The sequence below is a fragment of the Sphingobacterium humi genome (genome assembly GCF_009768885.1).
Classification (GTDB): Bacteria; Bacteroidota; Bacteroidia; order Sphingobacteriales; family Sphingobacteriaceae; genus Sphingobacterium; species Sphingobacterium humi.
In genome coordinates this window covers 57672-115342 of record NZ_WSQA01000001.1, presented here as the reverse complement: position 1 = coordinate 115342, position 57671 = coordinate 57672, and the positions used below count along the sequence as shown (strand labels likewise).

At 41.7% G+C, this 57671-nt stretch carries 46 protein-coding genes, 1 tRNA gene and 1 riboswitch (2 of these 48 cut by a window edge); of the genes, 26 read left to right on the top strand and 21 right to left on the bottom strand.

The annotated features are described in order from the left end of the window. Positions 1 to 1044 carry the 3' portion of a DUF2891 domain-containing protein gene (locus GQF63_RS00480; protein ID WP_160367139.1) on the top strand. It extends 72 nt beyond the left edge of the window, so 1044 of the gene's 1116 nt are visible here — the last part of the coding sequence; its start codon lies beyond the left edge, outside the window; the stop codon is at positions 1042 to 1044. Here GQF63_RS00480 and GQF63_RS00475 read toward each other — a convergent pair. Then, positions 1041 to 1301, bottom strand: coding sequence for a 5-oxoprolinase (locus tag GQF63_RS00475; RefSeq protein ID WP_160367138.1), 261 nt, complete (start codon positions 1299 to 1301; stop codon positions 1041 to 1043). The two genes, GQF63_RS00480 and GQF63_RS00475, sit on opposite strands and share 4 nt — an antisense overlap. 56 nt (positions 1302 to 1357) lie before the next feature. Then, positions 1358 to 1451, bottom strand: a riboswitch (SAM-I-IV-variant riboswitch). Positions 1452 to 1525: 74 nt separating this feature from the next. After that, the gene (gene rpoN, locus GQF63_RS00470) at positions 1526 to 2989 is read right to left on the bottom strand and encodes an RNA polymerase factor sigma-54 (RefSeq protein WP_160367137.1); all 1464 of its coding nucleotides are present in this window, start codon (positions 2987 to 2989) and stop codon (positions 1526 to 1528) included. A 305-nt stretch (positions 2990 to 3294) separates the two neighbouring features. Between rpoN and GQF63_RS00465 the strand changes: the two genes are divergently transcribed. Both GQF63_RS00465 and GQF63_RS00460 read left to right on the top strand, forming a co-directional pair. Continuing rightward, positions 3295 to 5544 (top strand): transglycosylase domain-containing protein, encoded by a 2250-nt coding sequence (locus GQF63_RS00465; protein WP_343031023.1) that lies wholly within the window; start codon positions 3295 to 3297, stop codon positions 5542 to 5544. Positions 5545 to 5591: 47 nt separating this feature from the next. Beyond that, a complete protein-coding gene (locus tag GQF63_RS00460; protein WP_246163176.1) occupies positions 5592 to 8714 on the top strand; it encodes a DPP IV N-terminal domain-containing protein in 3123 nt (1040 codons plus the stop codon). Between the two features lie 66 nt (positions 8715 to 8780). On the opposite strand, the gene GQF63_RS00455 is transcribed toward GQF63_RS00460, so the two are convergent. After that, positions 8781 to 9104, bottom strand: coding sequence for a GIY-YIG nuclease family protein (locus tag GQF63_RS00455; RefSeq protein WP_160367135.1), 324 nt, complete (start codon positions 9102 to 9104; stop codon positions 8781 to 8783). 114 nt (positions 9105 to 9218) lie between these two features. On the opposite strand from GQF63_RS00455, the gene GQF63_RS00450 reads away from it, so the two are divergent. From GQF63_RS00450 to GQF63_RS00430, 5 genes are all read left to right on the top strand, one after another. Further along, positions 9219 to 9992, top strand: coding sequence for an XRE family transcriptional regulator (locus GQF63_RS00450; RefSeq protein WP_160367134.1), 774 nt, complete (start codon positions 9219 to 9221; stop codon positions 9990 to 9992). 122 nt (positions 9993 to 10114) lie between these two features. After that, the gene (gene rimP / locus GQF63_RS00445; RefSeq protein WP_160367133.1) at positions 10115 to 10579 is read left to right on the top strand and encodes a ribosome assembly cofactor RimP; all 465 of its coding nucleotides are present in this window, start codon (positions 10115 to 10117) and stop codon (positions 10577 to 10579) included. A 2-nt stretch (positions 10580 to 10581) separates the two neighbouring features. Further along, complete coding sequence (gene nusA, locus GQF63_RS00440; protein ID WP_160367132.1) at positions 10582 to 11820, top strand: transcription termination factor NusA; 1239 nt, start codon at positions 10582 to 10584, stop codon at positions 11818 to 11820. A gap of 104 nt (positions 11821 to 11924) precedes the next feature. Next, entirely contained in the window at positions 11925 to 14957 is a 3033-nt protein-coding gene (gene infB, locus GQF63_RS00435; RefSeq protein WP_160367131.1) for a translation initiation factor IF-2, read from the top strand. A 169-nt stretch (positions 14958 to 15126) separates the two neighbouring features. Next, complete coding sequence (locus GQF63_RS00430; RefSeq protein ID WP_160367130.1) at positions 15127 to 16170, top strand: ferredoxin--NADP reductase; 1044 nt, start codon at positions 15127 to 15129, stop codon at positions 16168 to 16170. Positions 16171 to 16247: 77 nt separating this feature from the next. Here the strand turns inward: GQF63_RS00430 and GQF63_RS00425 are convergent, their stop codons facing one another. The 3 genes from GQF63_RS00425 to GQF63_RS00415 all read right to left on the bottom strand — a co-directional run bounded on the left by GQF63_RS00425 (position 16248) and on the right by GQF63_RS00415 (position 18716). Then, a complete protein-coding gene (locus GQF63_RS00425) occupies positions 16248 to 16685 on the bottom strand; it encodes a nuclear transport factor 2 family protein (protein WP_160367129.1) in 438 nt (145 codons plus the stop codon). Between the two features lie 219 nt (positions 16686 to 16904). Beyond that, positions 16905 to 17789, bottom strand: a complete 885-nt coding sequence (gene ygiD, locus GQF63_RS00420; protein ID WP_160367128.1) for a 4,5-DOPA-extradiol-dioxygenase — start codon at positions 17787 to 17789, stop codon at positions 16905 to 16907. A gap of 96 nt (positions 17790 to 17885) precedes the next feature. Then, positions 17886 to 18716, bottom strand: a complete 831-nt coding sequence (locus GQF63_RS00415) for a helix-turn-helix domain-containing protein (protein ID WP_160367127.1) — start codon at positions 18714 to 18716, stop codon at positions 17886 to 17888. 370 nt (positions 18717 to 19086) lie between these two features. Here GQF63_RS00415 and GQF63_RS00410 point away from each other — a divergent pair, with 370 nt between their 5' ends. From GQF63_RS00410 to GQF63_RS00390, 5 genes are all read left to right on the top strand, one after another. Beyond that, a complete protein-coding gene (locus GQF63_RS00410) occupies positions 19087 to 20406 on the top strand; it encodes an ammonium transporter (protein ID WP_160367126.1) in 1320 nt (439 codons plus the stop codon). 125 nt (positions 20407 to 20531) lie between these two features. After that, positions 20532 to 20753, top strand: a complete 222-nt coding sequence (locus tag GQF63_RS00405) for a hypothetical protein (protein ID WP_160367125.1) — start codon at positions 20532 to 20534, stop codon at positions 20751 to 20753. A 184-nt stretch (positions 20754 to 20937) separates the two neighbouring features. Continuing rightward, positions 20938 to 21738, top strand: coding sequence for a sulfite exporter TauE/SafE family protein (locus GQF63_RS00400; protein ID WP_160367124.1), 801 nt, complete (start codon positions 20938 to 20940; stop codon positions 21736 to 21738). 73 nt (positions 21739 to 21811) lie between these two features. Then, positions 21812 to 23590: a DUF4091 domain-containing protein gene (locus GQF63_RS00395; protein ID WP_160367123.1), complete on the top strand. Its 1779-nt coding sequence runs from the start codon at positions 21812 to 21814 to the stop codon at positions 23588 to 23590. A gap of 261 nt (positions 23591 to 23851) precedes the next feature. Next, positions 23852 to 26155, top strand: a complete 2304-nt coding sequence (locus GQF63_RS00390; protein ID WP_246163174.1) for a GH92 family glycosyl hydrolase — start codon at positions 23852 to 23854, stop codon at positions 26153 to 26155. 55 nt (positions 26156 to 26210) lie between these two features. Here GQF63_RS00390 and GQF63_RS00385 read toward each other — a convergent pair whose 3' ends face one another. The 3 genes from GQF63_RS00385 to GQF63_RS00375 form a co-directional block, all read right to left on the bottom strand. Beyond that, a complete protein-coding gene (locus tag GQF63_RS00385; protein WP_160367122.1) occupies positions 26211 to 26858 on the bottom strand; it encodes a hypothetical protein in 648 nt (215 codons plus the stop codon). A 101-nt stretch (positions 26859 to 26959) separates the two neighbouring features. Then, positions 26960 to 27463 carry an STM3941 family protein gene (locus GQF63_RS00380; protein ID WP_160367121.1) on the bottom strand — a complete coding sequence of 168 codons (504 nt, stop codon included), beginning with the start codon at positions 27461 to 27463 and terminating at the stop codon, positions 26960 to 26962. A 97-nt stretch (positions 27464 to 27560) separates the two neighbouring features. Next, complete coding sequence (locus tag GQF63_RS00375) at positions 27561 to 28334, bottom strand: hypothetical protein (protein ID WP_160367120.1); 774 nt, start codon at positions 28332 to 28334, stop codon at positions 27561 to 27563. Between the two features lie 357 nt (positions 28335 to 28691). Here GQF63_RS00375 and GQF63_RS00370 point away from each other — a divergent pair, with 357 nt between their 5' ends. The 5 genes from GQF63_RS00370 (at position 28692) to GQF63_RS00350 (ending at position 35474) form a co-directional block, all read left to right on the top strand. Next, entirely contained in the window at positions 28692 to 31784 is a 3093-nt protein-coding gene (locus GQF63_RS00370; RefSeq protein ID WP_160367119.1) for a SusC/RagA family TonB-linked outer membrane protein, read from the top strand. Between the two features lie 2 nt (positions 31785 to 31786). Further along, positions 31787 to 33577 carry a RagB/SusD family nutrient uptake outer membrane protein gene (locus GQF63_RS00365; protein ID WP_160367118.1) on the top strand — a complete coding sequence of 597 codons (1791 nt, stop codon included), beginning with the start codon at positions 31787 to 31789 and terminating at the stop codon, positions 33575 to 33577. A gap of 2 nt (positions 33578 to 33579) precedes the next feature. Beyond that, complete coding sequence (locus GQF63_RS00360; RefSeq protein WP_160367117.1) at positions 33580 to 34749, top strand: purple acid phosphatase family protein; 1170 nt, start codon at positions 33580 to 33582, stop codon at positions 34747 to 34749. 23 nt (positions 34750 to 34772) lie between these two features. After that, a complete protein-coding gene (locus GQF63_RS00355; RefSeq protein ID WP_160367116.1) occupies positions 34773 to 35288 on the top strand; it encodes a hypothetical protein in 516 nt (171 codons plus the stop codon). 104 nt (positions 35289 to 35392) lie between these two features. Then, positions 35393 to 35474, top strand: a tRNA-Leu gene (locus GQF63_RS00350). 107 nt (positions 35475 to 35581) lie between these two features. Here GQF63_RS00350 and GQF63_RS00345 read toward each other — a convergent pair. The 3 genes from GQF63_RS00345 to GQF63_RS00335 form a co-directional block, all read right to left on the bottom strand. Next, entirely contained in the window at positions 35582 to 36517 is a 936-nt protein-coding gene (locus tag GQF63_RS00345; protein WP_425500370.1) for an ISAon1 family transposase, read from the bottom strand. Positions 36518 to 36545: 28 nt separating this feature from the next. Further along, positions 36546 to 36911, bottom strand: coding sequence for an ISAon1 family transposase N-terminal region protein (locus GQF63_RS00340; RefSeq protein WP_212592414.1), 366 nt, complete (start codon positions 36909 to 36911; stop codon positions 36546 to 36548). An 82-nt stretch (positions 36912 to 36993) separates the two neighbouring features. Next, positions 36994 to 37428: a lipocalin family protein gene (locus GQF63_RS00335; protein WP_160367115.1), complete on the bottom strand. Its 435-nt coding sequence runs from the start codon at positions 37426 to 37428 to the stop codon at positions 36994 to 36996. A gap of 134 nt (positions 37429 to 37562) precedes the next feature. Here GQF63_RS00335 and GQF63_RS00330 point away from each other — a divergent pair, with 134 nt between their 5' ends. The 6 genes from GQF63_RS00330 (at position 37563) to GQF63_RS19610 (ending at position 43197) form a co-directional block, all read left to right on the top strand. After that, positions 37563 to 38939 (top strand): sensor histidine kinase, encoded by a 1377-nt coding sequence (locus tag GQF63_RS00330; RefSeq protein WP_160367114.1) that lies wholly within the window; start codon positions 37563 to 37565, stop codon positions 38937 to 38939. After that, the gene (locus tag GQF63_RS00325; RefSeq protein ID WP_160367113.1) at positions 38940 to 39587 is read left to right on the top strand and encodes a response regulator transcription factor; all 648 of its coding nucleotides are present in this window, start codon (positions 38940 to 38942) and stop codon (positions 39585 to 39587) included. 82 nt (positions 39588 to 39669) lie between these two features. After that, on the top strand, positions 39670 to 40239 hold the full coding sequence (locus GQF63_RS00320) for a DUF6252 family protein (RefSeq protein ID WP_160367112.1): 570 nt from the start codon (positions 39670 to 39672) through the stop codon (positions 40237 to 40239). A 25-nt stretch (positions 40240 to 40264) separates the two neighbouring features. Then, positions 40265 to 41455: a hypothetical protein gene (locus GQF63_RS00315; protein ID WP_160367111.1), complete on the top strand. Its 1191-nt coding sequence runs from the start codon at positions 40265 to 40267 to the stop codon at positions 41453 to 41455. A 22-nt stretch (positions 41456 to 41477) separates the two neighbouring features. After that, on the top strand, positions 41478 to 42662 hold the full coding sequence (locus GQF63_RS00310) for an MORN repeat-containing protein (protein ID WP_160367110.1): 1185 nt from the start codon (positions 41478 to 41480) through the stop codon (positions 42660 to 42662). A gap of 25 nt (positions 42663 to 42687) precedes the next feature. Continuing rightward, positions 42688 to 43197, top strand: coding sequence for a hypothetical protein (locus tag GQF63_RS19610; protein ID WP_212592413.1), 510 nt, complete (start codon positions 42688 to 42690; stop codon positions 43195 to 43197). A 52-nt stretch (positions 43198 to 43249) separates the two neighbouring features. Here the strand turns inward: GQF63_RS19610 and GQF63_RS00300 are convergent, their stop codons facing one another. Continuing rightward, positions 43250 to 43537, bottom strand: a complete 288-nt coding sequence (locus GQF63_RS00300; RefSeq protein ID WP_212592412.1) for a hypothetical protein — start codon at positions 43535 to 43537, stop codon at positions 43250 to 43252. 398 nt (positions 43538 to 43935) lie between these two features. Between GQF63_RS00300 and GQF63_RS00295 the strand changes: the two genes are divergently transcribed. Beyond that, positions 43936 to 44952 carry an acyltransferase gene (locus GQF63_RS00295; RefSeq protein WP_160367107.1) on the top strand — a complete coding sequence of 339 codons (1017 nt, stop codon included), beginning with the start codon at positions 43936 to 43938 and terminating at the stop codon, positions 44950 to 44952. A 21-nt stretch (positions 44953 to 44973) separates the two neighbouring features. On the opposite strand, the gene GQF63_RS00290 is transcribed toward GQF63_RS00295, so the two are convergent. From GQF63_RS00290 to GQF63_RS00260, 7 genes are all read right to left on the bottom strand, one after another. Then, positions 44974 to 45186: a hypothetical protein gene (locus GQF63_RS00290; protein ID WP_160367106.1), complete on the bottom strand. Its 213-nt coding sequence runs from the start codon at positions 45184 to 45186 to the stop codon at positions 44974 to 44976. Positions 45187 to 46363: 1177 nt separating this feature from the next. After that, entirely contained in the window at positions 46364 to 47293 is a 930-nt protein-coding gene (locus tag GQF63_RS19930) for an acyltransferase family protein (RefSeq protein WP_160367105.1), read from the bottom strand. Positions 47294 to 47775: 482 nt separating this feature from the next. Continuing rightward, positions 47776 to 48912 carry a TlpA disulfide reductase family protein gene (locus GQF63_RS00280; protein ID WP_212592411.1) on the bottom strand — a complete coding sequence of 379 codons (1137 nt, stop codon included), beginning with the start codon at positions 48910 to 48912 and terminating at the stop codon, positions 47776 to 47778. Between the two features lie 33 nt (positions 48913 to 48945). Next, positions 48946 to 50403: a RagB/SusD family nutrient uptake outer membrane protein gene (locus GQF63_RS00275; protein ID WP_160367103.1), complete on the bottom strand. Its 1458-nt coding sequence runs from the start codon at positions 50401 to 50403 to the stop codon at positions 48946 to 48948. Between the two features lie 13 nt (positions 50404 to 50416). After that, positions 50417 to 54049: a SusC/RagA family TonB-linked outer membrane protein gene (locus GQF63_RS00270; protein ID WP_160367102.1), complete on the bottom strand. Its 3633-nt coding sequence runs from the start codon at positions 54047 to 54049 to the stop codon at positions 50417 to 50419. A gap of 200 nt (positions 54050 to 54249) precedes the next feature. Further along, the gene (locus tag GQF63_RS00265) at positions 54250 to 55398 is read right to left on the bottom strand and encodes a FecR domain-containing protein (protein WP_160367101.1); all 1149 of its coding nucleotides are present in this window, start codon (positions 55396 to 55398) and stop codon (positions 54250 to 54252) included. A 159-nt stretch (positions 55399 to 55557) separates the two neighbouring features. After that, the gene (locus GQF63_RS00260; protein WP_160367100.1) at positions 55558 to 56148 is read right to left on the bottom strand and encodes an RNA polymerase sigma factor; all 591 of its coding nucleotides are present in this window, start codon (positions 56146 to 56148) and stop codon (positions 55558 to 55560) included. 333 nt (positions 56149 to 56481) lie between these two features. Between GQF63_RS00260 and GQF63_RS00255 the strand changes: the two genes are divergently transcribed. Continuing rightward, positions 56482 to 56976 (top strand): hypothetical protein, encoded by a 495-nt coding sequence (locus tag GQF63_RS00255; protein WP_160367099.1) that lies wholly within the window; start codon positions 56482 to 56484, stop codon positions 56974 to 56976. 114 nt (positions 56977 to 57090) lie between these two features. Here the strand turns inward: GQF63_RS00255 and GQF63_RS00250 are convergent, their stop codons facing one another. After that, positions 57091 to 57671, bottom strand: partial view of an AAA family ATPase gene (locus GQF63_RS00250; protein ID WP_160367098.1) — the 3' end only. It continues 2455 nt past the right edge of the window; only the last 581 of its 3036 coding nucleotides appear in the window; its start codon lies off the right edge, out of view; its stop codon occupies positions 57091 to 57093.

The following is a 57671-nucleotide window of genomic DNA, read 5'->3' as shown; positions in this document are numbered from 1 at the left end:
AACAAAACCGAAGTTCCTGAAGATGTACACCTTACAGCGAGTCTGGCCAAGGATATTTTTGCCCTGCCGAGGCATTGTCTGGAAGTGGAATACCCCAATAAAATGGGGCAGGTATTGGGTTCGGATGCCGATTTGAAAGGACCGAAGCAGTTGCGTCCCATTTTCTATGGCTGCTTTGATTGGCACTCTTCCGTGCACGGCTACTGGTCGATTATTAAATTAATGAAGCAATTTCCGGAATTGGATGCCAATGGAGAGGTTCGTGCATTTTTGAATGCCCATATTACGCCGGAAAACGTAGCGATTGAACAATCCTTTTTTGAAGATCCGAATAACAGCGATTTTGAGCGTACCTATGGTTGGGCTTGGTTGTTTAAGCTACAGGAAGAATTGCATACCTGGAATGATCCGGATGGAAAACGTTGGGAAGCCGCGTTAAATCCGCTGGTAAACCTGCTGATTGCTAAGTATAAAGAATACCTGCCGAAGCTGGTTTATCCGATTCGTGCGGGGCAGCATGATAACTCGGCCTTTGGTTTGTCCTTATCTTACGACTATGCACAGACGGTAGGGGATGATGCCTTTTTGAAAGCGATACAAGAGCATGGCCTCCGCCTGTTTAAGGATGATAAAAACTGCGACCTAGCTTACGAGCCTAGTGGATACGATTTCTTATCTCCCTGTTTTGAAGAGGCCTTCCTGATGAGTAAACTGATGGATGTGCCAGCTTATCAAGCATGGTTAAAAACATTTATGCCCGCCTTGTTTAATAAAGACTTTAGCCTAAGCCCCGCTATTGTTAAAGACCGTACGGATGGAAAGTTAGTCCATTTAGATGGCTTAAACTATAGCCGGGCAGCCTGTTTATACGGTATTGTGGCAAAAGTGCCAGAGCTTGAATCCTTGAAAACAATAGCCTTGGAGCACCTGGCTTTTTCCGTGCCGAACCTGAGTGCCCCAGACGATTATATGGGCTCCCATTGGTTAGGAACCTTCGCTTTGTATGCCTTAGCACATAAGGATCAACTCGAAAAAGGGAACTAGCAAACAGGGATCAGCTTGTTGGCTTCCAGTTTTACTACCACCTTTTGAATCAAGGTAATGCCGTCTTCTTTCGAAATAATAGCCGAGAGGTCGATGCCCCGTTTGGCCAGGGTGCTGAGCAGTGCGGAACGGAAAGCCGACTTGTTGCGGCCCCAGTTAGATTGCACGATGTCGTTGTTCAGCAGCACTAATTCATGCGTAGAGTAGTGGTGGAACTGTTCGACCAAATGTTGTTGTAAAGGTTTTGTGTGTGACATACAATTAAAAATTAAGTGGTTTAACCATAATTGCATTCAGACGGGAAATAAAACGGAATAAACGTTTATTTTGGTATGAAACCCGTATTAATTTACCACCGCGGTGCCTGCACTCGGTTGGTATTGCATTAGCAATTCTGAATACTCTACAAATCTAGTAGATTTAATTTTAATATTCAAAATTATTTTTAAAAAATACGGGAAGGTGGGGGCTGCGCCTTGTGTTACAGCTCCTTTCTTAACCGGGCAACAGGAATATTCATGGCTTCGCGGTATTTTGCTACGGTACGTCGAGCGATGGAATAGCCTTTTTCCTTTAATATTTCGGTTAATTTCTCATCGGCCAAAGGTTTCTTCTTGTCTTCATTGGCGATGCACTCTTCTAATATTTTCTTGACTTCTTTATTGGAAACCTCTTCGCCGGATTCCGTTTGGATAGCTTCCGAGAAGAAGGATTTAAGTAGGAAGGTGCCGAATTCCGTTTGCACATACTTGGAGTTTGCAACGCGGGAAACCGTTGAAATATCCATTTCGATCTTGTCAGCTATGTCCTTCAAGATCATCGGTTTAAGCATGCGGTCGTCGCCCGTTAGGAAATACTCATATTGGTATTCCATAATGGCATTCATGGTTTTCAATAAGGTTTGCTGGCGCTGTTTGATGGCGTCGATAAACCATTTTGCGGAGTCTAGTTTTTGCTTTACAAATTGAACCGCCTCACGCATTTTCTTATCGTTTTTCTCGGCCTTTTCGTAATGTTCAAACATCTCCTGATAGGAGCGCGATACCCTTAATTCCGGGGCGTTTCTACCGTTTAGGGTAAGATGCAGCACACCGTCGTTATTACTGATGTGGAAATCGGGAATAATATGCAATTGCTTGCCGGCTGCAGCACCGGAGTCGCCGGGTTTTGGGTTCAGTTTTAATATTTCATTGACAATATCGCGGAGCTCTTCGGAGTTGACACCCAATTGTTTCTCTATTTTGTCGTAATGTTTTTTGGTAAATTCTTCCAGGTAATTCTCAACCACCAGCATCGCTTTTTGGATCACGGGGTTTTCCTGGTCTTTTTTACGGAGCTGGATGGCTAAACATTCCTGTAAATTGCGGGCACCAATTCCGGCAGGGTCAAATTCTTGGATAATGCGCAGCATTTCTTCCACATCTTTTTCCTCCACCATCACGTTTTGGGAAAAGGCGAGGTCATCAATTAACGAGGGGATGGGTCTGCGTAGGTAACCGTCGTCGTCCAAACTGCCGATGATTTGTTGACCGATCAGGTAATCCTTATTGGACAGGGCGAGTAAGTCGAGTTGATTTTGGAGATTTTCGAAGAAGGAATCTTGGATGGCAATAGGCATTTCTTTCTTATTGTCATCATCATCAGAATCATAGCCACCGCCATAATCTTTATAGTCATCCTCTTGGATGTATTCATCTACGCTGAATTCCTCATCGTAGCTGCTTTCCTCCATGTTAAAATCATCATCCGGATCTTTATCCGGATATTCTTCAGCGGGTTCATTCATATTGGCCAAACTTCCGTCTTCTAAGGCGGGGTTTTCCTCCAATTCTTCTTTGATACGTGCATCTAAGGATACAGTGGGTACCTGCAGAAGTTTGATGAATTGAATTTGTTGAGGTGATAATTTTTGTAGTAATTTTTGCTGTAGCGTTTGTTTTAACATGTCCCCGAAAATAAATCAAGGTAAAAATAGCGAAATATATTGAATCACGCTTATACCCTAGGGGCTAATTTAAATTTTAGGTACAATTTTTGATAGGCTATTGCTTCATACACAAGTAGAAAAACAACGAAAAAACCGATGTGTTAAAATTCGTTAATTTTTAAACCCAAGTACTTTTTTGAGCGTTTTAGTGTAGTTTTTTCCAAAGTTTTGTCCATATTTACCGTATGTTTAAACGGGTTAGAAACAAATTTTTGCGTATCGCGCTGATAATTATCTATTTTGTTATTCTGTTCACATGTGCGGTGCAAATTAACTTCTTGGGATTGTTCGGATCGTCCCCCACCAAGAAGGAAATTCTTCTCCCCAGCTTAAACGTTTCTTCCGAACTTTTTACCGCCGATTCTGTCCTTATCGGACGTTATTATAAACAAGACCGCGACCCTGTTTCCTTTGATAGCATTTCCCCAAACATCATCAACGCTTTAGTGGCGACGGAGGATGTGCGTTTTTATAAACATCATGGGGTCGATTTTATTGGTTTATTTGGCGGTGTTGTTTCTACGGTTTCCGGGAGTGATAGGGGCGCAAGCACCATTACTCAGCAATTGGCGAAAAATCTATACCGCACACGCTATAAAGATTCACAGGGCTTTCTCGGTAAAATTCCAGGGCTTGGTTTATTGGTCACCAAGTATAAGGAGTGGATGACTGCTTTTAAACTGGAAAGTAAATACAGCAAGGAAGAGATTATCACCATGTACCTGAATACCGTTTCGTTTAGTAATAATGCCTATGGTATTAAATCGGCTTCGGTGCGTTATTTTGATAAATTACCTTCCGAAGTAACGGTGAATGAGGCCGCTGTGCTGATCGGAATGCTAAAGGGAACGACGCTTTATAACCCGATTCGGAACCCCAAGAATGCCTTACAACGCCGGAATGTGGTGTTGCGGCAAATGGAGAAGGAAGGTTTTTTAAAAACGGCTCAGGTTGAGCAGTTTGCGAAAGACTCCTTGAACCTGAACTTAAACAATCAGGAGGTGCGCAATTCCAACGATTCATACCTGCGGACGGCCGTAGAAAAGTGGTTGGAAAAATGGGCGGAGGAAAATGAGATAGATATTTACACCAGTGGGTTAAAAATATATACCACCATTGATTCGCGGATGCAGAAAATTGCGGAAGAATCGGTAGCGAGCAAGATGAAAGAATTGCAACGCCGATTGGACAATGTTTGGGGCAATGAAGAACCTTGGCGTGATAAGGAAGGAAATGTTATCCCGAACTTTTTAGAAGACCAGGCTAAGAAATTACCGGTATTTGCCTATCTAAAAGAAAAATTGCAGGATGAGGCGAAAGTCTTTGAAGAACTGAACAAGAAGAAGGATATGCAGGTATTTACCTGGGATGGGATGGAAGCCGTGAACTATTCGACGATGGATTCGTTGAAGCATTATATTGCAATGTTGAATACCGGCATGATGTCTATGGATCCTTATTCGGGGGAAATTAAAGTATGGGTGGGTGGTATTAATCATGACTACTATAAGTTTGACCATGTGAACCAAGCGAAGCGTCAGCCCGGATCCACCTTTAAGCCTTTTGCTTATGTGACGGCTTTGGAGGCAGGGAAGACCCCATGCGATAAATATACCGACAAGCCGGTGAAGATCGAGTTTGTAAACAATAAAGGCTTGGATGAAGTCTGGGAACCCAAGAATGCGGACTGGACCTTTTCTTATAGTGAATTGTCGCTAAGACATGCTTTAGCTCGTTCCTTAAATTCTGTGACGGCCCAGGTGACTCAAGATGTGGGATGGGAAAATGTGGTGAAAATGGCGCATACCTGTGGGATCGACAGTAAATTGGAGTCGGTGCCATCGGTAGGTTTGGGTTCGAATGAGGTTTCTGTTTTTGAGATGGTTCGTGCTTACAGCACCTTTATGAATGCTGGGAAGAAAACAGAGCCTATTTTGGTGAAACGAATTGAGGATAAAGACGGGCGTGTGCTTGCCGAGTTTAGTTCGGAGCAGAAGCAAGTAATCAGTCCGGAGAATGCCTGGCTGATGGGCTATATGTTACGTGGAACCATCGAGGAATCGGGTGGTACATCACAAGCGCTTTGGGAGTGGGATTTGTTTGGGGATGATAATGAAATTGGTGGTAAAACCGGTACCTCCTCTGATTATGTGGATGGCTGGTACATGGGGGTGACCAAAGATTTGGTAACGGGTGTTTGGGTAGGATGTGATGAGCAGAGTATTCACTTTAAGAGCTCGGCAACAGGGGAAGGGTCGAAAACAGCCTTACCAATTTTTGCGGTTTATATGGAGGAATTGTACAAACATCCGGAGTTAGGCGTCACGAAAGGGAAGTTTCCGGAGGCGACCGTAGAGATCAAGAAAACGTACAATTGTCCGGGGCCGCGTATACGCAGTACCAGGGATACCTCCGACACGGTGGAAGGATCGCAGGAGGTGGAAGTGCCTGCCTTGACCTTGCCACAGATTCTGCAAGAGTTGGAGTCGACCGAGGAAAACCCACAGGATTAATTATCTTTAAGCTGAAATATTTACTTTTATATACTAATTCTTAGTTTATGAAATTTAACCGATTACTCTTTACAAAGGGATTTTCTTTGCTGTTTTGTGGTTTGTTTATGCTATTAGCCTATCAACAAACGGCGCATGCCCAATATTTTGGGCAGAACAAAATGCGGTATAAGAAATTGGATTTCAAGGTGTATGAAACGCCACACTTTAACTTGTACTATTACTTGAAAAACGATTCGATGATGAATTGGTTGGCCAAGGAATCGGAAGTGTGGTACGAATTGCACCAGCAGGTGTTTCAAGATACCTTCTTTCGGAAGAACCCCATTATTTTTTACAATAACCATCCAGAGTTTCAACAAACGACGGCCATTTCTGGTGAGATAGGTGTTGGAACCGGCGGGGTGACGGAGGCCTTTAAGCAACGGGTAGTGATGCCGATTATGCAGATCAACCAGCAGACTCGGCACGTATTGGGTCACGAGATGGTCCATGCGTTCCAGTACCGCGTATTGATTGAGGGCGGCGATTCGACCCGTTTGGAGAACATCGCCAATTTACCATTATGGATGGTGGAAGGGATGGCGGAGTATTTTTCCATTGGGAAGAAAGACGCCTTTACGTCTATGTGGATGCGGGATGCCTATGCGCGAAATGACCTACCTTCCTTAAGACAGATGACTGAGCAGATGAACCGGTATTTCCCGTACCGCTATGGTCAGGCTTTCTGGTCGTACGTAGGTTCAACCTATGGTGACACCGTTATTATGCCTTTGTTTATTGAAACGGCGAAGTATGGCTATGAACAAGGGATCCGTCGGGTATTTGGATACGATGCACAAACCATGTCGACCTTATGGAAGAATAGCATGGAAAATACCTACCGGAATTCAGGCAAGGATACCAGCTCAAGACCGATCGGTCAGGCTTTATTAACCACGAAGAATGCGGGGCGAATGAATGTTTCGCCTGCCATTTCTCCGAATGGGAAATACGTGGCCTTTATGTCGGAACTGGATCTTTTCGGGATTGATTTGTTCTTAGCGGATGCCAATACGGGTGCTGTTATTCGAAAACTGGGGAGTCGACTGACCAATAAAGATATTGATGAATTTAGTTTTCTGGAATCTGCAGGAACCTTCTCGCCGGATAGTAGGAAGTTCGCCTTCTCTATTTTTAGTGAAGGGAAGAATAAGTTGATGATTGTGGATGTGGAGACGGGGAAAACCCTGTCGGTTGAGGCGATGGGCGACATATCGGAATTTACAAATATTACCTGGGCGCCGGATGGCGATCGGGTGGCCTTTTCAGGCTTAACAAACGGACACTCGGATATCTATATTTATAATTTGGCCAGCAAGGATTTATCGCAGCTGACCAATGATAAGTATTCCGATTTTCAGCCTAGCTTTTCGCGCGATGGTAAATACATCGTGTTCAGTACTGATCGTGTAGCCTTAAAATCAGACTCACGTTCGGTGGATATCCCGATGAACATTGCCTTTATTGATATCGCAACCAAGGAGATTCATAATTTGGATATTTTCCCGGGGGCTAATAACTTAAATCCGCATTATTCAGCGGATGGTAAGCAGATTTACTTCCTGTCGAATAGCGATGGGTACCGGAATATGTATCGTTTTTCCTTCGAGGATCAGCAAGTGGCACGCATGACGGATTTCTTTACAGGTATTTCCGGGATTACGGAGTATTCGCCGGCCATGAGTATTTCGGCGAATGATGATATTGTGTATTCCTACTTTAAAAACAACTCCTACAGTGTGTACCGTGCCAAGAGTACGGAGTTTGAGGCACAACCTGTAGATGCGGCCTTAGTTGATTTTGAGCCGGCGATGTTGCCGCCAAGCCAGAGTCGAGGGGTAAATGTGGTGAATACGAACTTGCGTAATTTCAATGCGTATTCCCGGATCAATGATTCGCAGATTAATAACATTGCTTATAAACCGAAGTTTAAATTAGATTACCTGGCCAATAGTGGCGTGGGTATGTCTGTAGGTTCCCGTTATGGTGCCGGTATTGCTTCCGGGGTACAAGGGATGTTTTCTGATATTTTGGGCTATAACCAAATTTTTGCAGCCCTGAACATCAATGGTGAGATTTATGACTTTGGTGGGCAGGTGGCCTACATCAATCAGCGTTCGCGTTGGAACTGGGGTGGATCCTTATCGCATATTCCTTATCGTTTTGGTTTTTACCAATTCGATACCCGGGATATCGGTGCGGGCCAGCCGGAATTGGTATTGGATCAATACCTGGTGCGTTCGTTCCAAACCCAAGCGGATATGTTTGTAGCCTATCCTTTTAATCGTCACCACCGCTTTGAAATGGGGGGTGCAGCTTCCTATAACTCTTACCGGGTAGATCGCTATTACCAAAGTTATTATTATGGCTACGGTGGTCGCGAAAAGGTAACGACAGAGGAAGCAAGTCAACTATTAGGCGCACGCTTAGATCCGTTCAACTTATTTCAGGCGAATGCCGGTTTTGTTGGGGATAATGCCGTTTTCGGGATTGCAGCACCTTTGCAGGGCTATCGTTATCGCGTTAGTGCCGAGCAGTATTTCGGGACTTTCCAATTTACCGCCTTTAATGTGGATGTGCGCAAATACCACCGGATGAAGCCGGTGACCTTGGCGGCCCGTTTGTATTCCTACATGCGTGTTGGAAGTGGGGCAGACCAATTGTATAATATATACATTGGCTATCCATACTTGATTCGCGGTTTTGAAGATAACAGCTTTGGGCCGAACAGCAAGATTAGTTTTAACGACCTTTCAGGTTCTAAAATGGTGGTTGGTAATTTAGAGTTACGCTTGCCATTTACAGGGCCAGAGAAATTAGCGGTTATTCCTTCGGGCATGTTGTTTACCGATCTGAACTTCTTTATTGATGGCGGTTTGGCTTGGCGAAATGGCAATACCATTAAATGGAATAAAACAGACGAAGATAAAATTACCCAAACGATCAATGGGGAAGATTATGTGACTTATGACCCGAATGTGCGGATGCCGGTTTTCAGTGCCGGGGTGTCGTTGCGGGTGAATTTATTTGGGGCTATGATATTAGAACCTTACTATGCGATTCAGTTGAATAACCCATCGCGTACGAAATTCGGAACCTTCGGATTAAACTTTGCACCAGGATGGTAGTCCAATGTATTGATTAGTAGGGAAGGATTAGTGCAGGGTAAGGTTGTTAAGGCCGTTGTTTAGCCATTAGGCATAAACAACGGCTTTTTTTGTGGGCTTAAGCATAGGCAATGACGGGCATAAGCTTAGCCAATTAGGGTTGCTTTTGCGGATCAGGCGCTCACGCACCATGCGTCCTAATCCACTAAGTTCTTGAAGACGGCGATTTGCTTCTAATTCGCTGTTAAAGCTTTCGATATAGACGATACGATTTAAAACCGCTTGCGGAAATAAAGCACATGCTTGGCCTTCTTGCAACTCTTGTTGCAGGCTCATTAAATTCTGTGTGATGCCGGGTTGAAGGAATCTTCTGTTGGCGTCGGTACGGATGTATAGATGGTATAACTGCATTTTTATCCTTGTTTTAGCTAAAATATTTGGTTAATTAAATCTATTTTACTAATTTTATTGGCACAATATTACTAATAATATTAGTATTTCAAAAATAATTTTAAAAAATAATTTATGTCCAACATTGCATCAAATCTGAAATACCTACGAAAGAAAAAGGGGCTTACGCAACAGCAGTTTGCTGATACCATGGAGATTAAGCGAGCTTCTGTAGGGGCTTATGAAGAGGATAGGGCAGAACCTAAATACGAGTTGCTAAGAAAAATAGCAGAGTTCTATGAGCTTTCGATGGATGAGTTAGCGAATGATCAGATTGATGAGAAATGGAAGCCCACGCCGAAAAGCAATGCTTCTAACTTAAGAGTGTTGAGCGTAACGGTGGATACGGACGATCGGGAGAATATCGAACTGGTGCCTGTGAAAGCTAGTGCGGGCTATTTAAATGGCTATGGAGATCCGGAATATGTGAAGGAACTGCCTCGCTTTTCTTTACCGATGTTTAAGCAGGGCACTTACCGTGCTTTTGAGATTAAAGGGGACTCCATGTTGCCTTTGCCTTCGGGTTCCACCATTATTGCAGAATATGTAGAAAATTGGCATGATATCAAATCGGGACAGACCTATGTGGTGGTTTCAGCGAATGATGGTATTGTATATAAGCGAATCGGCCAGAAATATAAAGAAGATAAGGGGTTGAAATTAGTATCAGACAATAAAACCTATGAAGCCTATTGGGTGGAAGCATCCGATATTTTGGAGGTGTGGAAAGCTAAGGCCTTTATAAGTACGGAGCTGCCGGAGCCAAATCCTGAGCCTACCTTGGAGGCTTTATCTTCGATGATGGCGCAGATGCAAAAAACCATTAATGCGGTTGTAGATAAGAATTAAGCCTGTTAAAATGAATACGTTCATTATTATTTGTTTGTCATTTTAAAAATTATTGTGTACCTTTGTACTATCTGAAAGGAAGGGGGCATGGTATGCCCCCTTTTTTAATTCATTTATTAAATATGCAGGTTGAAGAGCGCGTAAAAGAACTGGTTTTAGAGAAGATCGCCGATCGGGAAGATCTCTTTATTGTAAGTATCCGTTTTTTGAAAAATGGAGTGTTGGAAATTCTCTTAGATGGTGATCAAGGGATTGCGATTGAAGATTGTGTGCAGGTGAGCCGTCATGTAGGCTATCACTTGGAAGAGGAGAACGCCATTGAGCAAGCCTATCGTTTAGAGGTTTCCTCGCCAGGGATTGACTCCCCTTTACAGCTGACCCGTCAGTATGCAAAGAATATCGGGCGGAACGTGCAGGTGAAAATGTTGGATGGCAGCAAGAAAGAAGGGAAATTGTTGGAAGCCAGCGACAGCAGCATCAACCTGGAAGAAGTAGTAAAAGAAAAAGGAAAGAAGGCGCAAAGCATCGCGCTGGAGATTCCCTATGAACAAATAAAAGAAACAAAGGTGTTAATTTCATTTAAATAGAAATGAGTAGTAATATTAACTTGATAGACTCCTTCCAGGAGTTTAAGGACTTCAAAAATATCGACCGTCCGACCGTTATTACTGTATTAGAAGAGGTGTTTCGCAGCATGATCCGTAAGCGTTTTGGTACTGATGAGAACGTGGACGTGATTGTGAACCCAGATAATGGTGACTTGGAAATCTGGCGTACGCGAGTGGTGATGGAAGATGGTTTTTCTGAAGATGATGATCTGGAGATTGAATTAGCGGAAGCGCATAAATACGATGCAGACTTAGAGGTAGGTGACGATTATATCGAGCAGATTACCTTAGAAAGCTTTGGGCGTCGTGCTATTCTTGCAGCTCGTCAGACCTTAGTTTCAAAAATCTTAGAATTGGAGAAAGACGAAGTCTTCAAGAAATATAAAGACCGTGAAGGGGAATTAGTGATTGGTGAGGTGTACCAGATTTGGAAGAAAGAAATCTTGGTATTGGATGAAGATGGTAACGAGCTTATTCTTCCTAAAACGGAGCAGATTCCTGCCGACTACTTTAAAAAAGGCGACAGCATTCGTGCGGTTGTTCACAAAGTAGATATGATGAACAACAACCCGAAGATTATCATTTCGCGTACCGCACCTGAATTCTTGCAACGTTTGTTTGAGCTTGAAGTTCCGGAGATTTTCGATGGTTTGATTACCATTAAGAAAATTGTGCGTGAACCGGGCGAGCGTGCGAAAGTGGCGGTTGAATCGTATGACGATCGGATTGATCCGGTTGGTGCCTGTGTGGGTATGAAAGGTTCCCGTATTCATGGTATTGTTCGTGAATTGCGCAATGAGAACATTGACGTGATTAACTTTACAACGAACAATTCCTTATATATTACGCGTGCATTAAGCCCTGCGCGTATTACCTCCATCAAATTAGATGATGAACATAAAACGGCAGCGGTTTATTTGAAACCAGACCAAGTGTCCTTAGCGATTGGTCGTGGTGGTCATAATATTAAGTTGGCTGGTAAATTGACCGGCTATGAGATCGATGTTTACCGTGAAACAGATGAAGAAGAGGAGGATGTGGATATCGAAGAATTCGCAGACGAAATCGATAGCTGGATTATCGACGAGTTCAAGCGTGTTGGTTTAGATACGGCCAAGTCTGTTTTAACGCTATCGGAAGAGGAATTAGTGCGTCGTACAGATTTGGAAGAAGACACCATCCGTGAGATCGTTCGTATCCTGCAAGCTGAATTTGAATAGGGGGTTCAGCGCAAGCCTTGCTTGCTTAACAATTTGTAATAAATTGTTAAATACTTGTAAAAAAACATATTTTTGTAAAAGAAAACTCATTTTATAGTTAGTAGATGTCAGAAGGTAAAAGTATAAACTTGCTTAAAGCAGCAAAAGAACTCAACATTGGGATTGGTACAGCGGTTGACTTTTTAGTGAAAAAGGGATTTGATGTGGATTCGAAGCCAAACACGAAACTAAGTCCGGAGCAGTATGGGGTTCTTTTGAAGGAATTTCAAGGTGATAAAATTGTTAAAGATGAAGCTAAGCAAATCGTTATTGGCAAGATTCGCCGTGAAGAAAGCCCTGCTGGAGGACAAGCGCCTGCTGAACCTACTGAACAGCGGGACGAGCCTGCCGAAGTAAAAGAGATATTGATCAAGAATACTGCGGCAGCGGCGCAAGCCGATAAAGTGGAAGAGAAGAAAGCCGAAGAGCAGCACTCTGCGTTAAAGGTTGTTGGCAAAATCGATTTGGATAGCTTAAAACGCGGAGCCAAACCTGCTCCGAAAGAAGAGCCTAAGGTGGAACCTGAGGAAACACCGAAAGTAGCCGAGAAGAAGGAAGTCGTAGAGCCGGTGAAAAAAGTGGAAGAGCCTGTTGCCAAACCTGTGGAACAGCCGAAAATAGAAGAAAAGAAAGAGCCTATTAAGGAGGTAGCACCTAAAGAAGAAGCTCCTATAAAAGAAGTTAAACAACAACCAGTGGTAGAGAAAAAGCCAGAACCTGTAAAACAACAACCTGCTCAACAGCCAGCAAAAGAAGAGCCTCAGGATGAGGTTATTCGCGCACGTTCGGAAACCCTTAGTGGGCCGAAGGTAGTAGGGAAAATTACATTGCCAGTTTCTAAACCGCATAAGCCGGTGGCTTCCTCATCTGCGAATGCTGGAAACAACAACGACAATAAACGTAAGCGCAAGCGTACGAATAAAGGAAACGGCCCGGTAGGGCAACATGATGGGGATAGAAACCAACATCAGGGTCAAGGTCAGGGCCATGGACATGGTCAAGGCCAAGGCCAAGGTCAGGGTCAACATCAGAACAGACCGGATGGCAACCGCCCATCCAGACCAGGGGACAACCGTCAAGGTGGGAACCGCCCGGGACAACATGGGAATCATCCGCATGGAAATAGAGGAGGAAACAACCGTCACCACGACCGTAGAAAACCGGAAGTAGCGAAAGAGGAACCTTCAGAAAAAGAAATCCAAGATCAAATCAAAGCAACCTTAGCACGCTTAAGTGGTGCGGGTAAGTCGGGTAAGTTTGCACAACGTGCGAAGTTACGTCGTCAGAAACGCGATGATATAGCCCTTTCTGCAGAAGAGGCAGCATTGGAACAAGAAATGATGTCCAAAGTATTGCGTGTTACGGAATTCGTAACGGCAAACGAATTGGCCAACTTGATGGATGTTCCAGTGACTCAGGTTATTGCAACCTGTATGAGCTTGGGTATGTTCGTATCGATCAACCAACGTTTAGATGCAGAGACCTTAGCGATTGTTGCTGATGAATTCGGGTACCAAATCGAATTTATTAAGCCGGAAGATGAGGAAGTTGCTGAGTTGGAAGAAGCGGATAACGAAGCGAATTTAATTCCGCGTGCACCTATCGTTACGGTAATGGGACACGTTGACCACGGTAAGACTTCCTTACTGGATTATATCCGTAAAGCAAATGTAACCAAGGGTGAAGCGGGTGGTATTACCCAGCACATTGGTGCCTATGCGGTGAAGTTGGATGATGGTCGTAAGATTACCTTCTTAGATACACCGGGTCACGAAGCCTTTACGGCGATGCGTGCGCGTGGTGCGAAGGTAACGGACATTGTTATTATTGTAATTGCTGCGGACGACGCGGTGATGCCTCAAACGAAGGAGGCGATTAACCACGCGATTGCTGCAGGATCACCAATTATCTTTGCCTTTACCAAGGTGGATAAACCAGGTGCCAATGCCGACCGTATTCGTGAGCAATTATCAGCGATGAATATCTTGGTAGAAGACTGGGGTGGTAAATACCAGGCCCAGGAAATCTCTGCCAAAACAGGTGAGAATGTAGAACTTTTATTAGAGAAAGTATTACTGGAAGCCGAGTTGTTAGAATTAAAAGCTGACCCTAAAAAACGTGCCGTAGGTTCGGTTATTGAGTCAGCCTTAGATAAAGGTCGTGGTATTGTGACCACGGTACTTGTTCAAGGGGGTACCTTGAAGATTGGAGATCCAATTCTTGCCGGTTCATTCTCTGGTAAAGTAAAAGCTTTAACCAATGAGCGTGGCGAGCGTGTGAAAGAAGCAGGACCATCGGTTCCGGTTCAGATCTTAGGGATGTCTGGCGCACCTACAGCAGGGGATAAACTCTATGTATTAGAGAATGAATCTGAAGCACGTCAGGTGGCGAACAAACGTCTTCAATTACAACGTGAGCAAGGTATGCGTGCTACCAAACACATTACCTTGGATGAGATCGGTCGTCGTTTGGCTATCGGAAACTTTAAAGAGCTTAACATCATTGTGAAAGGTGATGTGGATGGTTCTATCGAGGCCTTATCTGACTCCCTATTGAAACTATCTACGGATGAGATTCAGGTTAATATTATCCATAAATCTGTGGGTGCTATCTCCGAGTCCGACGTATTGTTAGCTTCTGCTTCCGACGCGATTATTATTGGTTTCCAAGTGCGTCCTACGCAAAATGCCCGTAAATTGGCCGAGAATGAGCAGATTGATATTCGCTTGTACTCGATTATTTACGATGCAATTGAGGAAATTAAATCGGCTATGGAAGGTATGTTGGCACCGAAATTAGAAGAGAAAATTGTTGCGGAAGTTGAAATCCGTGAGGTGTTCAAGATTTCTAAAGTGGGTACCATCGCCGGATGTATGGTGTTGGATGGTAAGATCAACCGTAACAATGATATCCGTATCATTCGCGAGGGCGTCGTAATTCATACCGGTAAGCTTGCTTCCTTGAAGCGTTTCAAAGACGATGTGAAAGAAGTGGCACAAGGCTACGAATGTGGTTTGAACATCGATCGTTTCAACGATATCCAAGTTGGCGATATTGTAGAAGCTTTCGAGCAAGTGGAAGTGAAGCGTAAGCTTTAATCCCAAAAATATAAAAGCAAGAGGCTATCTATTCCAGGTAGCCTCTTTTTTGTGGTCTTGTGTTTTTCTGTGCCTGAGCGGCTAGCAATTCCCCTTGCTTTCCTGCAAGAAGCTTCAAATATGAAGTTCTGCTGGCGAATCTCTTGTTTCAATTTCCTATCTTTGGGGCATGCACAAATTCAAGATTTCGGACATTATTCAGCATCCTAATCATAATATTTCCATTCAATTTGAAGACCTGTCAGGAAACTTTCCCAGCTATCAGGCTGGTCAGTTTTTGACCCTATCCTTTGTATTCGGTGAACGGGAGGTGCGTCGCTCGTATTCCTTCAGTAGCTCGCCCTCGGTGGATGAGCCTTATGAAATTACCGTGAAGCGGGTGGATAATGGGGAGATTTCCCGTTTATTGCATCATCAGACCCGTGTTGGGGATGTGATTGACGTGATGGATCCACAAGGGTTGTTTACTTATATCCCTCAAGCTGATCGGACGGGAACCTTATTCTTATTTGCTGCAGGTGTTGGTATCACGCCATTGTTTTCGATTTTAAAGACGGCATTAACAGAAGAGAAGCATACGAAAATCGTGTTGGTGTATAGCAATAGTTCGAAGGAACAAACCGTATTTTATGAGGAGCTGCTGCAATGGCAGGCGCAATATCCGGACCGTTTGCATATCGAGTGGATCTGGTCGAATACGAAGAATTTATTGAAAGCGCGTTTAAATCGGGATTATATCCTGGAATTGATTCATGCTTACAAAACTTCCCTCAGCGAGGATTTATGCTATACCTGTGGGCCATTATTCTATATGGACCTGGTTCGCTTTACCTTATTGGGCATGGGCATTCCGGATGCACATATAAAACGTGAAACTTTTCATTTTCCGGAGGAGGAAGAGGATGAGGACGAAAAGGAAGAGGAACCAGTGGATATGACCAGTTACGATGTTGTTCTTCGTTTTCAGGGTGCTGATTACCCCATGACTATTCCTTATGATAAGACCATTTTGGATGTAGGCTTGGAGCATAAAATCAAGCTTCCTTATTCCTGTAAGTCGGGTATGTGCAGTACCTGCATCTCGCAGGTGAGCCAAGGAGCGGTTCGGATGGACTACAACGAGGTGCTAACCGATCGGGAGGTAGAAAATGGACGTTGTTTGATCTGTACTTCGCATCCTTTAGAAAATGGTACAGTCATCGATATTTTATAATAAAGAAGCTATATAACAAAAAAAAGGTATCCTGGTGATACCTTTTTTAAGCAGCCTTGCTTTTCTTTTTCTGCGGCTTATCTTTCTGGATAAGCAACAAGTACTTTATTGATTTTCCAACCAGCATCGGTGTTGCACATGGTTACATAATCTACGCGTTGGAAGTTGGCAAAACGTTTGGTCACTTTTACGATGCTACAATCGCTATTTTTCTCTACAAATTCATAGGAAGTTTCGCAATTGGTTTGAATGCCTTTCAAGCTTTTTAAGTGTTTTACCACTTGTGCTTTGCTTACTTTATCTACTTCGCCGTTGTTTGGGGTACTTTGCGTGAAATCATCGGTAAAGAGGAATTTTAATAAGGTCGTTTCGCCATTTACCGTCGCATCGATATAATGATCGATAATGGTTTCTACTTTAGCGAATTTTAAAGGGTTTGCTAAGCTGTTAGCAGAGAGCGTGTAAGTAACGAATGTTAATACTGCTGTAACGATTACTGTGATTAAAGTTTTCATAATGTTATATTTTTTATTAGTTGATATGTTTTGTTAATTGTTTGATTCAAAGGTATATCCTTTAGCCACGCACAGCCATAGGGAATAGGCGTACTGCTTTTATTTTTCGGTTAAACGCCGAAATAATTCGGTGAATTTTCTAATAAAATGCGTGGCTTCGGTGAATGCGCGGTAAAGGGGGGGAGAAACAAAAATACCGCCTGTTTGGCGGTATCTTTATTATCCTATTTTAAGGGAGGTCATACATAAGGAGCCGGCGACGGCGGCATCGTTGAAGATTTGCAGGGGCTCATTTTTCTCCTGCAAGGCCAAGGCATAGATCATCGGTAGATAATGCTCTGGCGTTGGAATCGCTAATTGGAACGCGCTGCCTTGGTTTTGAAAGTCGATTAAAGGTTGATGATTTCCATCCTTAATATAAGCTTTCATCCGTTCATTGGCTTCTTGTGCCCAGTCAAAGGCATAGCCAACGCTATTGAGGTGCTGCCAGGATACCATGCGTAGGTTGTGTACATTATTGCCAGAACCGATGATGAGTACACCTTTCTTGCGTAATACAGCCAATTCCTTGGCCAGGGCATAATGCTGGGCTGGGCTCATGCTGTAATCAATACTCATTTGGATGATGGGCACATCGGCATTCGGGTAGAGGTGCTTAACAACCGACCAGGAACCATGGTCTAATCCCCACTTATCATCTAAATGGATTTCCTTGCTTTTAATGGTTTGCTGTACGGCTTCCGCTAATTCCGGAGAACCGGGTGCCGGATATTGCACATCGAATAAAGCTTGAGGGAATCCACCAAAGTCGTGGATGGTACTTGGGTTTTCCATGGCCGTAACGAATGTGCCGCGGGTCTCCCAATGTGCGGATATCACTAAGATGGCTTTTGGCTTTTCGATTTCCGAGCCTATATAGCGAAAGCCTTGGACAAATTCATTTTCTTCAATGGCATTCATCGGGCTACCATGGCCGAGAAAAAGTACAGGCATGGCTTGACTGCTTTCTAAGCCGTCAACAAATTTATTTAAGGATTTTAACTTCATTGCAGCACCTGCCAAAGGTAGGGCGGCGGCAGCAGCTAAAAATTGTTTTCTGTTCATATCTTCCATCTGATTTTTCCTTTCCTAAGATGTACTACAAATATCGGTAGGATAGGAAAGTAGGAGGTATGAATATTTGGACAAAAGATATAGCTTTTAGGAAATGAGCCTTCTCATCTCTTCGCGAAACTCCGTAGGGGGCATGCCTGATTTCTTTTTAAACACCGCTGTAAAATAGGCTTTATCACTATAGCCGAGGTCGTAGCCTATCTCTGAAATACTCTTATCCGTGGAAACCAAAAGGTTTTTGGCCTCGATAAGCTTGCGGGTTTCAATGATTTCCGAAACAGACTGCTGTAAAATGCTTTGGGTAATCGCGTTTAAGTTGCGGGCCGACATAAAGAGCTTCTCCGCATAATAATTAACGCCTTCCGGACGGTGGTAATTCTCTTCCAAGATAGCGAGGAAGTTCTTAAAGGTGCTGTCTTGATTTTTATAGAGCTGCTGTTGATCGGGAGCTTGTTTTTTACGTTCGGCTTCGATCATGGCGAATAAGCTATTCAATAGCTCCCGCACGATGGACAGCTCCGGATGCTCCTGTTGCATTTCATCATAGATCATCTGGCAGACCTGATTTAAACGGTTAAAGCATCGCCCGAGGGCATAACTTAAGTTGGCCGCCTGATGGTAATGGGCGTAAAGGTTAAAGGTGGTTTCGGGGATAAATTCACTCTTAAATCGTAATACCCAAAAGTCGCATTGTCCATCTTTAATTAAAGGAACGACGCGGTGGATCTTTCCTTTACTCACGAAACTTACAAAGGGTGCATTGTAAATCTTGCTCTTAAAATCTATAAAGTGTTCGATTTGACCTGCCAATCCGATGACCAGCTCCTCAAAGGCATGCTGATGCGGCTCATTTGGTTCGGATTGGATCCGCAGGGCCTCCTGCTCATCAACTTTGTAGATTTTAAATAGTGTGTCCATGTTTTTCCTTCCTACTAAATTAAATATTCTAGATATGCTATCAAAATTGTAATAGAACTGGACTGGGAACTGCTAATATCTTGATTTATCTAGGTTAAGTAGCTGTGTTTTTTAGGTGTTTAATCTTTTTTGCTTCTTTTATGTTGTTTGTTTTCGGTTTTTAATGGTAATTATCTAGTTGTTGCCTTATTTGTTGTTGTTTATTGTGTTGTTGTGGTTGTTATTTTGATTTATTGTGTGTTTTGTGAAGGTTGTGTTTTAAAATATAGCATAAAATCGGTATTTATGTTGGTTTATGTGTAATAAAATGTAAAATATATTTTGAAAATTACATCCAAATACTATTTTTGTTGTATAAAAATTAAAATATATGACATTATCAGGTAAAAAATCGTATGTTCCAATTGTTTTAATGGGGTTTCTTGTGTTGTTATCCTTGTTTTTATCAAAAGTACCGGAAAACAAACCGAATTACAGCTATAATTATGCAGATATTGCCTGGATGTTGACTTCTACGGCTCTAGTTTTACTAATGACACCTGGATTGGCTTATTTTTATGGGGGAATGGTGAAGAAAAAGAATGTTATATCCACCATGTTGCAGAGTTTTATCTGTATGGCCGTTATTGCGGTGCTTTGGGTAGTGTTTGGATTTAGTTTGGTATTCGGTGAATCTGTAGGAGGCGTGATTGGTAATCCGATGCGTTATTTTATGCTGAATGGCGTATTGGAAGCTAAGCCTTGGGACGCGGCACCAACTATTCCCTTTGTGCTATTTGCTATATACCAATTGAAGTTCGCGATTATTACGCCGGCCTTGATTACCGGTGCCTTTGCAGAACGTATTAAGTTTACCTCCTATGTTTTATTTATTTGCCTCTTCTTCATCTTTATATATGCGCCTTTGGCCCATGCGACTTGGCATCCGGATGGCATCTTGTTTAAAATGGGGGTCTTGGATTTTGCCGGAGGTACAGTTGTACACATGTCGGCTGGTCTGACGGCTTTAGCCTCGGCAATTTACCTGCGTCATGGTAAGAACTTTCATGAACATACGCCTGCCCGCATTACCTATGTGCTGCTCGGAACGGGCTTGCTATGGTTCGGTTGGGTTGGATTTAATGCTGGTTCTGCTTTTTCGGCTTCTGAATTAGCTGCGACCGCCTTAATAACAACATCAACGGCATCTGGCGCTGCAGCATTAACTTATATCTTTTTAGATGCCGCACGCGGAATTAAACCCTCTGCCATGGGGGTATGTATTGGTGCTGTAGTGGGGTTAGTGGCTATAACACCCGCTGCAGGTTTTGTTTCTTTTGGCCATTCCCTAGTGATCGGTGCTGTAACAGCCTTAGTGAGTCGTTTTGTTATCGATTGGCGGACGCGTTCTAAGCTAGATGATACCTTAGATGTTTTTCCTAGCCATGGGGTAGGTGGTATGGTTGGTATGCTACTTACAGGTGTATTTGCTAGTAAAGCGATCAATCCTGCCATTGAGGAAAATGGTTTGTTTTTCGGAGAGTATCATTTATTCTTTTCCCATGTTATCGGTTTGATAGGCGCTACGCTCTTTATTTTAGTTATGGCATTTTTATTACTAAAGATCACCGATATGATTAGCCCTTTACGCGTTTCTGAAGCTGAAGAAGAAGTAGGCTTGGATATCTCGCAGCATGGCGAAAAATTATAGTATTCTCATCCAATAAATCCTGAATTATGCCTGTTTTCTCTGCGGAGGAAACAGGATTTTTTGTTTTTTAGCAAACAAGGAGGCACCTAATGGGTTCTTTATCTAAGAAATAAGAAGGAAATACTATGAATACGATTAAAATATATACACTAGGATTGTTGTTTTCAGGGATGTTTTTATTATCCTGTAATTCATCCAATTCCGAAGGAGACGCTAATGAAGCTACACCACCACCTGTAGAGGAAGGGGATGTATCCCGTTATAATATTAATCAGCCTGATGAAAGCGTATTAAAGCTTGATTCAACAACAGTCGATTCCACAAAGATCGATACCCTTAAGAAATAATTACATGCTTAATAATTGTTAGTCATCAAAGGTCCGTCCAATACACGGGCCTTTTTGCTTAATTAAGCTGTAAAATATGCTTCGGTTATAGTTTTTATCGGTTTTTAAGAGTCGCGTTATTTTAAGTTTCCGTTTTTTAGGTTACATTTAGTGTTGGATGGAAATTAACCCGAGAAAGTAATTTATGCTTATTATAGGTTGTATATTGGCGGTTGTTGTAGGACTTACCTTAGGTATGATTGGGAGTGGTGGCACCATTCTAACCGTACCTATTTTGGTTTACATTATGGCAGTAGAGCCTGTGTTAGCAACCACCTACTCCTTATTTGCCATTGGTATTACCTCTATGGTTGGCGGCATTCGAGGGATTATTAAGCAGGAGGCTGACCTGAATAAGGTGCTAAGCTTTGGCCTGCCGTCCTTAATTGTCGTTTTTCTTACCCGCTCCTTTATTCTGCCCTTGGTGCCTGATGTGATTCATATCGCCGGCTATGCTATTCCGCAAAATACAGCCTTAATGCTGTTGTTTTCCTGTGTGATGATCGCTTCTTCTTTAAGTATGATCTTTGCATCGCGGCAAGATGTAGTCATTCGCGATGTTAATTTACATGCGCCCGTGGTGCTCGTTATTGCGCAAGGGGCTTTGGTTGGATTAGTAACGGGCTTAGTTGGTGCTGGTGGTGGTTTTCTAATTATTCCTGCCTTGGTGAATTTCTACCATTTACCAATGCGCCGAGCTGTCGCTACTTCCTTAATTATTATCACCATTAACTCTGCTTTTGGGCTGATTGGGGATACGGAGAAGTTCGTGGAGTTTGACTGGAATCTCTTGCTGAGTTATACGGCATCCACCCTTGTAGGTATCTTTATTGGGTTTTATTTTGCGGAGAAAGTTACAAATCAATTCTTAAAGTCTGCATTTGGCTACCTCATCTTGGTCTTAGGGATTTATATTATCCTGAAAGAAACAGTCTTATCCTACTAAGCTGTTACGTGCATTTCTTGTAATTTGCTGATTATTTGCTTAGCTTGAGCTCCCGAAAATAAATCCTAACCGAATGATTAATAAATCTACCGTACGCCTATTTTTAGCGACAATACCTTTGCTATGGGCGGTTCAATATGTGGAAGGGCAACAGAAGCCGGCCTTGCCTGCCGTATTTACCGAGTTGCCAGACCCTGCCAAAGTTGATTTACAAGCTTGGAAGCAAGTGAAGCCAGGATTACAGGCCTCCTTTGTGACCATCGATAAGCGATTTGCGAAATCGGAAGTTCCTCAAATAACCAGGGCTACAGGACAAGAGTTAATTGGCTGGAAAGGCGAGCGCCTCTCTGCTCAACTGTTGTTGTGGTCCAATAGCCAGCAAGATCAAGTCAAAGTGGAAATAGGGGATTTTAAATCCGCTCAGGGGAATTCCTTGCCAGCCTCTATTGCTTCGGCTCATTTTCTTCGCTATGTCATGACCGATGAATTTGCCGGCGGCTGTGGACACCGTAAGCCTGAAGATTTTGCAGCGTCCTTATCTCCTGATATGCTGGATGATCTTTCATCTTATACCATGGAAGCAAATACCGCACGTCCCGTATGGATTAAAGTAGCGATTCCTAAGACCGCAAAGGCTGGGAAGTATACCGCTCCAGTGAAAGTCGCTGGCAAAGGGCAACCTGCGCAAACCTTTCAATTACAGGTAGAGGTAATTGACCAAGTGTTACCAGATGCCAAGCAATGGACTTATCACTTGGATCAATGGCAGCATCCATCTGCTGTCGCTCGGGTAGAAGGTGTTGAAATGTGGAGTGATGCACATTTTAAAGCCATGAAACCTGTGATGAAGATGCTGGCGGAAGCCGGTCAGAAAGTAATTACAGCTACCGTGAATAAGGATCCCTGGAATATTCAAACCTATGATCCTTATGCCGATATGATCACCTGGACTCAGGAAGCCGATGGTTCATGGCGCTATGATTATACGGTATTTGATAAGTGGGTGCAATTCATGATGGACCTAGGAGTCGATAAAATGCTGAACTGCTATTCCATTATTCCATGGAATAACGAGATTCACTATACCGATGCTAATAATGGGCAATTGGTGAATGTGGAAGCAAAACCAGGCTCAGAACAATTTAAGACTTTTTGGACGCCGTTTTTGAAGGATTTTGTAAAACACTTGAAGGCCAAAGGATGGCTTGAAATTACCAATATAGCCATTGATGAGCGCGAGCGCGAGCAAATGGATGCAGCCTTGGCTTTATTGCAGCAAGTTGCTCCGGAGCTGGGCGTATCCTATGCCGATAATCAAAAAACCTATCAGCGTTATCCCAATAGTGATGATATCAGTATTTCTGCGCAGCATCCATTTTCGCATGAAGATCTAGTCGATCGGAAGGCGAGAGGCCTGAATACGACTTTTTATATCTGCTGTAGCGATGCTTTCCCTAATCAGTTTACTTTTTCAGACCCTGCCGAATCTACGTATTTGGCCTGGTATGCGTTAGCTTCTGATTTTGATGGCATGTTGCGATGGGCTTTTAACTCCTGGGTAGAGAATCCCCTAACAGATTCGCGTTTCAGAACCTGGCCAGCCGGAGATACCTACATTGTTTATCCTAAAGCAAAGAGCTCCATTCGTTATGAACGCATGCTAGAAGGGGTGCAAGACTATGAAAAGGTGCAGCTCGTGCGTAAAGCATTGCAAGCGAAGAGTGATACCGCTAGCTTAGCTAAGCTAGACGCAGCCATTGCTAAATTAAAAGTAGTGACGCGTACAAGCACTTGGAACAGCTATTTGAATGAAGCAAAAGCTTTATTAAATGAGTTGTCAAAAACAATCTAAACTCAAGATTCAATGTAAATACATGCAGGAGGGAGCAACCGATTAGGATGCTCCCTTTTTGTTTTCCCATAGTTGCGGCAAGCAAATCTTATTTTAATTCCAGTTCAAACAGACAGTACAGTATGGTTATCTCTTTCAATTTTATTACTTTAGCTTCTATCCATCTAAGTGCTTAATATTCAAATTAATATTGCTAAAACGTTTAATATTTATGTATTTTAGGAGGAGCACGTTGAAAAATAAAACCTTAGATAATTATTGATGAATACAAATTACATGCGTTTAGGTAAGTTTCTATTGATTGCTTTATTACCGAGTTTAGGGATTGCCCAGCAGAAGAAATTGACAGATTATGTGAACCCCTTGATTGGAACGGCGAAGATGGGGCATACCTTTCCTGGGGCTACTGTTCCCTTTGGTTCGGTGCAGCTAAGTCCGGATACCGATACTATTCCTTATGATTTTAATGGGAAGTATACCAAGACGGTTTATGAATATTGTGCTGGTTATCAATACAAGGATAAAACCATTGTAGGGTTTAGCCATACCCATTTTAGCGGAACAGGCCACTCAGACCTTGGGGATATCCTAGTGATGCCCACACAAGGAAAAGTGCAATTAAACCCCGGGACTGCCGATCGTCCGCAGGATGGATACCGATCGCCTTTTAGCCATGATCATGAGGAGGCAAGTCCAAATTATTATAAGGTAAAATTGGATAAGCATAATATCTTGGCCGAGTTGACTACCAGTACCCGTGTTGGGATGCACCGCTATACCTTTCCACAGTCGGCGGATTCGCATATTATCTTAGACCTTACAGCAGGTATCTATAACCACAACGATAAAAATGTATGGACAGTTGTACGCGTGTTGAATGACTCCACCTTAACTGGATTCCGCCAAACCAATGGTTGGGCGAGAACACGTACCGTATATTTTGCCATTAAGACATCAAAAGCCTTTAAAAACTATGGGGCAAAATATTACGATAAGGAAATTCCTTACAAGGGATTCTGGCGTAAGTTTAATCAAACTGACAACTTCCCTGATCTAGCGGCGCATAATATGAAAATGCACCTTGACTTTGATACCAAGGAAGGGGAGCAGGTGCTGATGAAAGTTGCGCTGAGCCCCGTAAGTATGCGCAACGCGTTGGAAAATATGGAAACTGAAACACCTGATTGGAATTTCGAGGGCGTGAAGAATGCGGGTGTGCAAGCTTGGGAAAAGGAGCTTGGAAAGATCAAAGCCGTTATGTTGAATGAGGCAGACATGGTCAATTTCTACACCTCTGTGTACCATGCGAGTTTAATGCCGACCGTTTATATGGATGTAAATGGGGAGTATAAAGGTTTGGACTATGAAATTCACCAAGCGAAAGGATTTACTAATTACACCTCCTTTTCGTTATGGGATACCTTCCGTGCTTTCCACCCGTGGATGAATTTAGTGAACCCATCCCGCAATGCCGATATCGTTTCGTCCATGATGGCGCATTACGATCAATCGGTTTTAGGCATGCTGCCCATCTGGTCGCATTATGCAAATGATAATTGGTGTATGAGTGGGTACCATTCGGTATCTGTAGTTGCCGATGCTATTTTAAAGGGAATCTATAAAGGGGATGCTGACGCTGCTTTAAAAGCGTGTATTTCAACAGCTAATGCCCGCCGATATGAAGGTATTGGCGAATATATAGACTTAGGTTATGTTCCAGATGAAGCCTCTACCTCTTCAGTTTCAAACACCTTGGAATATGCTTATGACGATTGGTGTATTGCCCAGGTGGCGAAGAAGCTAGGGAAAGCCGATGTGGAAGCCGAGTTTACCAAACGTTCGAACTATTGGCGAAACCTATATGACGAGAAAATAGGCTTTATGCGTCCGAAGGATAGAGCAGGAAAATTCCGTGCGACCTTCGATGTGTTGGATACCCATGGACAGGGCTTTATTGAAGGTAATTCTTGGAACTATTCGTTGTATGTGCCGCATGATCCAAAGGGATTAATGGAAGTTATGGGAGGTACAAAGCGTTTTGAGGGCTATTTAGACTCCTTGTTCAGCATGCACCTGCCTGATAAGTACTTTGAGCAAACTGAAGATATTACACGCGAAGGAATTATCGGGAATTATGTTCATGGGAATGAACCTTCGCATCACGTGGCTTACTTGTATAACATTACGGGAAGTCCATGGAAAACGCAGGAGCGTGTCAGACAGATTATCCGTCATCAATATAATAATGGTGCAGATGGATTAGGTGGAAATGATGACTGCGGACAAATGTCGGCCTGGTATTTATTTACAGCCTTAGGGTTTTACCCTGTTGCGCCGGGGGATGCCCATTATTGGTTAGGAAGTCCTTTGGTGAAATCAGCAACGGTGACTCTTGAGAATGGAAAATCAGTAAAAGTTATTGCAAAGAATCAGGGCGAAAAGAATGTGTATGTCAGCAAGGTGACCTGGAATGGGAAAGAAATAAAAGATTATAAATTGGCACATGCCGATTTGATGGCTGGAGGGGAGTTGGAGTTTGTGATGAGCAGGAAGCCGAAGAAATAATACGGGGAATCAACCTTAAAGGGCCGTCTATAGATAGGCGGCCCTTTTTATTATTCTATTTTAATGCCTGCAAGTTCAGCGTATCCATGAAGCCGGCAAGTTGCTCTAGCGTTAGTCCTTCTGCTTTTAAACGGATCTGATAGCGCTTCTTATGATACCATTCTATGCTTGCTTTTTGCCAATCATCTTCCTTCGTTTCACTTATTCTGGCGCGTTTCCCGTGGAAGTCTGTGATTTTTTCAAAACCATTCGGCGTTATCTTTTCACTTTCTGCCAAATAGCCTAATAGCGCTAACCCGGCAAAGGCGGATGCTTGCTCGCCTGCGCCATCCATGATGTGGATTTGCACTTCCTGTTCTTGATCTTCCGATGTATAGATCGCTTCTGCTGTAGCAATCCCCAATGCCATGCCTTCTGCCGCTTCTAAGGATGATCTGTTCAGTCCTAATATGTTAGTTGGAAAGCACGCTTTCAGTGTTTCCTTTTCTACAGGCCTGCTGCTTTTCAATAATTCTATCCGTGTTTCCAGTTCCTTCATGGATTTCTCCACGGCAGATAAACTCGATGTAGCACTCGTTTCGGTTATTTTTGAAACTATGGTAGAAGATTCCTGATTTTGATCTTCAGCACTTTGCGCATCGGAGCAGGCTATGCAGATTGAAGATAATAGGATGGCCAGGAGGCCTTGGTATGATGTTTTCATGGTAGAATTGATTAATTAATCAAAATTAACCGATTCCTCAGCGCTGCTATTACCCGAAAACGGGTATTTGCGAAATTACCCGTTTCCAGAAAATAAGCGTTTTAGCGCTGTAAGTAATGACTTAGGATGCTATGGATTTCATCTATATTAGGTTCTGTTTCCCCTAAGGGAATGTCCAAAACGCCCTTTTTACCTTTGAGAAAAGTATCGCGTACGAAGAAGTTCTGCATGCGATCGGCATATTTTTGAGGATTCTTTAGTTCAAGGGTTAGATTTTTAGGATCCACATAGAAATCTCCGATATCATGCCAATCGATACGGCCTGCGGCCTTCGCAATCATCGATGTCTTGCCTTCAATACCGTTGGCATCAATACGGATCGCTATTTCATCAGATTTCTTCGGTGCAATTTTCATTTTCAAGAAACCAACCAAGCCAATAACGGCAACAAAAATGGAACTGACCCTCCCCATTAATAGGCCTGTCGTTTTAATGAAATAGGCATAATAAATAAAGCCTAATCCGAGGATAAGGAGAATCAGGAAAATGTTCGCTAATTGCTGTTGCTTTTTATGGCTGTACGTTATCTTTAATTCGTTCATCATTAATTTGTTAGTTGATCTATTCAAAATTAACCTATTCTAGGTTCTGCAGCATGTAGACTCCTGTTTGAATTATATAATTATACTATAGCTATCATCCCTATAACAGGTTTTGTAAATAATCACTTAGCCTGTCTGCCGTCCACGGAGTGTTTAGTAGGAGCGTAGCATCCTGTAAAGGCGGTAAATCCTGCAGAATACAAATGATGCGCTGTTTGCTAATTAAACATAAAGGAGGAGGAGATGGTTTTGAAAAATGCGTTGCTAGCGCTTGGACTTGGAGTGCAGTAGGTTTCCATGCCAAGACGAGCTGATCCAACGTAATAGCTTCCATTTTTAACTTACCTAATTCATCTGCGGAAATAAAAGCTTGCTTTTTTATGTGCATGCGTTGTAGCATCCAGAAATCGTAGGCCTCTACCTCGTACCAGCCATCCGTTCGCTGAACAGTAAAGTAGGCAAAAGGATCTGCCGGATTGGGTACCCCCGTAATTTCTATGCCCGATAGTAATTGATGGGCGTCTAAATAAATAGCATCCATACGATCCTCAATTGCCCTGTCTAGAGCTTTAATGCTTTCCTTATAATCTTCCAAAACAGTATCCAAAGGCTGATTTAGCATCTCTTGAACTTCCGTTGTAGTGCAACGTTTTTCTGCCTCGCTGATTAGCCATTCCTCAACGGATTGCCGGAAGTATTTTTCTTGATAGTCCTTAAAAGTTTTCTCCTGTTCTGGAGCCAGCTGCGGATAAAGTATACTTGGTAAATAAGGTAGAATAGCCTTCTCAAAGGCTTCGGTGATTTCAAGTTTAGTTAACAAATCACGATAAAGAGAAGTCGATAAAGGGGAGCTTTCTGCTGTAGGATCAAGCATAGTTTAAATTAAGTTTAACAATACAATCGATAATAAGTCAAGAATAAACTAAAATTAACGCTTTCCAATAAAAATAAAGGATCAGTTAAGGTACTTGTGTAAGCTTTTTATATAATTTAAGTATTGAAGTGTTTCTTTATCAAGAATTTAAAATAGTCTTGATTTATAACTAACTATAACCCTATTTACTCAAAAAATAGCCTTATCAACGATTTAATTTTCAAAAATGTCTTAAATTTATGTTAAACAATTAAAAAACAACCTGATTTCTTGATGATTCCTTAATATTCAAGAAATACTATAGACCGAATTTTACAGCTTATTATTTGATACCACGTATTATTTAAACCATGTACTATGAAAAAGCGACTTTTGTTGTTTTGCACCGTAGGTCTTTCTATGAGTGCCTGGGCCAGCAATTACGCAAGCCTATCCCACAAGGAGTTTTTAGAAATTCGAGGACTAGTTCCCCAGTCTGAAATCCGAGGACAAATCGTCAACAGCCAATCCCAACCTATGGCTGGTGTAACCATTACCAATTTACGAACGAAGCTGTCTGCGCAATCGGATGAAAATGGTAACTTTTTAATTGCCGGGCGCGCAGGCGACAACTTGCTTGTGCAGTTTCTAGGGTATGCCGATCAAACCATTGTAGCTAGCTCGGGCACTATGCACATTAACCTAGAAACAACAGATGAGGCCATTGACGAAGTGGTTGTTGTAGGGTATGGTACGCAGAAGGCTTCTACCGTAACAGGATCTATTGTGGATGTAAAAGGTGATGTGCTATCGCGCGCTCCTGTGGTCAACCTCTCCAATACCTTAGCAGGCCGTTTGCCCGGCTTAGTAGCGGTATCCCGTTCCGGCGAACCCGGCAGTGATAATGCAACCTTGCGCATTCGTGGCGCGAATACCTTAGGAAACAACGACCCTTTAATTGTGGTTGATGGAATTGCCAACCGAAGCTTAGAACGCATTAATCCGCAGGATATTGAAAGTGTAACCGTCCTGAAAGATGCCTCTGCTGCCATCTACGGTTCTCAAGCTGCAAACGGAGTAATTTTGGTTACCACGAAGAAAGGTGTATCGGGAAAACCTCAAATTAAAGTCAGCCATAACCAAGCATTTACCAAGCCAACAGTTATTCCGGAGGTTTTAGATGCCGCGACCTATGTAGAGATGCTGAATGAGATCAGTAAGTATGCAGGTCAATCCCCGAAGTATTCCGCCGATGAGATCGAGCTCTTCCGCAATGGATCTGATCCTTGGGGGCATCCAAACACCGATTGGTATAAAGCAACCTTTAATGAAGTCGCTCCACAGCATCAAACCAATTTAACCATCAACGGTGGCTCGGAATATATCAATTACTTTATCTCGGGTGCCTACGATAAGCAAAACGCGATTTATAAAAATACAGCGACAAAATTTAGCCAATATAATTTCCGCTCCAATTTGGACGGTAAACTCAACGATTATATCAAGTATGGCGTGAATGTAGCGATGCGTGAAGTAAATCGGAATTACCCAACTCGCTCAGCTTCCGATATCTTCGTGATGTTGCGCCGGGGTAAGCCAAATATGCAAGCCTATTGGCCAACTGGTGAAAACGGCCCGGATATCGAGTACGGAAATAACCCGGTGGTGGTAACGACCAATCAAACAGGATATGATCGGAATAAGGCCATGACTTTAGAGTCTAGGGCAAATATCGATATCAGCATTCCATGGGTGGAAGGGATGTCCTTAAGTGGAAATGTGGCCTTCGACCGAACCGTCCAGAACAATAAACTTTGGAAAACACCTTGGTACCTCTATAACTGGGATGGAAAGACCGTAGATCAAGCAGGAAATCCAGTCCTTGTGCGTGGTCAAAAAGGGTTTACTGGTCCAGAACTTACTCAAGATTTTGCAAACAATGACCTGTTAACCCTAAACTCTTTGTTGCGTTACGAACGCAAATTTGGGGAAAACCATAATTTCAATGGTTTAGTAGGGGTGGAGCGCATTACAGGATCGGTGATGTCTTTCGAAGCGTTCCGTAAGTTTTTCGTGTCTACGGCTTTGGAGGAACTATTTGCCGGCGGGGATGCTGAGAAAAACAACAGCGGTAGATCATCCCAACAAGCGCGATTAAATTACTTTGGACGTTTAAATTATGATTATGCCAACAAATACTTATTTGAATTTTTATGGCGTTATGATGGCTCCTATAAATTCCCTAGTGCCAAGCGTTTCGGCTTCTTCCCGGGCGTATCTTTAGGTTGGCGCGTATCCAACGAGAAATTCTGGGAATCCATCAAACCTGTGGTTAGCGATTTAAAACTACGCGGATCCTGGGGACAAACAGGTAATGACCGTATTGATGATTATCAATTCTTATCCAGCTACGGATTCCTTACAGGTGCCAGCGACTTGTATGTGTTTAATGAATCTGTAGAACAGAAGGTGTTGAATGAATTGCGTATTCCGAATCCAAAGGTAACTTGGGAGGTCGCAAATCAATCCAACGTCGGTATAGATGCCAAGTTTTTAGAAAATAAACTATCCCTAACTGCCGAATACTTCTATAATATCCGTACGAATATCCTGTGGAACAGAAATGCATCAGTGCCTAATTCTACCGGATTAACCTTGCCTCGCGAGAATATCGGGGAAGTAACAAATAAAGGTCTAGAGTTTCAAATAGGCTACCAAGATGCGGTTAATGATTTTCAATACGGAGTTTCCGCGAATGTGGCTACCAATAATAATAGAATCCGTTTCTGGGATGAAACTCCGGGAGTACCGGAATATCAAATGTCAACTGGCCGACCAATGAATGCCGCCTTATACTATCGTTCCATTGGTGTTTTTAAAGATGCTGCCGACCTTGATGCCTATCCGCACTGGGCAGGAGCAAGACCAGGTGATATTAAGTTTGAAGATGTGAATAACGATGGGAAAATTGATGGACTTGACCGTGTAAGAATGGATAAGACCGATTTGCCAACCCTCACAGGTGGTTTAAATATTGATTTAGGCTATAAAGGCTTTTACACCAGTATCTTTTTCCAATGGGCCACGGGCGCCTTACGTAATAATTATTACGAAATGCAAGGCGAGGTGGGCAATTTCTTGGTGCAAGATGTGGAAGGCCGATGGACCGAAGATAATATGGATGCCCAAAAACCAAGAATCTGGAACCGCTATAGCGAATATTGGCGATCAAACCAAAATACCTATTGGCTACAAAATTCAGATTATGTTCGCTTGAAGAACCTGGAGTTTGGCTATTCCTTTCCGCAGGAGTGGTGTCAGAAACTACGCTTAAGTGGCATTCAGGTGTATTTCACCGGTCAAAACCTGCTCACCTTTACCAAGGTTAAAGATTTCGATCCGGAAACCACCTCGGCAACAGCCTATCCGCTTAACAAAGTGTACAACTTTGGTTTAACCCTTAATTTTTAGTCATGAAAAAGAGATTTATTATATACGCGCTATTATTATCGAGCATGCTAGGTGCTTGTAAACAAGATTTCTTAGATACGGATCCGGCCACCGAGTTTTCAGAGAATACCGTATGGACCGACCCAGCCTTAGTCGGCACCTTTATTAACCAGATATATTTCCGATTGGATGAACCCTTGACAGATGGCCGGATGAAGGCTAATATCGTCGATGAAGGCCATTATCGTGGAAATGCGGCAGCCTTAAACTTCAATAAAAGCTTAATGACGCCCGATCAGCTATATGGATGGACCGTTTCTCGCTATAGAAGCTGGGCCGATGTGTATAAAACCATTCGGTTCTGTAATATCTTCTTTTCAAAGATTGAAGAAGTTCCGTTCACAACCGAATTGGTCGATGGAAAATCCACCAAAGATAGAATGATGGGGGAAGTACATTTCCTACGAGCCTATATGTATCATAACTTGATCAGTGTTTATGGCGGTGTGCCGCTTATTACTGAAGTATATGGTTTAGAAGATGAGTTTGAAAAGGAGCGTAGTTCCTATGCGGACTGTGTTGATTTCATTGTGTCGGAATTGGATAAAGCAGCAGCCTTACTGCCTTTAAAACACTCTGGTGTCAACCAAGGCCGTGCGACAAAAGGTGCCGCATTAGCACTGAAAGCGCGCGTATTACTCTATGCGGCGAGTGATTTAACAAATACCACGGTTTTCCCGACGTATGAGAAGCAAGAGCTTATTCGCTATACCTCGGGCGATCGGAAAGCCAGATGGACGGCGGCAAAGGATGCGGCAAAAGCTGTGATCGACTTAGGTGAATATTCCTTATACAAAGCAACGCCTGCTGCTGGCGATAATATTCCACAGAACCTTTCCGAGATCTTTATCAATAAGAGCACTTCGGAAGATATTTTTATCAAATACTTTACTACGGCCATGGGCCAACGCTTTGGCTTGTATACTTCACCAAACGGATACCATGGTTGGGGAACAAATGCCCCAATTGGTGATATGATTGATGCGTATGAGATGAAGGATGGTACCGCTTTTAGTTGGTCAAATCCTGCCCAGGCAGCAGATCCGTATGTGAATCGTGATCCTCGTTTCTATGCGACTATTCTGTTTAATGGGGCAGATTGGAGAATCCGTCCGGATGATGCAAAAGGATTAGATCCCTTGAATAAAATCCAAACGGGACGTTGGGAGCGTTGGAATAATACTACCGGCAAAATGGAAGTGGTTTATGGCGTAGATACGCGTAAGAGCACGATTGAAGACTGGAATGGATCTTATACAGGTTATTATTTACGTAAATACATTGATCCGAACAATGATGCGCAATACGTTAGGCAATCGATCAGCTGGCGATTTATCCGCTATGCGGAGGTTTTGTTGAACTATGCGGAGGCTTGTATTGAGTTGGGCTTAGATCAGGAAGCGAAAACCTATATGAATATGATCCGTAAACGTGCAGGAATGCCGGATATCACCGAAACAGGACTGGCTTTGAAAAATAAATATAGAAATGAAAGAAGAGTGGAATTGGCCTTTGAGGAACACCGCTTTTTTGATGTTCGACGTTGGTTAATTGGCCCTCAGACGTATAATATCACCACAAAAGTAGCCGATATTGTCTATCCGATGAATGCCGATCACAGCACAGCAACTAAGCCCATCGTGAAACATGTTAATTTTGAGAAGTATGCATGGAATGATAAAGCCTATTTTCTTCCTATATTGCGGGATGAACTAAATAAAAATAGTTTATTGATTCAAAACCCAAATTATTAAGTATGACACCGAAAACCTTTATCCTGTATGTTTTCTTGTCGCTATTTGTCGGTACAGCGGCAGCGCAAGAGAAGATACAAATTACGCATCAACCCTACATTCAAGCGCTCACCGATAGCAGTTTGTCTATCGTATGGGTGACGAACAAAGCCGCCACCGGATGGGTGGAGTTGGCACCTGATGATAACAGCCATTTTTATCAGGAAGAACGCAAGAAACTGTTTGCAGCAAAATACGGCTTTAAATCTGTAGGAACAGTGCATCAGGTCGATATCAAAGGCTTAACCCCCGGTACCAAATACCGCTACCGCGTGTATAACCAGGAAGTGTTAAACCATCAAGGAACGCGCGTGCAATATGGTGATTTTGTTGCCACCTCGGTTTACAAAAATCAGCCACTAAGCTTTGCGACGCCTAAACCTTCAGACCAGGTGAACTTTGCCATTGTCAATGATATCCATGGTAAAAATGAGGTGCTGAGCAACCTCATCGGACAAGCGGATATGAAGAAAACAGACTTTGTGATCTTCAATGGCGATATGGTCGATGCCCTGCATAGCGAGCAACAAATGTTTGACGGCTTTATGGATACCGCTATAAAATTATTTGCTAGCGAAACGCCCATGTACTACTCACGTGGCAACCATGAAACCAGAGGGCCATTTGCTGTTGCCTATCCGAAGTACTTCCCGACAAATACTGGCGAACTGTATTATATGTTTACCCAAGGGGAGGCCTGTTTTATCGTGTTAGACTGTGGAGAGGATAAGCCGGATTCCGATATTGAATACAGTGGTATTGTCGATATGGATTATTACCGCGCGCAACAAGCACAATGGTTAGCCAAGGTGGTGGAATCGCCGGCCTATAAAAATGCACGCTATAAAATTGTAATCTGCCATATGCCGCCATTAGGTGGCTGGCATGGCATGCTGGACATCGAAAAGCAATTTGTGCCGATTTTGAATAAGGCAGGGGCGCAGATCATGATTAGTGGCCACTTGCATAGACACATTAAGCAAATGCCAAAACAGGGCTTAAACTTCCCGGTTTTGGTCAATTCCAATGTGAATATGGTGAAAGCAGAAATCACAGCGCAAAAAGCCGTATTCAAAGTTGTCGATCAGCAGGGTAAGCAAGTGGATGAAATTAGCTTAAGCCCCTTACGCTAAGGACAAATTAATATCTTTGCTGCATGAACAACAGGACAGTTATTGTGCAGGATAAAATGCAGCAAGGATATACTTATGTGTTAACTGCGGAGATGGGAGCGGGCTTTGACCCGGAATTCTCTCCGCAATTAACGCCTAAGGAAATGCTTGCCATGGGTGTTTTTGGAGGTCGCTACCTCAGCGACTGTCAAGAAGAATTTCCTAAAGACTGGTTCGAAGAAGCCAAACTCTATTCCGGGGCTGATCCGAAAGGGGATGCCAAGCTTAATTTTTTTGAAATACATGCCTCCCAACCCCTACGCGTATGGCGGGAAAAAGGATGGATCCATCCGCAAGATCCTCGCGGCTGGTTTCAATGGTACTGCCGCTATTTTATGGGAAGAAGAACAGAGGATGATAGGCGGCAAATAAAGCGTTGGAAAGCGATGGCCAGGCATGTGGCGCAGGTAAAAGGGAATTGCGATTTTGCCGATTTAAACTGTAGACGGAAGCAAAGACAGGCTTTATTGCATTGGGCATACGACAGCGTGAACCTGTAAATAAAAATAAAATCCTTAACAATCAGCTAGTTTATGGGTTTGTGATAAAATATTTTTGCAGAATTAATCAGAAGCCCTATATTTGCATCATTCCAAACGGAAACGCCCAGGTGGCGGAATTGGTAGACGCGTTGGTCTCAAACACCAATGAAGCAATTCGTGCCGGTTCGATCCCGGCCCTGGGTACAAAGAAAAAAGCGGAAGTCATAGACTTCCGCTTTTTTTGCTTAAAAACGGTAATCCCCTATCACTGGAATTAGCCAAAATATAGGATCAGTTTCAAAACCTGTGGACTAAGCAAATAATTTGGTCAATCTAAATAAGAAAAAGTTGACATCTCCTACACCTCTGAACTGACTTCTGAACGCCTTTATCTTAGCATTAAACGATTCTGCTGAGGCATTAGTACTTCTGTTATCAAAGTAGTTCAGGATGTTTCTATAATGGTTCTTTATCGTCCTGGATACCGTATTGAATGATTTGAATCCCGAGGCCTCAACATGCTGATGCCATAGCCCCAATTTGGCATAGGCTACTCCCTTGTCCTTGATACTGTTATAGATCCACGATAATCTCTGGCTTAATTCATAGGCCTTTTCTAGATCCGGGTAGAGCTCAAAGAGTATCCCGGCTCTTTCCTTCTGGTCAGGAGTCCATTTGTGCTGGGACTTATAGAGCAGGTACCTAGATCTTGCCAGCAGCTGCTTAAGGGTATCGCCATTGGATAATATCTTTGCGGAATAGGGCTTCTGGAGCTTACGACCCTTCTCAATGGCCTGGTTTTCATCATCTATAGCCTTCCATCGATGCTTTATTCTGATTTCCTGAAGTGCCTCCGTAGCCAATTGCTGAACATGGAATCGATCTGTTACCTGAACCGCCAGTGGAAAGCATTTCTTGGCGATAAGCCCCATATTTCCTGCAAGATCCAGCGTTATCTCCAATACCTTTTTACGTAATCTTTCCGGGATGCTTTGAAGGATGGGAATGATGTTCTCCGATTTGGTGCCGTTCAGTATAGCGATAATGGTCCCCCTTTTGCCGCGAGCACCCTTGTTGGTGACCACAGTATAGAGTTCTCCCTGCGACAGACAGGTCTCATCGATAGAAATATGGGTGCCAATATTCTCTGGAAAAACAAGGCCTTCACGAGCGTTCTCCCGGTGTTCCCAATCCTGAAAGCCACTCAGCTTATTTCGGTAGTAACGCCTTAGTTTACTGGCTGATATACCATAGAAGGAACTGATCGTTTGGATGCTATGAGCCTGATTGTCCGCTGATACCTTTTAAAAAAGCCGCGAAATCCTGTGTGATACGCGTCCCTTTGGCTACTAACTCCCAATTCCTACTAACTACTTTATTGCTGTCTTGATTGAGCCATCTGCGACGCTTGACATGTAAGTAAACTTGTTGTCCACGAATAGGGAAATCCTGAAGGGTAACAGGTTCAAAGAAGCCTTTGGATATCAGTTTATTCTTTTGAAATTCTTCAGGAATGACATTCATCTCTTCCAAGAAAATATCCAACCGACCCGCTTCTTGCGTATAATGGGTCATCTCAAAATAATCGGAAACACCCTGTGGAATAATTAGGGGCATTAGGGCTTTAAAGGAATCGTGCATCTGGTAAAATTTCAAAACACGAATATCCGATTATTTTTTGTCCTCTCCACAACTTTTGTACATGATCCAAAATATATTACCACTATTTCCAAAAACTAGAATTATTTAGATCTTGCAAATGAAGAGAACCAATGTTGTAATTTTTAAATTCAATAATCAGAGAGTCTTTACTTAATTTCAAAACATCAAAATCCACTATTTCACCATCTTCATAATTGATGTTCAATATTTTGTTATTATTTGAAAGTGAATAATCATGTTTTATTGTAGCATTCCTATCCCAGCTAGCTAGAGATCCACCGAACTTTCCATTTAATCTTATTCCTCTGATCCCTATTTTGTCTGTGTCAAAAACAAAAAATTGCTCTTTTACATCCTGTAATTCAGGATTGTTATTAATAGGGGATGATAATTTCCATTTCCCTAAAATTGGTGCTTCGGGATTATATTCGGTATCACTTTTCGAGCATGAAAATAGGGTCATTAAGATAAGTAGTGAGCCGATTAGATTTTTCATTGATTTTATAATTTGGTTTATATAAATGTAATGAATAAAATTAGATTTACCAACCGAATGAATAAGTAGAAAGTCGTTAGGTGCTGATACGTATTTTTTTAATAAATTACATTATCCAAATATTAATCTAATATATGCTCTATAAAGAACCCTTTGTATTATATCTGAATATTTCGGTATGCCTTATTCTGCTCTTTTTAGCGCTTCCCTCTTTATTAAACAAAAGAGAAGAACTGAAGGTAAGAATGGCATTTGCATTTGTATTCTTTGTGGTGATAGCTACATGCCTTACTAATCTTTTAGTGCTATACCCAGGGAACTATAGGCTGGTGTTTTTAGGCTATTTTGTTTTCTTTATCTCCTTATTGTTCGGTCCGGCAATTTATTATTATGTAGTAAATTTATTGAGTGGTCAAGTTTCAAAAAACATCTATTTCAGTCTAATTCCTGGTATCGCATCCGTCTCTTACGGTCTTTATCTTGCTTTCTCGGATACTATAGTACAACGAAAAGCCTTTCAAAGAATATTAGAAGGAGAAGATTTATTTTATGAAATTACCAACTTGCTTACCCTTATCCTTACCTTGTTTTACTGTGTGAAGGCATGGGTTTTTATCCAAAAATTCCAAAACAAAAATGAGGAATATCCACATTCGCTTTTCCTAAGAAAAATTGCCTGGGCAAGAGAATTTATCATCTACATATTTGCAAACGTTTTAATCTTCCTACTATTAGTGCTTGTACTTACCCATGAATTTGCTGTAACTACAATGGACATGGATATGATTGGAATGCCTGTTTTTATGCTGTTTGTCTACTTGTTAGTTGCCATGCGCAGCATGATGATGTACAAAGATTTTGAGTATCAATTTATCTTGGCTAAAATTGAAGGAGAAAGGGAATTGCAAGAGCAGCGCTTGAAAATATCAGGGGATCTTCACGACAGTCTTGGTGCACAACTCACCTTTATTAACACGATTTCAGATGGATTGAAGAATGCTCCTTCAACAGCAGAAGCCACAGTGAAAAGCAAGATTAATATGCTTGCTGACCTTTCTGAAAATTCGATCCTAGAATTAAAAAACACCTTATGGGTGCTAAATACAAAGGAAATTCATCTTCAAGATCTAAAAGAAAAAATCCTCAATTTTATTAAATCTGCCTCAGAGGCAAAAGAAGAGATAAACTTTAATTTCCATTTTGATGTTTTAGAGAATTTTAATATCAATTCTACGCAAGCGGTCAATTTGTTCAGAACCGTACAAGAAATTGTGAACAATGCTCTGAAACATGCTCATGCAACAGAAATAAGGATAAAAATGGAACAAGAGGGGAGAAACTTACTGCTTTATATAGCAGATAATGGAAAAGGTTTTGATTATGAAAATGAAAAAAATAAATCGTTTGGATTAAGAAATATCGAAAGTAGGATTTCGAATGTCAGCGGGCGAATGAATGTAGAAACAAGTGCCGACAATGGAACTAAATATGTTATTCAAATAAAATTATAAATGTATAAAATAGCCATCGCTGAGGATAATATATTCGCATTGAATGCCTTAACAGAAAAACTTTCACTGTATACGGATATTTCCATTGTTCATGCTGCAAACAACGGTGCTGAACTTTTAGACTTATTGACCCAAAATAGTGAGATCCAGCTCGTTTTTATGGATATAGAAATGCCTTTATTAAATGGAATTGAAACGACAGCAAAAATAAAACAACAATATCCAGACCTAAAAATAGTCATAATAACGATATATGATGACGATGAATATATCTTCGATGCCATCAAAGCAGGAGCTGATAGCTATATCCTGAAAGAAACAAAAGCCGACAAAATCTATGAAACCATCATAGATACCCTGAATGGCGGATCGGTCATGTCGCCATCCATAGCTTTAAAAACCTTGCAATTGCTCAAATTTATAAGCTATCCTTTTCCCAAAAAAGAAATAGAAAAAATTACGCTATCCGATAGAGAAACAGAAATTTTAGAACAATTGAGTAAGGGCTTCACCAATAAGCGGATTGCTCAAAATTTATCAATATCCCCCTTTACCGTAAAAAGGCATATTGAGAATATTTACCAAAAGCTTCAAACCCATAACCGGATAGAATTGCTGGAAAAAGTGCGAAAAAGTGGATTGCTTTAAATAAAATGGGCTAAACAGCCCATTGTGCAGCATATTAATTTAATCGAATTTTGTGAGTGCATATCTATCATTCAATTAAATTATGAAAACATTCAACATCCTAAAAACTACGCTGCTTGCGCTTGCTGTAACCGTATTTTCTTGTTCTAAAGATGATAATCCTATAGCTGACTCTCCTGGCGGTTCTGCATTCTTTTTAGCTAAAATAGACAACCAGGCATTCCCTAATGCGGAAATAACATTGACGACTGCAAAATATGTTAGCTCAACAAAGATGCTTCAGATCATTGGACAACCTGCGGACCAAAAAGTAACCATTGTATTAACACTGATGCCTTTTGGAGGTAAAGTGACCAATGCCATTCACTGGAAACCGGGAACTTATGATTTCGACCCTATACAGGTTACTAACTTAGCGTATTTAGCAAGTGCAGAATACAACCAATGGAACGGAAATGGGTATGACCAATGGTTTACCAAATGGGAATATGTAAAAACCGGAAGAATCATCATTGAAACGAATACTGGAACACATATCAAAGGAACTTTCTCTTTTGATGCCGTACGCAAAAACAACGATGGTTCTTTTAACAACAACAGTATAAAAAAAATAACTGAAGGTAAGTTTGATTTGGATATAAAAACATATTAAATCTCGCTGAAAACAAATCGATGCTATGAACATATTCAACATCCTAAAAATGACACTGCTAGCATTTACAGTAACCTTGTTTTCTTGCACTAAAGATGATGGAGTAGAAATCAACCCGAATAACCCCAATAAGGTCACACTGCTCCATAGCAACCAATGGACAACTGTAGCCCAACATACCCAACCTAAAACTCAGGGTAATTTAGGAGGAAGTTTTCAAACGCAGACTTTTAGAATGCAATCGCCTACGGAATTACGCTGGTATCTGTGGTTCACACACATGTCAGGTTATCAGGATCCGATTGAAATTATTTTAAATAACCAAAATACCGTTGCTGTCAACAAACCCAGTGGAACTACGGGATCTGATTTCAGATCAATCAAAACTATTTACGGTGCCGATATTTGGGAAACGCATATCCCATTTTCCAATACTTATGCAATTGCCGTGTTCAAGAACAATCAAAATATAAATATAAACCTTTCTGACCAACGTGCTACCCCTATAAAAAGGCTGCAAGCATCGGAAGATGGATTACTAAATAATTCTGAAAGTACAGGCACCAATACGGTGTCGCATTATCATTATGGCAGCAGGCAATGGAAAACCAATACTTTTTTTGCTACTTCTTACATATCTGTTAGATACAACGATCGCACTTTTGTAATCAATTTAAACAAAAATACCAGCCAGGATGGCATAGGAATTTATGCTGAAACGGATAATAAAGTAATCGGTTCCCAAGGTCAAATACACTACCTGATGAAAGCCGAAAATCATCTTGCATTGTCACCCGTCGGATTCATGCTACACAGCACCCAATATGGCGATCACGTTTTTGTAGCAATTGATGCCTATGGGAATAAATTTGAAGTCTATAAAATAAACCTAAGCAACTATACCATTCAAAAAGTCCTTGATGAAACAAAAGTCGGTACTTACAGCCAATACGCAAATGAAATAGATGCAAACGGAAACTTGTACTGCGTAGAAAACAGAATTGAAAATCAAACTGCGCACTTTAGCATTAGAAAATACAAAACCACGGGTGGTAACGAGGTGATTCTGAAAGAAGCAGATTTGAAGGAGCATACACAGGTTCACGCCCTAAAATATTTCAATAATAAACTTCACGCAGCTGTGGTTTACAGACAAGAAAATCCAAACAATTGGATGGATAATACCTACCACATGCACATTATTACTAAGAATTAATAGTCTTAAAAATAATTATACAATGAAAACTTTAGCAAAATACGTCCTTATTTGCTTGTGTTGCTTAGCATTCGCCAGCTATGCGTATGGACAAGGAACTACCACAGCTGAATATTATCAATATCAGCGCGACCAAGCTTTTAAAAAATACATGGAAACAACAGGTAGTCAGGGTATGGCGGGATCTGCCAAAACCAATTTTAACAACTCCCTAGATAAAAAGGCGACTGATGAATTTGTAGAGCTAATGATAAGGCGTAATCAAGGTAATAAAGTGATAGAAACTGAAGAGCAGAAAAGAGCCATTCGGGCACAGTTAGAGATGGATAAATTAGATGCCCAAATCAAACTGCAGAACAAGTTAGCTAATGAAAAGGCGCTTAAAGAAGCATTATCGAAGGTGCGCACCATTAACTTGAGGAATGGCGAAAAATTCGAAGGTTACTTTTTGCAGAAAAGTTCTAGTAATATTGAACTTATTTGGGGGAAATTGACCTACTCAAGTGATGCAGGGTCTGGCTATTATCAAGGATATTTTGGGCAACATTACGGTCAATCACTCAAATACGGTGAAGGAACTGAAGTTTTGAGAGATGGGACAGTATATTCAGGCGGCTGGTATGAAGATTTTAAACATGGCTTTGGCATGTTAAAAATGAGCAATGGAGATGTATATGTCGGTAATTTTAAAAATGGGAGATATTTCGGTATTGGCTCACTTACTCATGCCGACGGCCGTGTAGAAACTGGATTTTGGGACAGCGGTGAATTTACTGCCGATACCCCTCCTTATCACGAATCCTATAAATACGAAGATAAGGGTAAAAAGAAACTAGACAACGGTCGTAGACTGTCGGGGGTCGGAAAAATTAAATATTCAGACGGTGATTTTATTGGCGAGTTTAAAAACTACAACCGGCATGGTAAAGGTAAATTCACTTGGAAAGACGGATCTTCCTATACTGGCGATTATTTTTATGACAATATACATGGCAAGGGGATTCTCAAGTGGGCAAACGGAAACAAATATGAAGGCGAATGGGCAAATAATGGAATGCATGGCAAAGGAAAATTTACATGGCTGGATGGTAGTGTTTATATAGGGGATTTTGAAAATAGCAAAAAACACGGAAAAGGAAAATTGATATATGCCAACGGCTCAGTTGATGAAGGAACTTGGGAATATGATACTTTTAAAGGCAAGTAACCGTACCTAATTAGCAACTATAATAATGAAAAATGTTGGTAATTTATTGATTATCATAGGGCTGGGTTTCGGCTTGTTCGCTGTTCGTTCGGTTTGGAATGATTATACATATCGAAAAGCAAGCGTTGTCCGAAAAGCCAAGGTTTTATTTGTAGAGATAAAGGACCTCAGATCTAAGTACGGAAATTATTACTTGAGGCCAACGCATCTTATTGCCCAACAGCTAGCCTTCTTTCGGGATTCATGTATGGATACAATTACACTCAACTCCAATTTCTTATTATACAGCGAAGGAAAAACAAGTAAAAATCCCAATCCTATTCCTACTGCGGAGGAACTGATGAACCAAGAAAAATATGTCCGTTATGTTCCCGAAAGCAAGAAAAAAGAAACTGCCTTTTCCGAGCGTATCGACATTAACGATAATGGAGATTATGAAAGCTTCAACAGATTTCAACATTTTGTTTCCATGACAGTTATTATTTTGTTAGGCTTTATGATTAAATATTTCAGTATAAGGAAAGTAACGTCTTAATTATCCGGATAACAATTTCTATTGAAAAATTGCAACGGTGCTGGAATCTACCTTATGCTAATGCCAAACGATCCCTAGTAATCAACTTCAAAACAAGGTTTTGAAACAAAACCGCAGCAGTTGAGAATACCACCAGCGTTAGAGCAAAGGTGTATTTATAGCCTGGTAGCCAAGGATTGATAAAAAAAAATCCTACCCAACCAGAAATTACGACTGTGGCACAATTAAAACCGAAATAGTAAAGAATTTCCTTTAATCTCGTGTTGATTAGCTTTTCTTGAAAATAGAAACGAAAGATGGCGTAGGGGAGTTGATTTAAGAGCAAAAAGAAAATGTTCACAAACCAGAAGCTTTGAAAAATATAGTGCAAGTATTCGGCTAAAGAGTCGAATATCATGTCATATTGCCTATAAACACCCGTAACCAATTGTTTGAAATGAGGAACAAAATATAAAAGCGGTAGGAATAGGTAAGTGGTTAAAAGACTTACGATAGTTAGGTTTCGAAATGTTAATTTGCGGAAAGTCATACGATATAAAAAATCATGCAGATATTCCTTGTTATATTATTTAAAGGAAAGAATTTGCAATTGCTGTTGAAGTAGAAATAGCTTTTCCACCCTAGTAAATCTAACGTAACTAGGACGAAAAAGAGTGAATTAGCGTAATAGCAAATCCTCCAACATATTTTATTTCCCTGCATTGTCCTAAACTAGTGTCAATTCCTTATTTTTAGCCCATGGAAGAAAAAAGCGCACACATCATCTACCTCCGGGTTATTGCCACGATATTCGTGATTTTCATCCATGCCTCCACCGGATTTCTATACCGTATTGACACCCATGCCTTTGATTGGAATTACGCCAATTGGATAAACGCCGCCACGCGCTGTTCTGTACCTATCTTTGTTATTATTTCAGGCTATTTATTACTGCAAAAAGAGGAAACGACCGGCACTTTTTACAGAAAAAGAATCCCAAAATTAGTCTATCCTTTTGTGTTTTGGACCATCGTCTATTTGGTCTATTATTTCTACCGCTACACCAACTTTGAATTACTATCTACCGAAAAGATAGGGGCCATTATTCTCGATAAGATGTTGCATGGTGCGAATGCGCATTTATGGTACCTGTATATGATCATCGGTTTATATCTGGCGATTCCGTTTTTACGGAAAATCCTTATAAACTCCTCAAAACGAGAGATTGAACTGCTTTTAGGTTTATGGTTATTGTCCATGTGTTTCAGCAGCAAAGACCTTTATCGGTTTATGCCAAAGTTCGACCTTACCTTCTTTTCAGGCTATATCGGTTACCTCGTTCTGGGTTATTACCTCCGCATTCGTGAATTTAGATTTAACAGCAGCCAGGTTGTTTATGCGTTCATCTACTTACTGATGGTCGGTATTGCGGCCTATGGTACGCAGCTGCTGAATCAGGAAGCAAGCAAGCTCAACACCTTTTTCTATAACTACTTATTCGTAACGACTGCCATTGCTGCCGGCGCCTTATTTCTTTTCGTAAAGGAAACGATGCAAGGAAAGAATTGCCCGAATTGGATACGCTTGATCGATAAGTACAGCTTTGGAATCTATTTGAGTCATATTATCCCGTTAAATTATATTCACCCCATCATCGCCAAGCAGGTCGGCACAGCTTGGTTGATTCCATTAGCCACGCTAGCAACCCTGCTGCTATCTCTTGCCATTACTTACCTCCTTAGAAAACTACCTTACGGAAAATATATCAGTGGTTAATTGCAGCCTTATGCCTACTTCTTAAGAAACTTTCTTTTTACTTTTTTGATCCTGAATCAAAAGGTTTAAAATAAGTCCGCCTGAGACTAGAGGTACAATAAGTAATCGAACATCCTTAAATGTTATCGTTTTGGTTTCTTGATAAGCATTGGCAAGCTCATATAAACCTACTACAATAGAACCGAAGGATACAATAACGGCAATAAATAAGATGACTCTTGTAGATTTAAGCATACTACAGTGATTTAGGTTCTTCTTTAAGATCGATTAATCCCCTAAATATAACAAAATGAAATTGCTTTAAGGAAAGAACCAGAATGGTTTTAGGATGGGTTTAGTACTAGCCGTGCATTCGATACAGTTCGCTTTTTATAGAGGCTTTTATATCCTTTTTCTATGCCCTATGAAACCTTATTGCAAAGGGGATTGATACGGGTGAGAAAGGGGAGTGAAAGGGGAGAGCAATGGGGGTGACTTAGATATGAGATATGAGATTTGAGATGTGAGAGTAGGGGCGATGTTAGATGTGGTTGTGCTGTCCTCGTTTTGTCATCGTGAGGGGGTAAAATGTTTGCAAAATTTATTGGAAGGTGATGACATGAAGTGGCATTGCTTGTTAAGCTTTGCTTACAAACTACGGCACGCTTTCTATCAGGTGTTGTCATCGTATTGTCATCGTGAGAGGGTAAAATGTTTGCAAAATTTATTGGAAGATGATGACATGAAGTAGCATTGCTTTTTAAGCTTTTCTAGTAAACTAAGGCACGCATTATATTACGTGGCGGCAAGTATTGTCATCGTGAGGGGGTAAAATGTTTGCAAAATTTATTGGAAGGTGATGACATTAAGTAGCATTGCTTGTTAAGCATTGCTTACAAACTACGGCCCGCTTTACTAATAAACTGCGGCACGCTTTGTTTCGCGTTGTGACCAAAGTTGTCATGGTGAGCGGAGTCGAACCATTGGTACGTCAATGCAAATCACAATGCATAATTACCTTACTTACAGTGTTTTGCAGAAGCATGTCATTGGTAGCGGAGTCGAACGACTGGTACGTCAGTACAAACTACAACACATAAACGACTTACTTACAGTGTTTTGCAGAAACATGTCATTGGTAGCGGAGTCGAACGACTGGTACGTCAATACAATCAATTTAGTTTAACTTGTTGAATATCAAAATATTATGTGGTGTTGTCGACCTTATGCGGTAAAATGTTTGCAAAATTTATTGGAAGCTGATGACTTGAAGTAGGGTTGCTCGTTAAGCTTTACTTGGGGCACGCTTTGTACTGCGTTTTGACTCGTACTGCACCAGTAGCACTATCGAAAGACTATTACGTCAATGCAATCAAACATGCTTAACATCTTAATTCACCAGGGAGAATAACAATTATTAATTAGCTTACGCTTACAAAATTTTATAAGGCAACTTAGAGTTTACATAAATTATTGGAAAAGACAATAAAACAGACAGCAAACAAGTAATCAACCACTTATGAATTGAATCTTGAATACCAAAGCTGGTTAGAAAATTTAATATCCACAGGTGAGAAAAATAAACAGCACTCGCCACTAATGCAATTTGTTTTCCTTTATTAAAGGGAATCTGTAGTTGTTTAATAGAAAGAAATAATAGGGGAGTGATGATTATTAACGTAAAACTAATATCAAAAATTGGATTTGGATACCCTCTGGATAACATGTAATTGACCGAAACTTCGGAAAAATACAATAGGAAGGAAAGAAGGAGTAGCTTCCAGTTTCCTTTTGATTTATTTTGTTTTAAATAATAACCGATCATTAAAAATGGGAGACCTACAAATAGGAAGTTTCTATATACCATCATAGCAAACCGAAAAAACTTATGGATGGTTTCGTTATGACTATAGGTGCAGCTATATTGGATAATGCAACCAAGTGAAAACAATAGGATAGGAAAAAATAGATTATTGAAAAACTTATACTTTTTAATATAATAAAAAATGACGCCGGCAACTATCATATGGATGACATACCATAGATGGGCATAACCATTTCCGGCAAGTATAGCTTTAATGATAAGTTTTGGTTCTTTATTCCAAATAGGAAAATAAACAAGGGTCCAAAAAATAAATAGTATAAAAATTCGAAGAGCCCAATTGAATAGCTGTTTAGGCGTTTGGATGCGATCAAAATAGTAGCCGGTTACCAATATGAAAAAAGGTACTGCTATGCGAAATAGCCCTTCATTAAGGTAGAAAGAGGTAGACTCGTTATAATCGGATAGAAAATTACAGTGTATTCCTATTACGAAAAAAGATAATATTAATTTAAAAATATCGAGCGAAGCATTACGCATATTACACAACAATTGGTGGGGCGAAAATAATTTTTCTAATATAAAAAAGCATTTGTTTGGGGCTATTATGCTGTAAAAGTAAAGAACTGACTACATAAATGCAGTAGAGTAAGCTAGTTTCGGAGTAGTTACGGCAATTTTATTAAAATGGCAACTTAGGTTGCTAATAAAGCTTGGCGAGTAATTCTTCTGTGTGTCATCAGCTTCCGATAATGTTGTTAATAAGGGTTTTAGGTATTGTTGATTGCATTGACGTACCAGTCGTTCGTGGTTCGACTCCGCTCACCATGACAAATTGACGACAAATTGATGACAAATTGATGGCAAAATAATGTTAAAACGATAACATTAACCATTAAAATCCTACTCCAAATATCCCCCCAAAACCAATAAAAGCTAAAACCGGTTAAGGTTTCAGCTTTTATCATACATAACAAGGGAACTATCTTTTTTTGCAGTTAATACTGCATATTATCAAAGTTTTACTTTCCAAAAATGCTGGCTAGTTTTTCTTCCAGGCCTTCGCCGCGCAGATCGATAGCTACAATATTTCCTTGCGGGTCGATTAAGTAATTCTGTGGGATTCCTTTCACCGAGTAGGCGACAGCGGCTTCGTTATGGAGGCCTTTTAAATCGCTGACATGAATCCATGGCAGTTCATCATCTTTAATGGCTTTCAGCCAAGCGTCCTTTTTGCTGTCTAAAGAAACGGCATAGATTTCGAAACCTTTCGCTTTATAGGCTGCATAGGCTTTCTTGAGGAAAGGGCTTTCCGCGCGACAAGGTCCACACCAGCTTGCCCAAAAGTCGAGCAATACATATTTGCCGCGCAGGGAGGCTAAGGAAATCGCCTTGCCTTTGCTGTTCTTCTGGATTACGTTGATGGCCGGTTTGCCGATGGCTGTTTTACGGGCTATTTCAAGCTTTGCCGCCAGGTTTTTACCCACTTGGGTCTGTTGCATGCGCGTGCTTAGTCCATTGAAATAAGGCTCAAAGGCTTGGGAATCGCTAATTTGGCCGCCACGGCTATTCACGATTGCTAAACTGATATAGGAATCTGGATGTGCTTTTAAGTATTGTTTTTCGATTTCATTTTCCTGATCTCCTAGTACCCGTAATGCTTTAAAAATAACCTCTTGCTGTTCGGTGTTGTTCTCTTTTTCTATAGCTGCCAATTGCTGGAATAAGGGTTGGCGAGCTGTATTTATATCCGCTAATTGCGCTTTTAGACCTAGGTATTCCGTTTGTATTTCAGCACCTTGGATGTTGCTGGTCTTCATGGTTTCACCATTTACCGCATATAAAACATTTTCAAGGAAGAAGGTCTGTTCATCAATAGCAAGGTATTTTGCCAAGTTCATCGGTTGCCCATCATCCATTAAGGGAAGCAGGGTTAACTTCGCGGAAAGGGGTTCCTGCACCTGACCTTTTAATTGGAACAGGCCTTGGCTAATTTCACAAGTATCAGATACGAATTCTTCATTTTCTTCAAAGGTTAATACCACCTTTTGTCCTTCTGTTGCGGCTTTTAAACGACCGGTGATCAGGAATCCATCCTGCGCCATGGCTGCAAGGCTTAGGAAGCTGATTACCGCTGTAAACATGATTTTTAGTTGCATGTACTTCATATAAATTATAGGCTTTTTTTATTATTATGGATTATTTTCCATTCCCGGGTTCAAATCAATAACCTTAGGCGGAAGCTGTAAGGTGAACCGCTCTGGTTTCAATGGAAATGTAGCTACTACCTTTCCATCCATATCAAACACTTGATGTTTGTAGGTTACATTCGAAAAGAGTGGATCTACCGATAAACGGCGCATATCAAACCAGCGGTACCCTTGGCCGGCGAATTCCCGAATGCGCTCTTCTAAAATGAATTTTAGGAGCGACACGCGCTGGCTGGCAATGTTGGCCGGAACAGCTACCGAAGCTGCTGGCATACGGTTTTTACGTAAGAATTCCACATCCGCTTTTGCGCCTGCCAAGTCGTTCAGGCGGGCTTTACATTCGGCACGTAATAAGTATAAATCAGCCAAGGTAACACCAATCTGAACGGTCATGGGCCCGATACGACGCAAGCGTCCATCGGGGTATTCCTGCGCCACAAATAGGGGCGTCGTGCTCATAAAGTTCCGACGTAAATCATCTTCTTGAAATAAAGCAGAAGCTTCTTTACTTAACACCAAATCATTATTGAAGGAAGAGATGTTGATGGGGTAATGACGGGCATAAATATTATCCGTCAGCTCGATAGAAGCAATATTAGTGGGGCCGATATACGGATTCAAGGGGAGGTAGATTCCTCCCGGTGCAAAAGCCTCATTCTGATCGATAAGCTTTACGGGGATACCGGCGTTGGCGATATTTGCAATCGCCGATTCCAATAGGGGTAGGGCCTTATCGAATTTCCCCATATAGATATATGCCTTCGCAAGAATCCCTTCACCTGCCGATTTGGAAGCACGTAGGCGATGCGTCAAGCGTTTTGGAAGATCAGGAATGGCCGTTGTTAAATCATTTAAAATCAACTCGTACACCTGACCTACACTGGCGCGTGTAAACGTCGTTTGCATTACATCTGAATTCAGAATAATGGGAAACCCAGGATCTGTTGCTGCACTGGCATCCGTATAGGGTTTGCCGTAATAATTGATCAATAAAAGATTGGCCCATGCACGACCCACCAAGGCTTCCGCGCGGATGGCTTTTTTCTGTGCTTCGCTGCCATTTTGGGAATCCATAACCTCATTAATAATCTTATTGTAGGTATATAGATTCTTCATCAGGTCGGTTATTTCCTCTGCATTTTCATTCCGCTCATAAATAACGTCTGTATAAGAGAATAAACGCTTACTGCGTAAATAGCCGGCATCGAAATAGGGATTGATGGCGTCGAGTTCATCGCCTAGGTAGGCTTGCACCTGACCGTTTAAGAAAAGCTCAAGTAAGGCTTTGTTGTTTAAAAGCAGGTCGTAATCAGCTGTCTGGTCGGCTATTAATTTTCCTTTCGGGGTAACCTCCAGAAAACTATCCGAGCAGCTTGATAATCCGCATGCTAGGACGGCTAGCAAGCTTACATTTTTTATAATCGTTTTGATATTTTTCATGTCCTTTGCGAGATTAAAATGAAACATTAGCCCCCAGTGTAACAGCATGCTGATTGACAGGTGTGCTCATCATAAATTCCGGGTCTATCCCTAGTTTATTGGCTTTCCATAACATCACATTAGATACCTGGGCGCGTAAGGTCAGTTTATCGGCATGTACGCGTTGCAGCCATTTCGTTGGAATGCTGTAGCTCAAGCTGATATCTCTTAATTTAATGTAGGAAGCACTGATAACATGGCGATCTGCCGACATGTAATAATTAGTGTTTCGTCGCTCTGCACTGGTACCACTGTTTGCTACAAAGGCAGGGATGTCTGTAAGGGTCTCATCGCCTTCTTTTTTCCAGCGTTTGTCAAAGTCTGTATACACATTCTTTAATAAACGTCCGGTATAAAAGTTGTTAGTCCATCCGCGCATCACATGGCCAAAATTATAGACCATATTGGCGGATAAGCCGAATCCTTTGTAGCTAAAGCTATTGCTGAAACCGCCATTCCAAGGGGGTTGGAAAGAACCTTTAAACACAATATCATCTACCGTTGCCACATTCAACTCTTTCGTAATGGTTTTATCGGCCAGTTCAATTTGCGGATCACCCATATTATCTAGACCGGCATATTTATAGCCGAAGATGGAAAACGCAGGGAATCCTTCTAACATATCCCGATAGACTTTTGCATCACCCGTTGCAACAGGGGTTGGTAGAGTCAACTTCTTGATTTCGTTTTTGTTGTAGGAGAGGATCAAGGTAGCATGCCAATTGAAGTCGCGTTGTTGAATAATAGCTCCGCCAAGGCTCAACTCGATTCCTGAGTTGTTTAATTGGCCGATATTCCCGACGATCTCCGCATAACCTGTGAAGGGGTTGGTGCCTAATAAGCCCAATAAATTTTCGGTTTTCTTTTTATAGTAATCTACCGTACCGGAAAGGCGATTATTGAATAAGGCATAATCAATACCAATGTTCGTAGTACTGGTGGTTTCCCAGGTCAGTTTCGGGTTGGCGGGTGTGGCCACGGTTAAGCCTACACCACCCGGAAGTGAACTCTCCATTAAGGAGGATAGAATATCACGAGAAGCGGCAGTACCTGGGCTCGGGGAGTTCCCGGTGATTCCGTAGGTAGCACGTAGGGCTAAGTGGTTTAACCAGCTGTAAGGCTTCATAAATGCTTCTTCACTGGTTACCCATTTTCCGCCCACACTCCATACTGGTTTGTTTTGTGCCGATTTATCCATGCCGAATAAATTACTTTTATCGACCCGCCAGCTGGCATTAAGGGTATACTTACGGTTGTAGGTATAGCCAGCATTGGCATAGTAGGAGGTAAAACGCACGCGTTGTTCCGATTCGGAGTAGGGCGTAGCATATAGAAAGCTGCGTCCGTTCCAATTCGGCATCACGGGGTTTGCCAAGCCTGAGGTGCTCAGGGTAAAATAGTCAATGGCGGCATAGGTTTGCAATAGCTCGTTGTAGCCGCGTTGTGAACTTCTATTTAAGGTTGCAAATTTTTCCTGTGCCTCTTGTCCGGCTAAGAGCGTCAGTTGATGCAGGTCCTTCCAGCTGTTATCATAAATAAACTGATTTCTAACCGTCCAGTTGGTTTGGTTGTTGTTGTATACTTCATGAATACCACCTGTTTTCGGAAGGTAATGGATCGGATCTGAACCATCTTGCGGATTGACGGTAAACTGAACGACTTCACTTCTGGCGCGGTAACTTTGTTCGCTGTCAAACGAATTGGATTTGCTATTGCCACGCACATACCCATATACGCCTTCAAATTTTAAATGCTTGAAGAGTTTAATGTCAAGTCCTCCGGTGAAGCGACCCAAGAAGGAGTTCTCCTTGTTGTAGCCATAATTGAACTCGTCCAATGGGTTGTAGTCTAAGCTGATACCACTTTGTTGTTCAAATTCTTTACGCACGGGTTCAGTCAGTGGTTTCATGTAAGGCATGGATAGGTTGTTGCCCTGTGCATCTCTAAAAAGCTGATAAGGGACAAAAGGGTTATCCGTAGGCAGGAAGTTTAAGCTCCGCTTCGCCGATGAATTCCGATTGGTTAAATCGGTGATTAAATAGGCTTGGATATTCTTGCTGAAGATGAAGTTCTGGCGTGCATTGATTTTATATTGATCATCTTTTTCGCCCGGTACATTGCTTTTATTGTTGACATAGGCCATGGATCCGTAAAAGCTGTGGACTTTCCCACCGCCAGATACAGAAACGCTATGACTGGTTAATACGGCATTGCGATTCCATAAATCGTTGATTTGACTTTGGTTATTGATGCCACCTAAACTATCTAATTTTCGATTCGCTTCAGCCTCGGAAATTAAACCCCGTTTAAAATCGTACTGGATCATTTCATGTGGCGGAATGGCATCGAAATTTAAATTGATATAGGGGGCTACGGTGCTCCATGGGTAAGCCGCTATGTCAAAGACATCGCGCGCTGCCTGAATAAATTGTTGGCTATTTAATAAAGGATAATAATTCAGGTTTGGCTTTCCTTGGAAATTCACAAACCCATCGTACTTAACGGTGATTTTTTCGCCTGCTTTTCCTTTTTTCGTGGTAATAACGATCACCCCATTTGAAGCGCGGGCACCCCAAATGGAAGCTGCCGTGGCATCACGTAATACCGTAATGTTTTCTACATCTTCCGGGTTTATGGAAGTTACATCATCGAGGGCAATACCATCGACCACAAATAGTGGGTTTCGACTGGTGCCGCTAAAGGTTTCGCCGAATTCATCGGGCACTCCAATGGAGGTTAGTCCACGCACCAATAGGGGGTTGGATTTGGCTTGTGGCGAGTTATTTACCGTTAGGCCCGGTATTAACCCATCTAAACGCTGTAATACGTTCATAGAGCCTGAACGCTCGTTAAACACTTTCATGTCCGGCTGTGCAAAGGAACCGGCACTGCGTTCTTTTGCTATGCTCTGGTAGCCCGTATTCACCGTCACATTCACCACTTCTAATCCGGAAACATCAGCACTGAGGGTGATGGTTCCTAGATTTGCTGCTGCAGCCATGATTTTGCTTTGGTATCCGATATAAGAAATGCTAATGGTTGCTTGCGCATCGACTTGCTCTAAGAGGAACTCGCCATTTTCATTGGTTTGGGTTTGTTTGTAGGTATTGATTGCTTGTTGATTTTTCCCTTCTTTTTTATAGCTGGAAACGGAAGCACCTGAAAGGGGAGCTCCATTTGCACCTAGCACTTTACCTCGAATAGTAATAAGCTGTTGAGCAGCATCAACAGCAGTAGAGGGAAACAAATTGCTGGATTTCGGGCTGATGGAAATGGATTGACCTTTAATACGGTAGTCAACAGGTTGTTTCGCGAAAACAAGTTTTAAAGTTTCAGCTAAACTGCCATTGTTAACTTGTACAGTAACAGGTTTTGCATTTTTCAGGTCCTCTTCTTTATAGGCAAAAGTATAGCCTGATTGTTTGCTGATTTCTACGAGCGCTTTTTTTAATGGCATATTAGCCACATTCAAATTGATTTGCTGCGCACTGACATGTCCGAATACAGACAGCGTAGACAAGATTAAAATGCAAAGGGTTAGTTTCATGTACAATAGTAATAAGGTGGATACCTTGCTGGTATTTGTTGATGATTTAGTATTGTTCATTGATTCTTTTCTTTCAAATGAACCACACAAAGCTTGCATAAAAGGTCTACTGTTCGCATGGCGACATATGGCCTTAATTTATTAGCTTTGTATAGTCCGGGTACATAATTTGGTTCAATCGATTTGTTATCCGTATTCCTGCCGTTGGTGTTGCAAGCGCCGCGGCAGTTCTTTTTAAACAGGATAGCGAAAAAATGTCCTTATTTTCTGGCTGTAATCCTCCTTCCTTCGATCTTAAATGAAACTCCTGTTTGTAATTCGATAGCGGCAAGCACCTGGCTAAGGGTGGCATTGCGCGGTATGATAGTCGATAAGCGTATATCGCCAACCTGATTCACATCGACCTTCACATCATACCAACGCTCGATATGTCGGGCATAATGCGAGAGGGGTTGATCATTAATGATAAACATCCCTTCTTTCCAAGCTAATACTTCTTCTAGGTTGACCGTTTTTAGGGTGATTTGCTTGTTTTTTGATAAACTTGCTTGTTGCCCCGGGCTTACCAGGCGACTGGCATTGGTGGAATTGTTGGTTACCCGGAGGCTTCCTTCCGCCAGCGTCGTAATGACTTGCGCTTGCTGATCGCCGTAGCTGTTGATGTTAAAGTGGGTGCCCAATACTTGCAAAACCTGCTGGTCGCAATACACGAAGAAGGGTTTGCTTGGGTTCTTTGCTACTTCAAAATAAACTTCGCCTGTAATATATACACTACGTTTGTTGCCGGTAAATTTCGTCGGATAGCGAATAGAGGAACCGGCATTTAGCCATGCTGCCGTGCCATCGGGCAATATTGCTTTATACTGAGCAGCTAAAGGGGTGGTTAACACAACTTCCTGCAGCTCTTCGCCTTGGGTAATGGCAGACCCATTTTGATAACTTATTTGGCCGTTTGCTGTTTGGATTCCATGTTTTTCATCCAATTCAATCTGTTTGCCGTTTGCTAAGGTTAAGATAGCTTTTTCTTGACCAGGCTGAATATCCTGTTGGGTTGGCTGTTGGCTAATGGCCTGTTCATTACTTTCTCGTTGTTTGAACATAAAAAGCAGAAAAAATAAAAGGACGGCCGCCGCGGCAGCATAGGCTGCTTGTTTTAAGTAGCGTACTTTTGGTTTTTGAACGACTTTCTCAAATAATTGCTGATGAACAAGTTGATCTACCTCCTTGATTTCTGCTTCATACGCCTGGGGATCAAACGGGGTATGCATTGCTGATTCAATTAAGGATTTTAATAATTCATCATTTCCGGAAAGTTCAAAGTGCTGCAATAACTCATCCAGCTCCTGTTTTGTGCAGTTGTTGTTGAGGTATTTTTCAAATAATTGGCTGATGTGATTGTTATTTTCCACTTCTTTATTTTAAGCTGATACAATCTAGGGAAGAGAATGGGGTACATAAATTCTTAACAATTATTTAAAGCTCTGATAATCAGTCATAATAATTTTATATTATCAAAAGTTTAACTGTAAGTTTTAAAGGCTCCTGTCGATGAGCTTTGCGCCCAGAGATTAAGGGTAAACTGAAAACAGGAGAAAAAGGAGTAACTCTGGATGCTTAGCCAGGTAATCTTTGATAAATTGATTGGCCCGCTTTACTTGGGTATGGACGGTATGGACGGAAATGTTAAGTTCAGCAGCTACTTCTTTGTAAGCTTGTCCATCCAACTTACAGCGTTGGAAGATGTCGCGTTGGCGTGAGGGCATTTTCTCTAAGATCTGCTGTAGGACTTCCTTCTTTTCTTTTTCGTTAATCAAGGATTCAATATGCTCATAGCCATCCTCAATGGCTTGATACAGGTAGTTTCTGTATTTCTCATCGTGGCTTGCTTTTTTGAAGATATTGAAGGTTTGATTGCTGGCAATTTTAAAAAGATAGGGTTTTAGGGGTTGGTCGACAAGGAGCTGCTCTCGGTTTTCCCATAAGGCCAGGAAGGTGTCTTGCGCAACTTCACGGGCTAAATCTGGCGATTTAAGTAAACGAATTAAATGGCCAATCAGGTTTTGCTTATGGGCATGATAGAGTTGCTCAAAGGCGGCTTGGTTTCCCGCTTTCAGCTGTATTAATAAATCTCTTTCACTTGAGGAGGCTGGGCCTGACATTGGTTGGACTCGTTTAATTTCGGTCTAAATAAATGAAATTATGTGATAATGTCAAACGCCTTTCGCTAATAATCTGCATTATAATTCGATAGAGGCGGTTTTTTACGATTGATAGGCAAGGTTTGCTTGTCTTGCAATTGCTTTGGAGGAAAGCATCTTAACATTGTTTAACATGGATGGACTAAACCTCTGCCTACTTTTTAACTCTTATCCATAACAAATAGCATAAGAGAAATTTGCTAAAAATTGATTTAACAGCATTTAACAATTTCCAGCTTAAACTATTTGAAGAATTTATAATCAAAACATAAAATTGGATTTAAATAAAAGACTATGAAAAAGATATTGAGTTTAGCGGTTTTTGTTGCAGGATTAACAGGTATGACTTATGCACAGTCTATTGATACCACAAAAAAAGAAGTTCGTCAAGAGCGCCGTCATGGCCGTATGCATATTAAAAAGCAGGGCATGATGAACAAAACACCGGAAGAAATTGCGCAGGCAAAAACTGACCGAATGGATAAACAATTAAAGTTTACCGATGCGCAGAAGAAAGAAGTGTATGCCTTCCACCTCAATAAAGCACAAGCTTGGAAAGAAGAAGCTGCCGCACGTAAGGAGGAACGCATGGCTAGAATTCAAGATATGAAAGCCGACAGGGAAGCTTTTGAAAAGATGCTGACCCCCGAGCAAAAAGAAATTTATAAAAACAAAATGGCCGATCGTAGAAAAGAACATATGAATCAGCCGAAAAGAGAAATGCGCAAAGGTGGAAAGGGAAGTTTTAAACCCGTAGAAGCTTCCACTGATGTAGCAGGAAAAGCATAGTTCAGAAAGATTAGGTTTTAAAGGTTATATATTAGTTAGTGGTTATATGTTTAATTGATGAAGGCCTCGCAGTGATGCGGGGCCTTTCATATATTATGTTGTTTTATTTCTTTCCTAGGTATAGACCACCTTACTGCCTTTAACTTGATCTTTTTCTATCGTAATGGCACTAGGGATACGTTCTTTCAACTCTTCCACATGGGAGATGATGCCGACAACGCGGTTCTCCTGATGTAAGTATTGTAAGGTGTCGAATACCGTATTGATGCTCTCGGCATCTTGTGTTCCGAAGCCTTCGTCGATGAAGAAGAAGTTGCGGTCGGCTTTATTCAGCGATTGTATATTCTCTGCCAAGGCTAGGGCCAAGCATAACGATGCTTGAAAAGATTGACCGCCGGAAAGGGTTTTGACCGAGCGCCGGTAGCCGTCATTTAAGTAGTCGATGACTTCAAACTCATTGTTCTCGTTGACTGACAAACTAAGCTGATTCCGCGTTAATCGATGGAACCGCACATTGGCCATTTCGCACATTTGCCTTAAATGGATACTCGATATGTAATTGACAAAACCATTTCCCTTGAAGAGGTTTTCCATGGTTTTTAGGTTGCTCGCCCGATTGTTCAGAACTTCATATTCTTCCAATAGCTTTTCCTTCTTCCCAAACTCTACTCGGATAAACGACAGTTCTTTTTCCA

Bases quoted from the DNA above. Each gene is read 5' to 3' on its own strand.
- GQF63_RS00475 (WP_160367138.1), bottom strand. From the start codon at position 1,301: ATGTCACACACAAAACCTTTACAACAACATTTGGTCGAACAGTTCCAC.
- rpoN (WP_160367137.1), bottom strand. From the start codon at position 2,989: ATGTTAAAACAAACGCTACAGCAAAAATTACTACAAAAATTATCACCT.
- GQF63_RS00460 (WP_246163176.1), top strand. From the start codon at position 5,592: ATGAAATTTAACCGATTACTCTTTACAAAGGGATTTTCTTTGCTGTTT.
- GQF63_RS00455 (WP_160367135.1), bottom strand. From the start codon at position 9,104: ATGCAGTTATACCATCTATACATCCGTACCGACGCCAACAGAAGATTC.
- GQF63_RS00450 (WP_160367134.1), top strand. From the start codon at position 9,219: ATGTCCAACATTGCATCAAATCTGAAATACCTACGAAAGAAAAAGGGG.
- rimP (WP_160367133.1), top strand. From the start codon at position 10,115: ATGCAGGTTGAAGAGCGCGTAAAAGAACTGGTTTTAGAGAAGATCGCC.
- nusA (WP_160367132.1), top strand. From the start codon at position 10,582: ATGAGTAGTAATATTAACTTGATAGACTCCTTCCAGGAGTTTAAGGAC.
- infB (WP_160367131.1), top strand. From the start codon at position 11,925: ATGTCAGAAGGTAAAAGTATAAACTTGCTTAAAGCAGCAAAAGAACTC.
- GQF63_RS00430 (WP_160367130.1), top strand. From the start codon at position 15,127: ATGCACAAATTCAAGATTTCGGACATTATTCAGCATCCTAATCATAAT.
- GQF63_RS00425 (WP_160367129.1), bottom strand. From the start codon at position 16,685: ATGAAAACTTTAATCACAGTAATCGTTACAGCAGTATTAACATTCGTT.
- ygiD (WP_160367128.1), bottom strand. From the start codon at position 17,789: ATGAACAGAAAACAATTTTTAGCTGCTGCCGCCGCCCTACCTTTGGCA.
- GQF63_RS00415 (WP_160367127.1), bottom strand. From the start codon at position 18,716: ATGGACACACTATTTAAAATCTACAAAGTTGATGAGCAGGAGGCCCTG.
- GQF63_RS00410 (WP_160367126.1), top strand. From the start codon at position 19,087: ATGACATTATCAGGTAAAAAATCGTATGTTCCAATTGTTTTAATGGGG.
- GQF63_RS00405 (WP_160367125.1), top strand. From the start codon at position 20,532: ATGAATACGATTAAAATATATACACTAGGATTGTTGTTTTCAGGGATG.
- GQF63_RS00400 (WP_160367124.1), top strand. From the start codon at position 20,938: ATGCTTATTATAGGTTGTATATTGGCGGTTGTTGTAGGACTTACCTTA.
- GQF63_RS00395 (WP_160367123.1), top strand. From the start codon at position 21,812: ATGATTAATAAATCTACCGTACGCCTATTTTTAGCGACAATACCTTTG.
- GQF63_RS00390 (WP_246163174.1), top strand. From the start codon at position 23,852: ATGAATACAAATTACATGCGTTTAGGTAAGTTTCTATTGATTGCTTTA.
- GQF63_RS00385 (WP_160367122.1), bottom strand. From the start codon at position 26,858: ATGAAAACATCATACCAAGGCCTCCTGGCCATCCTATTATCTTCAATC.
- GQF63_RS00380 (WP_160367121.1), bottom strand. From the start codon at position 27,463: ATGATGAACGAATTAAAGATAACGTACAGCCATAAAAAGCAACAGCAA.
- GQF63_RS00375 (WP_160367120.1), bottom strand. From the start codon at position 28,334: ATGCTTGATCCTACAGCAGAAAGCTCCCCTTTATCGACTTCTCTTTAT.
- GQF63_RS00370 (WP_160367119.1), top strand. From the start codon at position 28,692: ATGAAAAAGCGACTTTTGTTGTTTTGCACCGTAGGTCTTTCTATGAGT.
- GQF63_RS00365 (WP_160367118.1), top strand. From the start codon at position 31,787: ATGAAAAAGAGATTTATTATATACGCGCTATTATTATCGAGCATGCTA.
- GQF63_RS00360 (WP_160367117.1), top strand. From the start codon at position 33,580: ATGACACCGAAAACCTTTATCCTGTATGTTTTCTTGTCGCTATTTGTC.
- GQF63_RS00355 (WP_160367116.1), top strand. From the start codon at position 34,773: ATGAACAACAGGACAGTTATTGTGCAGGATAAAATGCAGCAAGGATAT.
- GQF63_RS00340 (WP_212592414.1), bottom strand. From the start codon at position 36,911: ATGCACGATTCCTTTAAAGCCCTAATGCCCCTAATTATTCCACAGGGT.
- GQF63_RS00335 (WP_160367115.1), bottom strand. From the start codon at position 37,428: ATGAAAAATCTAATCGGCTCACTACTTATCTTAATGACCCTATTTTCA.
- GQF63_RS00330 (WP_160367114.1), top strand. From the start codon at position 37,563: ATGCTCTATAAAGAACCCTTTGTATTATATCTGAATATTTCGGTATGC.
- GQF63_RS00325 (WP_160367113.1), top strand. From the start codon at position 38,940: ATGTATAAAATAGCCATCGCTGAGGATAATATATTCGCATTGAATGCC.
- GQF63_RS00320 (WP_160367112.1), top strand. From the start codon at position 39,670: ATGAAAACATTCAACATCCTAAAAACTACGCTGCTTGCGCTTGCTGTA.
- GQF63_RS00315 (WP_160367111.1), top strand. From the start codon at position 40,265: ATGAACATATTCAACATCCTAAAAATGACACTGCTAGCATTTACAGTA.
- GQF63_RS00310 (WP_160367110.1), top strand. From the start codon at position 41,478: ATGAAAACTTTAGCAAAATACGTCCTTATTTGCTTGTGTTGCTTAGCA.
- GQF63_RS19610 (WP_212592413.1), top strand. From the start codon at position 42,688: ATGAAAAATGTTGGTAATTTATTGATTATCATAGGGCTGGGTTTCGGC.
- GQF63_RS00295 (WP_160367107.1), top strand. From the start codon at position 43,936: ATGGAAGAAAAAAGCGCACACATCATCTACCTCCGGGTTATTGCCACG.
- GQF63_RS00290 (WP_160367106.1), bottom strand. From the start codon at position 45,186: ATGCTTAAATCTACAAGAGTCATCTTATTTATTGCCGTTATTGTATCC.
- GQF63_RS19930 (WP_160367105.1), bottom strand. From the start codon at position 47,293: ATGCGTAATGCTTCGCTCGATATTTTTAAATTAATATTATCTTTTTTC.
- GQF63_RS00280 (WP_212592411.1), bottom strand. From the start codon at position 48,912: ATGCAACTAAAAATCATGTTTACAGCGGTAATCAGCTTCCTAAGCCTT.
- GQF63_RS00275 (WP_160367103.1), bottom strand. From the start codon at position 50,403: ATGAAAAATATCAAAACGATTATAAAAAATGTAAGCTTGCTAGCCGTC.
- GQF63_RS00270 (WP_160367102.1), bottom strand. From the start codon at position 54,049: ATGAACAATACTAAATCATCAACAAATACCAGCAAGGTATCCACCTTA.
- GQF63_RS00260 (WP_160367100.1), bottom strand. From the start codon at position 56,148: ATGTCAGGCCCAGCCTCCTCAAGTGAAAGAGATTTATTAATACAGCTG.
- GQF63_RS00255 (WP_160367099.1), top strand. From the start codon at position 56,482: ATGAAAAAGATATTGAGTTTAGCGGTTTTTGTTGCAGGATTAACAGGT.